Source organism: Flavobacterium cupreum (assembly GCF_003996965.1).
GTDB lineage: Bacteria > Bacteroidota > Bacteroidia > Flavobacteriales > Flavobacteriaceae > Flavobacterium > Flavobacterium cupreum.
In genome coordinates, this window is the sequence record NZ_QWDM01000015.1 from 57,672 (window position 1) to 115,342 (window position 57,671).

Consider the following 57,671-nt stretch of genomic DNA (forward strand, 5'->3'; position numbering starts at 1 on the left):
CATTCCTATTGGTAAACCCATGCCGAACGAGCGCGTGTATGTTACCGATAACTATGGCAGCCTGGTTCCTGCCGGAATTGTAGGCGAATTGTGTATCGCCGGAGACGGACTGGCTCAAAGATATATTGGGGATCAGTCGCTTACTTCCGAAAAATTTGATTCAGACTGGGTAACATGGGAAGACCGAGTATACAGAACCGGGGATATGGTAAAATGGCTGCCGGATGGTAACCTGGAATATCACGGGCGTAAAGACGACCAGTTAAAAATAAGAGGATATCGAATAGAACCTACAGAAATTGAGCAGTATTTAACCGCGCATCCAAAAATTGAAAATTCAATTATTGTAGTGCAGGAATTTGAAAATGAGAAAGTCTTAATCGCTTACTATCAGGCAAAAGCTAAAATAAATACAGCAGATTTACGAGGATATCTTGCAGCATACCTGCCGGACTATATGATTCCGTCTTTTTATATGCATATTGAAAACTTTCTGTTTACCAGTAATGGAAAAATAGATCGCAAGACGCTGCCGGCATATGAAATCAGCCCGGAAAAAGGAATCATTCCCCCTTCAAATGATGTTGAAGAAAAACTTATAGCCATATATTCAGAGGTTCTTAAAGTCGACAGCAGCATTATTGGTGTTAACAGCAACTTCTTTGATCTGGGAGGACATTCCCTGACAATGATGTTTTTAAATAATAAAATCGAGAAGGTTTTTAAAGTGAAAATTCCTTTAAAGGAAATGATGCGATATGCCACAATATCTGATTTAAGCCAGCTTATGTCAAGGTCTCTTGCCACAGAAAACGGCGATATACAGCCTGCGGAAAAGAGAGCGTATTATCCGTTGTCTTCCTCTCAGAAAAGAATGTATTTCCTGCATGAGTATAACAAAGATTCTTTGGCCTATAACCTTCCTGCTGTTATAACTTTAAACGGAGCGCTGGACAAAGAAAAACTTCAGCTGGCGTATCAAAAATTGATTAAGCGTCATAACAATCTTCGAACTTCATTTGAATTTGCAGAAGGAAACCCTGTACAGCGAATTTTACCTGATGTTGATTTTTCAATAGCAGATCTAGCCAAAGAAGAGGATGTAAATAAAACCATTAAAAACTTTATAAGACCCTTTGATTTACATCAGGCTCCACTGGTACGTGTTGGAATTATATCTGCATCAGCTGACGAACATATAATGATAATAGATACCCATCATATTATTTCCGATGAAGTTACCAATGGTTTGCTGTTAAGAGATTTAACAGCGCTGTACAAAGGAGAAACGCTTTCAGATCTTGCGGTACAATATCAGGATTACGTAATGTGGCGTCTGGAAGAGAAGCAGCAAAAAGAAATTTTAAAACAAAAAGAGTACTGGCTGGGCAAGTTTTCCGATGAGGTTCCTGCACTTCAGCTGCCTTATGATCATGCCAGAACAAAAGAGCAAAGTGAGTTCGGCGATAAGTACGCTATCAATTTAACTACAAATCAAATTGACCAGTTAAAGAAAATGGCCCGTGCGGAAGGAGTAACGATGTACAGTCTTATTTTGGCAATGTATAATGTATTACTCAGTAAATTATCAAACCAGTACGACATCGTGGTAGGAACACCGGTGGCGGGACGAAGCCATGCAGATCTTGAAAAAATTGCAGGTGTTTTTATTAATACGCTAGCCATTAGAAACCAGCTTGACGGAGAACAGGATTTTACTTCTTTTTTACATCAGGTACAGGAAGGCGCTACATTGGCATTCGAAAATCAGTTGTATCCTTACGATGAATTGATAGATTCCCTCGATCTGGAAAGAAATGGAAACAGAAGCCCATTATTCGACGTGTTTTTAAACTATGAATTTGAAAGTGAAAAGTTAGATTTAAAGGATTCGGATCTTAAAATCAGCAATATCGATATTCCCTATCCAATTGCTAAGTTCGACCTGCATTTATCAGTATTGGAAACAGAAGAAAATCTGGAGCTGAGCCTGGCGTACAGCAAAGATTTATTTGAAGTAAAAAGTGCGGAATCTTTCTCGTTTTATTTCATACGAATTGTAAATGCAGTATTAAACAACAGAAACGAACTGCTTAAAAACATTGCTGTTTTATCTGAGGAAGAACAAAATCAGGTGCTGGTTGAATTTAATGATACGGCAAAAGAGTACAATACAGAAAAAACAGTTCTGGATTTGTTTGCAGAACAGGTGACTTTACATCCGGATAACAAGGCCCTTCTATTTGAAGAGGAGAGTGTTACCTATAAAGAATTAGACGTAAATGCTACCAATTGGGCACTGTATTTAATAGAGGCAGGCATTAAACCCGGAGATGTAGTGGCGCTTAGAATGACGAGATCAATAGAAATGATAACAGCAATTCTTGCCATTATAAAATCAGGTGCTGCCTACCTGATAATCGATGCTAATTTACCGGATTCGCGTGCAGCGCATATGATGGAAGAAACTGCTTCCTTATACATAATCACCAATACAGAAGAACGAACTGAAGGGCTGGAATCATATTTCTGGATACCTGTAGCGCAATTGGCGAAAAATACAACAGCAAATGAAACAACTAAATTACCGGAAATAAATTCTGATAGCCTTGCGTATATCCTTTATACATCAGGTTCTACAGGTAAACCTAAAGGCTGTATGATTTCACACGCAAATCTTTTCAATTACATCTTTTGGAGTAACAGTTTTTATTTTAACAATAGTGAAGAAGGCAATTGGGGAATAATGAGTTCTATGTCATTTGATTTATCGGTAACGGCAATTTTTACCAGTTTAACCAGAGGGAAAAAACTCTTTATCGGAAATGAGAAAGAAAGCCTTGATAAGCTGCTGCAGGAGAGTTTTAACAATCCGAAAATAGATACATTAAAACTGACACCAACCCATATTACGCTTTTAAAGGATTTAGACATTCAAAGTACAAATGTCAGCACCATTATTTGTGGCGGGGAGCAATTAAAGAAAAGTCACATACAGATTCTAAAAGATTTAAATCAAAACATGAGGATTTATAACGAGTATGGCCCAACCGAAACTACAGTAGGCTGTTCCTCGATTGAAGTCTCAATAAATGATACGCCTATAACGGTAGGTTGCCCGGCAGCAAACACAAAAATGTACATTTTGGATACGCATCTGAAAGTAGTGCCAGTCGGGGTAACAGGCGAATTGTACATAGGCGGTGCAGGGGTATCCCGAGGTTACATCAACAATCCGGTATTAACAGCAGAGCGATTTGTACCAATCGAAGGTGCAACCTGTTATAAGACCGGAGATTTAGCCCGATGGGATTCAGACGGAAGAATTGAGTACCTGGGAAGAATAGATGATCAGATAAAAATCAGGGGCTACAGAATAGAACCCGGAGAAATAGAACTGGTTTTAGAAAGCCTTCCGTTACTGGAACAAGCTTTTGTAACCGTTAAGGGCGCAGATGAAAACAAGCAATTGTATGCTTATCTGAAAGGAATTAAGGAAATACCAACAGCAGAATTAAAAGAGATTCTTGCAGATGTCCTTCCGAACTATATGATTCCTTCCCATTTTATCTGGCTGGACGCGTTCCCTTACACGACCAATGGAAAAATCGACCAAAAGGCACTATTTGCTAATGAGACACAAATAACAGTCTCCTACGTAGCGCCATCAAATTATATTGAAGAAAAATTAGTCACTATATGGTCCGAAATTCTTGACCTGGAAAGAGATGAGATTAGCGTAGAATCTAATTTTATAAACCTGGGCGGGCATTCTCTAAACGTGATTCAAATGGCCAATACGATCAACAAAGAATTTGGAGTCCAGATCAAACTGGATGACATTTTTAACGGAAAAACGATTCGTCAGCTGTCAGAATCAATAGAAATGAAAACCTGGCTGGAAACAGAAAATGACCAAAAGAGTACTCGCAAAGAAATTGTATTGTAGAACCGAAAGACAAAAAAACCATGGAAGAATTATTTTTAAAATTAAAGAATCTGGATGTTCATTTAAGTGTTGAGGATGGTAACCTAAAATTGAGTGTACCCGATGACTTCGAAGAAAATGACTTAATAGACGAGATCAGGAAAAATAAAAATGAGTTAATCGACTACATTCATGAGAGTAGAAAAAAGAATGTAAATTCTTTAGAAATTCCAAAGACCAAAAGCACCGTTGCTACAAAACTAACACCGCCTCAGGCGCGCTTATATGTGCTTCAGGGGCTGGCAGAAGATTCTAATGTGTACAACATTCCTTTTGCATCTGAGTTGATCGGGGCCGTAGATGTCTTACAATTACAAAAGGCTTTTATGGAGCTGCTTCAAAGACATGAAAGTTTACGAACTTCTTTCGTACTGGACCATAATTATGAGCCTGTACAGAAAGTACTGGAAAAATTTGAATTCGAACTTACTCATATTAAAGCCGATGAACAAGGTTTAAAAGAAATTGTTGCTGATTTCTCATACGCTTTCAATCTTGCGAAAGCGCCATTGGTACGAGCTAAGCTGGTAGAAGTGGAAGCAAATAGATTTATTCTGTTAATGGATGTACATCATATTATTTTTGACGGAATTTCAATGCAGGTATTTTTGAGGGATCTGGTTTCGCTCTACAGCAAACAGGAATTGCCGGAACTTACTTTGCAATACAAGGATTATGCAGACTGGTACTTTAGCGATGACTACCAAAAGAATCTTTCTTCTCAAAAAGCATTTTGGCTAGATGAGTTAAATGGATTTAAAAACACAGCGATCCTTCCTGCCGATTTTAAAAAATCAAATAAAATTTCATTTGAAGGAGCCTACGCCAATTTTTCCATTACAGGAAAACGAAGAAATGCGCTGGACGAAATTGCCAGAAAATCTGAATCTTCCCTGTTTAGTGTACTTACGTCCTTGTATAGTATTTTGCAGGCCAAACTAACCGGTGTCGATGATTTGGCAATTGGTACGCCTGTAGCCGGAAGACGTCACTGGAGTTTAGACAATATGATCGGTATGTTTGTCAATACACTGGCCATACGAATCAACTTAAAAAATGAAACAAGCTTTACGGATTATTTAAAAGAAGTGAGTTCAAAAGTGGTGAATTGTTTTGATAATCAGGAATATCCATTCGAAACATTACTGGATGATCTGGGTTCAAGACAAAGTAATGAGATGAATCCATTATTTAATACACTTATTACATTAGATAATTTTGAGCAGACCGAAGTGGTAATAAATGGGCTGGAGATAAAGCCTTTTGAGATCAATAAATCGACCTCGAAGTTTGATTTGATTATGCATTTTAGCGAAAAAGAAAAAGAGCTAGCCTGCACATTTGAATACAGCACCCAATTATTTAAGAAAGAAACCGTTGAGAGATTCTTTGATTATTTTATAAATATATTAGATCAGGTAATTGAAAATGAGTCGATTATTATTGATAAAATAACGCTTCTTGATCAGGAGAGCAGCAAAGAATTATTACAGCTCAATGATTACACAAATGTAGCCTTTCCGGAAGCCCTTAATTTAATAGAGGCATTTGAAAATCAGGTTGCTAAAAGCCAGGATGCTGTCGCTTTGGTTTTTGGAGAAGACACCCTGTCTTATAAGGAAGTAAATGAAAAAGCCAATAAAGTCGCCAGGTTGTTAAGATCCAAAGGATTAGAACGCGAGGCAGTGGTGGGAATATTAATGGAGAAAAGTTTTGACGTTATTATCGGAATGCTTGGTATCCTTAAAGCAGGCGGGGCTTATGTTCCAATCGATGTAAACTATCCGCAAAACCGCATTGATTACATTGTAGAAAACAGCGGACTTAAAATGGTGCTTACGATTCCGGAATTTGAAAACGTTATAAGCCAGAAAGAAGTAGCCATTATATTTAGCGCTGAGGCAGATACAATTGAGGATACCTCAAACCTGGATATCGTTAATGCCCCTAATGATATGTGTTATATCATATATACTTCAGGGACAACCGGAGCTCCGAAAGGCGTAATGGTAGAACATAGAAATGTCGTGCGACTTCTTTTTAATGAAGAATTCCAATTTGATTTTAGTGATAAAGATGTCTGGACCATGTTCCACAGCCATTGTTTCGACTTTAGCGTTTGGGAAATGTACGGACCCCTGCTTTACGGCGGTACTTTGATTATAATTTCCAATGAAGAAGCAAGAGATCCTTCCAGATTTGTGAAAATACTGGAAGATCATAAAGTCACGGTTTTAAATCAGACCCCAACGTCATTTTATAATTTAATTAGAGAAAGCATTGAAAAAAATGTAAACCTCCATGATTTGCGCTATGTGATTTTTGGCGGTGAGGCACTAATGCCATCCAAATTAAATCACTGGAGAGATTTATATCCAAATACAAAACTGATCAATATGTATGGCATTACGGAAGTAACCGTGCATATGACCTATAAAGAAATAGGGGAAGCCGAAATACAGCGCAGCATCAGTAATATCGGGAAAGCGTTGCCTACAGGATCTGTTTATTTATTAGACAACAATATGAAGCCGGTACCCGTTGGAGTGATTGGAGAAATATATGTTGGAGGAGAAGGTGTAGCCCGTGGTTATATGAATAATAAAGAATTGACAGATTCCAGGTTTATAGCCAATCCTTTTAAAGAGGGTGATCGTTTATACAAATCCGGTGATTTGGCGGTACTATTGGCGAATGGAGACTTAGAATATAAGAGACGTTCCGACAACCAAATACAACTGAAAGGATTTAGAATTGAGTTAAAAGAAATCGAACATCATTTATACCAGCACGAACTTATCGAGAATGCCGTTGTAATTATGAGAGTGTCAAAAAAGGAAGAGCCTTATTTATGTGCCTATTACATTGCTGAAGAAGAACTGGATATCAATAACCTGAGATCTTATTTAGAAGAACTGCTGCCACATTATATGATTCCGTCCTTCTATGTTAAGATTGATGAGATGCCATTTACCTCCAACAATAAAATAGATACCGCCAGATTGCCGGAACCGAAAATTGGATTTGTGGGTAATTATATCGCACCTGTAAGCGAGGAAGAAAAAATCATGTGCGAGATTTGGGCGAAATACATGGAGATAGAACAGGTCGGAATAATGGATAATTTCTTTAGTCTGGGCGGAGATTCATTGAGAGCGATAGCCTTAATAGCTACGATAAACGAAAAACTGTCCGCTTCCTTAATGATTGCAGACCTCTATTCTTTCCCAACCATCAAAGAACTTGTCGTAGCCTTAAAGTCAAACAAAGGGGAAGAACATATGTTCCTGAAGAAAGAGGCCGAAAAAGAACTTCAGCTTTTTCAGGCAACGTACAGAGAACAAAATGAATTTTTAGATAACTATGAAGAGGTATATCCTATGAATGGTATCGAGAAAGGAATGGTGTACTATTCATTATTGGGAAACACAGACAGTATTCATAATATTTTATATCATGAACAAAATATGTATGATGTGCCATTTGACAATTTTGATTTTGAGATTTTCAAATTCACCCTGCACATGATGATTAAAAAGCACAGTGAACTAAGAAAAATATACGATTTAAAAAACCTGGCGCATATCATATTAAAAGAAATTGAACCTGATGTTCATTTTATCGATATATGCCATTTAAACAAAGAAGAGCAGGATAAATTTATAGAAGATAAGTTAGAAGAAGAAAAACTAAGAACAACAGAATTATCACTTTCCCTAATCTGGAGAATGCATATTATAAAAGTGCGTGAAGGTTTTCAGTACCTGCTGTTTGATTTCAACCACTCCTTATTTGACGGATGGAGTTTAGCTTCGTTTTTAACAGAACTAAATAATACAGCCATAGCCCTTAAAAAGGATATAAGTTATCTTCCAAGACAAATTAACGGTAGTTATAAGGACCAGATACTGGGTGAACTGGCAGCGATTAAAAGCGAATCCAGCAAAAATTACTGGCAAAAAGAATTGTCGGGTTACAATCGTTTTGAATTATTCCCAACCGGTAAACCGCATATATTTATTACGGATGACCATGATTTCGGAAGAGAATACAGAAAAAAACTGGAAGCAGCCGCGAGTAAATTCAATACAAGCTTTAAACATTTATGCTTTTCTGCCATTATCTATTCTTTAAGAAAACTAAATTTTGAGAATGATATAACGATGGGAGTTGTGACTAATATCAGACCCTTAATTCCGGATGGGGAATATCTTTTGGGCTGCTTTTTAAATACAGTTCCTTTCAGAGTTCAGATACCTGAAGATTTAACATGGGGAGAATATGTGAATCATATCGAACAAAAATTCACGGAATTAAAATACCATGAGCGCGTACCTTTCTATAAAATACTGGAATTTATTGATGAGAAAACCTTTAATGCAAACCCAATTTTTGACGTTAAGATAAACTATATAGATTTTAGGGTATATAATGAGTTCCAGGGATATGACGAGAATTATTTCGGGCCATCAAATGCACGTACCAGTTATCTAAATGAAAATACGCTGCTTAATCTACATATTATTGCCAACAGTGACGATTTTATTTTCCGTATCGTGTATTCTGCATCGTATCTGGAAGCAGAGCAGTCTGCTAAGTTGGCTTCTTATTTTAAAAGCACGCTGGACCAGATATTAAGTGATGCAGACCAGAAACAGGCAGATACTTCTGTTCTGAGTGAAGAAGAATACAACTTAGTCACCAAAGAGTTTAATAATACAGAATGTTTCTTTACACAGGAAGAAACCATTTTAGAGCTGTTTAAGGAACAAGTAAAACAGGTACCTGAAAATGTGGCTGTTGTTTTTGAAGGTGAATCTCTTTCTTACAGTGAGCTGGATAGCCTTTCCAATCAGTTAGCTCATAAACTGATTCAGATTGGTGTCACATCTGAAACTCTCGTTCCGATTTGTTTAGATCGTTCTTTTGAAATGATCATTGGAATTTTAGCCGTTCTAAAAGCAGGAGGAGCGTATGTGCCAATAGATCCGACCTATCCGCAAAACAGAATCGACTATATTTTAGAAGATATCCGGTCCCCATTCCTATTAACGGAATCCAAATATGAAAACAGCTTCGGGATACCAAAACTGATCTTAGACGATCCGTCGATCTATGAAAAGCAATCCACATCGGCACCGGCTGTAGCAATTAGCCAAAACGCGCTGGCATATGTTATTTACACCTCCGGAACCACCGGAAAACCTAAAGGTGTTATGAATACGCATGAAGGTATTTATAATAGACTGTCCTGGATGCGTGATCATTATGAGGTAACATCAAAAGACACTATTTTACAGAAAACAAATTTCAGTTTTGATGTATCGGTATGGGAATTAATACTTCCGTTAGTAACCGGGGCAAAATTGGTGTTTGCAAAACCGGAGGGGCATAAAGAGCCAAATTATCTGGAAGAAATATTAGAGAGAGAAAATATTACACTAGTCCATTTTGTACCTTCTATGTTAGCGGCATTTCTTATGAATCTGAATAAGTTTAAAGGAGGTCAGCTGAAGCATGTAATTTGTAGTGGGGAAGAACTGAAGTCAGCTACTTTAAAAGAGTTTCAGCAAAAACTTCCGGGAATCAGTATTCATAATTTATACGGACCAACCGAGGCTGCTATTGACGTTACCGCAATAGAGGTTACAAACCTGAATGAAAGCAGGGTTTCAATAGGTAGTCCTATCGCAAATACGCAAATCTATATTGTAGACAGTGAATGCCGTATTCAGTCAGTTGGAATGAAAGGAGAATTGTTGATTGGAGGGGTTCAGGTAGCAAAAGGGTATCTTAACAAACCGGAGTTAACAGCTCAGAAATTTATAGAAAATCCGTTTGATAAAGAAGACAAATATAAACTGTACAAGACAGGAGATATGGCGAGATGGCTTCCGGATGGTACTATTGAGTATCTGGGAAGAATTGACGGCCAGATCAAACTGAGAGGAAACCGAATAGAATTAGGAGAGATCGAAAGTAATTTAACAGATTACCCGGGCATACTTTCTGTTGCAGTTGATTATCGAAAATACAACAATGATTATTGTATCGTCGCCTATTATGTTTCCGAAAATGACGAAACACTGGAACTGGAAGAAATAAGAAGCTATCTGACCAAAAGTTTACCGGTGTACATGATTCCGTCTTATTTTGTTAAACTTAACGCAATGCCGGTGACTTCCAACGGAAAACTGGATCGTTCTGCATTGCCGGATCCGGAGATAATACAATCAGAAACACATGTAAAACCATCTAATCCGACCGAAGAAAAGTTAGTAGAGATATGGTCTGAAATTTTGAGTATTGAAAAAGAAAAAATAAGTGTCAATACTAACTTTTTTGATATCGGCGGGCATTCTTTAAAAGTAATTACGCTGGTAAATGCAATTTTTAAAGTTTTTGCAGTGGATATAGCTTTAAGCCAGATTTTTGAAAAACAAACGGTTAAAAGTATCGCAGATTATATCATTACAGTGAAACAGATGGAATCGGACTCAGAGAATAATCAACAAAAAATCAAATTATTAATATGAGGATAGATGAATACATATCTCATTTAAGAGGTGAAAATATTATCATTACTGTAAAAGAAAATAAAATTGCAGTAGAGGATCCGGATAATATTTTAACGTCTCAGATAATTGATGAGCTTACTGTCAGAAGATCAGAAATTATAGATTTTTTCTGCGCCGTAAAAAGTAAAAAAGAATCTTTTGTACCGATTTCCAAAGCTCCTTTAAGCCGCTATTATCCCTTGTCCTCTGCCCAGCAGCGCATGTATTTTTTGTACGAATTTGATAAAGCAGGAACAACCTATAATATGCCAATGTTTCTAAAGGTAGAAGGTGATTTTGATTTTTCGCAGCTGGAAAGAACATTTAGGAAGTTAGTAGGCCATCATGAAAGTTTACGCACCCTGTTTGAATTGCAGGAAGGAAATCCTGTGCAGCGATTAGCAGATGAAGTTATATTTCCAATTGAATACAGTACGGATGAAGCATATAAAATTAATGATTTTGTACGTCCGTTTGATCTTTCAAAAGAGCTGCCGTTACGGGTAATAGTAATAAAACAAGCAGAACAGTCCTTTATTTTAGGAATCGATCTGCATCATATTGTCAGCGATGGACGATCGACGGAAATTTTGATACATGATTTCTGGTCCTTGTATCAGGGAGAGGATTTACAACCTGTAACGGTTCAGTACAAAGATTATGCATTTTGGCAGCAGAACGAGGCACATCAGGCATTACTCGCAGGTCACAGGTCGTACTGGACAGCACTTTTTTCAGAAGGTTTCTCCGCTCTGGAAATGCCAACAGATTATTCCAGGTCGTTAGAACAAAGTGATCAGGGAGATACGTATTCGGTTTGTTTTAATAAATCCCAGAGTGATAAGTTACGTGCTTTTGTCAGTAAAGAAGGAGTAACGATGTATACGTTCTTTTTGGCTCTTTACAATATTCTGCTGAGCAGGTTAGCCAACCAGGACGACATAATCATTGGAACTTCCGCTCTTGGTCGTCATCACTCCGATCTGGAAGGAATAGTCGGGATGTTTGTAAACACACTGGCATTGAGAAATCACGTAGATTCTGATATGAATTTCAAAGATTTCTTATCCACTGTTCAGGAATCTGTTATGGCTGCTTTTGATCACCAGGCATACCAGTATGAAGAATTGGTAGAAACATTAGGGATATCCCGTACGGCAGGACGTAATCCGTTGTTTGATGTTTTCTTTTCGTATCAACAGGAACAGGAACGAGTAAAACTTAGTAATTCTGAAATTAAAATTGAGCATTATAATGCATCTCCCAAAATTACGGCCAAATTTGACCTGAATCTGGTAGTGTTTGATTCACAGGAAATAAACCTGTCTTTTACCTATCGCACAGATCTGTTTAAAAAATCAAGCATTTCCCGCTTTTCAGAATACATGGTTCGCATAGTGGAAGCCGTTCTCGAAGATCCCAAACAATTAATACGCGATATTGAAATATTGTCCGAAAAGGAAAAATCACAGTTGCTGACAGACTTTAATAACACAGCTGTAGACTATGATTTTGACCAGACGGTGCTGGATATGTTTGTCGCCCAGTCGGTTAAAACCCCAAATGCAGAAGCAGTTGTTTTTGGAGCAGAACAGCTTACCTATAAGGAGCTCGATCAGCGTTCAGATCTTTGGGCATCCCATCTTGTGAAATTAGGAGTAGTTTCGGGTTCGATAGTAGGTTTACTGTTATCGAGATCAATTGAAATGATTGTAGCGATTCTGGCAGTAATGAAAACCGGAGCAGCATATTTGCCTATAGATCCCGAGCAGCCGTTGTCCCGCACACTGCATATGTTGAGCGAAAGTGAAAGTAACATCGTTATTGGGAATTTAGAAAGTATTCCGGAAGAATTGAAACAATCGTACACCTATGCAGAAACAGACGTACTGGATAAAGTTACGGGAATAGAAAAGTTCAGTAAGACCGGATTTCCATCTTCTGACGACTTAGCGTATATTATTTATACCTCAGGATCAACCGGAAAACCGAAAGGAGTACTGACGCAGCATGAAAATGTATCCAATTTTATTCAGCACGAACGTGATTTTTTAAATATAGATGCAACAGACAGCATATTACAATTCTCACCATATTATTTTGATGCTTCCGTTAAACAAATCTGGCTGGCACTGACTACCGGGGCAAAACTTGTTTTGGTAGACAAAAGCACCTTAAGCAATGAAAAACGCTTTATAAACTATCTTGAAAAAAACAAGGTTACCATGCTGAATGCAACACCTTCTTTTTTAAATGGTTTAGAAATTCCGAAGTTGCCCAATCTGAAACGTATCGTGGCTTCCGGTGAAGAATGCAAGATGAACTTAGCCGGGAGATATTGCAAAGAATACGATTTTTATAATGAATATGGTCCAACAGAAACTACGGTAATTGCGGTTTCGTGCAAAATAACCCCCGAAATGACAGGCAGGAAAAACGTCCCTGTCGGAAAGCCAATTGCAAATGCAAAAGCCTTTATTTTAGACAACAACCTAAATGTAGTTCCAATAGGATTTACAGGTTCTCTTTATTTGGGTGGCAAAGGATTGTCGAAAGGATATCTAAAACGTCCTGAATTGACTGAAAGTCAATTTATAAATAATCCATTTGGTGAAGGTAAGTTATATAATACGGGAGATTTGGCAAAATGGCTTCCTGACGGTACTATAGAATTTTTAGGAAGAGCAGACGACCAGATAAAACTAAATGGCGTAAGGATACAGCTAGGGGAAATTGAAAGTCAGTTAAATACTTTTATAGGTATCAAAGATGCCGTTGTTAGTCTTCGCGAAATACAAAACAATAAATTTCTGGTGGCCTATTATGTAGCAGAAGACATTATATCCGCTGCTGAATTAAGAAGTTACTTAATAGACCTGCTGCCATTCAGCATGATACCAGGCTATTATCTGCAGCTGGATCAGTTGCCGCTAAGTCCGACAGGTAAACTGGATCGCAGGTTGTTACCCGACCCGCAAAAGAAAGAGCGAATCTACAACCCTCCATCAAACGACATAGAAAAACAATTGGTAGTAATCTGTTCAGAGCTATTAAATATAGAAATCGAAAAAATTAATGTCGATGATGGGTTTTTCGAATTGGGTGGTAATTCTTTAAAAGCAATTTCACTGGTCAATACGATTTATAAAACACTTTCTGTGAAAATTACCCTCAAAGAAATTTTTATAAAACAAACCATAAGAGAAATCGCGGATTACATCATTACCGTTAATCAGATCAAAAATATAGAGGCAGATATTAAAGGAGAAGTAAAACTTATATTATGACAACAGACGAATACATTACTTATTTAAGAAGCATAAATATTATCGTTACTTCACAAGAAGATAAAATTACAATTGAAGATCCGAACGATGTTTTAACTTCTGAAATAGTTGAAGAGTTAAAAACCAGAAAAACAGATATATTAGATTTTTTCAATTTAATAAAAAGTAAAAAAGAGCTTTTTATTGGAATTCCTAAAGCTTCTGTAAGTGTCTATTATCCGTTATCTTCTGCACAAAAACGCATGTATTTTTTATATGAGTTTGACAAACAGAGTACAGCTTATAATATGCCCGTTTTTTTCAGGATCGGCAGGCCGTTGGATGTTAGCCGCTTAGAGCTTGCGTTTACCCAGCTGGTTTCACGCCATCAAAGCCTTCGTACCGTATTCGAAATAGTAGACGGTCTTCCCGTACAGCGAATACTGGACGACACTGCCTTTAAAATGGGACATTACAGTGGGAACACCACTGATATGAATACGTATATCAGTACGTTTGTCCGTCCCTTTAATCTCGCTTCGGAGTTTCCTATCCGAATATCCCTAATGGATGTTAAAGGAGAAGATTACCTTTTAATGTTCGACATGCACCATATTATCAATGACGGGGTTTCACAAGAAATCCTCATGCGTGAATTCTGGTTGTTGTACAAAGGGCGAAAACTGGAGGATTTACGCATTCAATACACCGATTATGCCGCATGGCAGCAAAGTGATGCGCACCAGTCTTTGGTAGCAACCCATAAATCATACTGGCTTGAACTTTTCGCTAAAGAGATTACTGCTTTGGATTTGCCATTGGATTATTTCCGTCCTCTTTACAAAGGCGGTCAGGGCGATAGCCAATTTTTAAATCTGGACAAGCAAAAAAGTAAGAAGTTGCGTTCCCTCGCCAGTTCCAATGGTGTAACGGTGTATACTTTGTTTTTAGCGGTGTACAATGTACTGCTTAGCAAACTGTGCAATCAGGACGACATCATAGTGGGCACGCCTACTGCAGGCCGTCACCATGCCGATCTGGAAGCTATTGTGGGCATGTTTGTCAATACGCTTGCCCTTCGCAATTGCGTAAACCCGGGAATGACATTCAAAGATTTCCTGGCCACGGTACACGAATCAACCTTGTCAGCTTTTGACCATCAGCTGTACCAGTATGAAGAGTTGGTAGACGCGTTGGATCTTCCGCGCGATGCAAGCCGTAATTCTTTATTTGATGTTTTCTTTTCGTATCAGAACCAGGTGGATGATTCCGCTTTTAAAGATCCGGAACTCAAGATAAATCTCCATGACGTCTCCTATAATATTGCCAAATTTGACCTTAGTCTTACGGTACTGGATGCTGAAGAAATCAGTCTGGCGTTCACCTATCGTACCGATCTCTTTACAGCTTCGAGTGCAGCGCGCTTTAGTGCTTATCTTGCCCGTATCATCGATGCGATACTGGAAGATGAGGTACAACTGATTGCGGATATGACGATTTTGTCCGAAGAGGAGAAATCCGAATTACTGGTTGATTTTAATGATACTTTCGCAGATTATGACCTGCAGCAGACCGTTCTGGATATGTTCAGGACACAATCAGCCAAAACACCCGATGCAGCTGCAATTGTGTTTGGGGAAGAGGTTTTAAGTTATAATGATTTGGAGCAGCGCTCGGATCTTTGGGCGTCGCATCTTATTGATTATGGTGTGGCTGCGGGTTCTATAGTAGGCCTGATTATGACGCGTTCGAGTGAAATGATTACCGCTATTTTATCCGTTATGAAATCCGGGGCAGCCTATGTGCCTATCAATCCGAATCAACCGGCATCGCGTACTGCCCATATGCTTGAAGAATGCGGCTGTGCGTTTGTGATCACGAATTTAGAACAGCAAAACCCGGCACTGGAAGGGTATACTTGCTTATCAGCAGAGATGCTGGATAAAAAAGACAGTCCGGAAAGAAATATACTTCCACGAGTAACTTCAGATAGTCTGGCGTATGTGATTTATACTTCCGGTTCAACCGGAAATCCAAAAGGGGTTATGGTACATCATGAATCGGTGACCAACCTGATTCACTACGAACGCGAATTTTTAGGGATAGAAGCCAGTGACAGGATTCTGCAGTTTTCGCCGTATTATTTTGACCCTTCCGTAGAACAGATCTGGCTATCCCTGACAACAGGAGCTACTTTGGTTCTTATTGAAGAAGAAAGACTTTTAGACAGCACTAGCTTTAATGCCTATTTAATAGACAAGGGAGTAACACATCTTCATAGTACACCATCTTTCCTGGAAAGAGTTGATTTTGAAGGAGTATCAGCGCTTCGTCGTGTCATATCCGGTGGGGAAGTTTGTAAATTTTTATTAGCTGAGAACATTTCAAAGAAATATGCGTTCTATAACAAATATGGCCCAACAGAAACTACTGTAACTTTTACAATTCATAAGATGGTAAAAGGAGATAATTTAGAAAATAAAGTTCCTATTGGCCGTCCTGTAGCCAATACACAGGCTTATATTCTGGACGCACAACTGAACCTGCTGCCAGTAGGCGTAAAAGGGGAGTTGTACATCGGCGGAAAAGGGTTGTCCAAAGGATACCTGAACCGTCCGGATCTGACACAGGAGCGTTTTATAGCAAACCCTTTTGGACCGGGTCTCTTGTATAAAACAGGAGATTTGGCAAAATGGCTTCCTGACGGCACCATTGATTATCTGGGCCGTAATGACAATCAGATAAAACTGCGTGGGTATCGCATCGAATTGGGAGAAATTGAATCCCAATTAGAAAATATAGAATCAGTAAACCAGGCTTTAGTACTTGCCCATGGTTCTGACGACAACAAACAGCTGATAGCTTATTTATGCGGCAGCGAGGAAGTGGAAAGCAGCCAGATAAGATTATTATTATCGGCTAAGCTTCCCGACTACATGATTCCTGCGAGTTATATATGGCTGGAGCGTTTTCCGGTTACCGCCAATGGAAAAGTAGATAAGAGAATGCTTCCGAATCCTGATTTTACAAAAGGCGAAGTATATGTAGCGGCCCAAAACCAGGAACAGGAAAAACTGGTAGAAATCTGGTCTGAAGTACTTGGGATTGAAGCCAGTAAAATCAGTATTCATTCCGATTTTTTCAATTTGGGAGGCCATTCCCTAAAAGCGATTACTTTGGTCAATAAGATCAGCAAATTATTCTCGGTTAATCTTTCCTTACGTGATTTATTCGTACACCGTACCATTTCTGAACTGTCAGGACATATTACGGGGATCGATAAAATTAATTTTGTATCGATTTCAAGAGCAGCAGAACAGGAGTATTACCCATTATCGTCTGCACAAAAACGCATGTACTTTTTATATGAGTTCGACAAAGAAAGCACGGCTTACAACATGCCAGGTTTTTTCAGGATCGGCAGGCCATTGGATGTTAGCCGCTTAGAGCTTGCGTTTACCCAGTTGGTTTCGCGCCATCAAAGCCTTCGTACGGTTTTCGAAATCGTAGACGGTATTCCCGTACAGCGAATACTCGATGACACTGCCTTTAAAATGGGGCATTACAGCGGAAGTGTTTCCGATATGAATACGTATATCAGTACGTTTATCCGTCCGTTTGATCTCGGTTCGGAGTTTCCTATCCGCATATCGCTGATGGAAGTGACAGATGAAGATTACCTTTTGATGTTCGACATGCACCACATCATCAATGACGGGGTTTCGCATGAGATTTTAATGCGCGAATTCTGGTTGTTGTACAAAGGGGAAGAACTGGAGGATTTACGCATCCAATACACCGATTACGCCGTATGGCAGCAGAGTGATGCGCACCAGTCCCTGGTAGCAACCCATAAATCGTACTGGCTTGATTTATATGCCAGCGAGATTACCGCTTTGGATTTGCCATTGGATTATTCCCGGCCTCTTTACAAAGGCGGTCAGGGCAATAGCCACTCTTTACAGCTTGACAGCCAGCAGAGCGCTAAGTTACGATCCCTGGCCAGTTCCAGTGGTGTAACGGTTTATACTTTGCTATTGGCGGTGTACAATATACTTCTTAGCAAACTGTGCAACCAGGACGACATCATTGTTGGTACCCCTACGGCAGGCCGTCACCACGCAGACCTGGAAGGTATCGTGGGAATGTTTGTCAACACGCTTGCCCTTCGCAATCATGTAGACCCGGCAATGGTATTCAAAGAGTTCCTGGCCACGGTACACGAATCAACCTTGTCAGCTTTTGACCATCAGCTGTACCAGTATGAAGAGTTGGTGGATGCGTTATATTTATCACGCGATTCGAGCCGTAATTCCTTATTTGATGTTTTCTTTTCGTATCAGAACCAGGTGGATGACTCCGCTTTTAATGATCCGAATCTGAAGATAAATCTACATGATGTATCGTATAATATAGCCAAATTTGACCTTAGTCTTGACGTACTGGATGCGGAAGAAATCAGTCTGGCGTTTACCTATCGTACCGATCTTTTTACAGCTTCAAGTGCAGCGCGTTTTAGCGGTTACCTTGGCCGTATCATCGATGCGATACTGGAAGATGAAATACAATTGATTGGGGATATGACGATTTTATCCGAAGAGGAGAAATCCAAATTGCTGGTTGATTTTAATGATACTTTTGCGGATTACGACCTGCAGCAGACCGTTCTGGATCTGTTCAGGGCCCAGTCTGCCAAAACACCCGATGCAGCTGCCATTGTGTTTGGGGAAGAAGTTTTAAGTTATAGTGACCTGGAGCTGCGCTCGGATTTTTGGGCAATTCATCTTGTTTTTTCGGGTGTGGTTTCGGGCTCTATAATAGGTTTGGTGATGACGCGTTCGAGTGAAATGATTACGGCTATTCTGGCGGTTATGAAATGTGGGGCAGCCTATGTGCCCATCAATCCGAACCAGCCGGCATCGCGCACCCATCATATGCTTGAAGAGTGCGGCTGTGCATTTGTGATCACGAATTTAGACCAGCAAAGCCTGGCACTGGAAGGGTATACCTGTTTATCGGCAGAAATGCTCGATACCCAACAAAGCGCGGAAATTATAAAAGAGACAATACTTCCAGACGTAACGCCGGACAGCCTTGCGTATGTGATTTATACTTCCGGTTCTACCGGAAATCCAAAAGGGGTTATGGTACATCATGAATCGGTGACCAACCTGATCAATCACGAACGCGAATTTTTAGGCATCGAAGCCAGTGACAGGATCCTGCAGTTTTCGCCGTATTATTTCGATGTTTCCGTAGAACAGATCTGGTTGTCCCTGACTACAGGTGCTGGTTTGGTCCTGATTGATTCGGAGGTATTGACAGACCAGGAACTCTTTGTTGACTATTTAGCGTCCCATTCGGTTACAATGTTAAATGTCACTCCGTCATTTTTGGAGAGCCTGACACTCCCTTCTTTGCCAAGTCTGAAAAGAATCGTGGTATCGGGAGAAGAATGCAAACCGGGACTGGCTCGCAGGTATAACAGAGAATATGATTTTTACAATGAATACGGACCAACGGAAACGACAGTAATTTCGATTTCACAAAAGCTAACCCCGGAAACACTAAAAGGAGATAAAGTTTCTATTGGACGCCCTGTCGCCAATACACAAGTCTACATTCTGGACGCGCAACTGAACCTGCTGCCAGTAGGCGTAAAAGGGGAGTTGTACATCGGCGGAAAAGGGTTGTCCAAAGGATACCTGAACCGTCCGGATCTGACACAGGAGCGTTTTATAGCAAACCCTTTTGGATCAGGACTTTTGTATAAAACAGGAGATTTGGCAAAATGGTTTCCAGACGGCACCATTGATTATCTGGGCCGTAATGACAATCAGATAAAACTGCGTGGGTATCGCATCGAATTGGGAGAAATTGAATCCCAGTTAGAAAATATCGAGTCAGTAAACCAGGCTTTAGTGTTGGCACACGGTTCTGATGACAACAAACAGCTGATAGCCTATTTATGCGGCAGCGAGGAACTTGAAAGCAGCCAGATAAGATTATTATTATCGGCTAAGCTTCCGGATTACATGATTCCTGCGGGTTATATATGGCTGGAGAATTTTCCGGTTACCGCCAATGGAAAAGTCGATAAGCGAATGCTTCCGAATCCTGATTTTACAAAAGGCGAAGTATATGTAGCGGCCCAAAACCAGGAACAGGAAAAACTGGTAGAAATCTGGTCTGAAGTCCTTGGCATTGAAGCCAGTAAAATCAGTATCCATTCCGATTTTTTCAATTTGGGAGGCCATTCCCTAAAAGCGATTACTTTGGTCAATAAGATCAGCAAATTATTCTCGGTTAATCTTTCCTTACGTGATTTATTCGTACACCGTACCATTTCTGAACTGTCAGGACATATTACGGGTATTGATAAAATTAATTTTGTATCGATTTCAAGAGCAGCAGAGCAGGAGTATTATCCATTGTCGTCTGCACAAAAACGCATGTACTTTTTATATGAGTTCGACAAAGAAAGCACGGCTTACAACATGCCCGGTTTTTTCAGGATCGGCAGGCCATTGGATGTTAGCCGCTTAGAGCTTGCTTTTACCCAGTTGGTTTCGCGCCATCAAAGTCTTCGTACGGTATTTGAAATCGTAGACGGTGTTCCCGTACAGCGAATACTCGATGACACTGCCTTTAAAATGGGACATTACACCGGGACTATTGCCGATATGAATACCTATATCAGTACGTTTATCCGTCCGTTTGATCTCGGTTCGGAGTTTCCTATCCGCATATCGCTGATGGAAGTGACAGGTGAGGATTACCTTTTGATGTTCGACATGCACCACATCATCAATGACGGGGTTTCGCATGAGATTTTAATGCGTGAATTCTGGTTGTTGTACAAAGGGGAAGAACTGGATGATTTACGAATCCAATACACGGATTACGCCGTATGGCAGCAGAGTGATGCGCACCAGTCCCTGGTAGCAACCCATAAATCGTACTGGCTTGATTTATATGCCAGCGAGATTACCGCTTTGGATTTGCCACTGGATTATTCCCGGCCTCTTTACAAAGGCGGTCAGGGCAATAGCCACTCTTTACAGCTTGACAGCCAGCAGAGCGCTAAGTTACGATCCCTGGCCAGTTCCAGTGGTGTAACGGTTTATACTTTGCTATTGGCGGTTTACAATATACTGCTTAGCAAACTGTGCAACCAGAACGACATCATAGTAGGGACACCAACGGCAGGCCGTCACCACGCAGACCTGGAAGGTATCGTGGGAATGTTTGTCAACACGCTTGCCCTTCGCAATCATGTAGATCCGGGAATGGTATTCAAAGAGTTCCTGGCCACGGTACACGAATCTACCTTGTCAGCTTTTGACCATCAGCTGTACCAGTATGAAGAGCTGGTGGATGCTTTGGAGCTTCCGCGTGATACGAGCCGTAATTCATTATTTGACGTTTCTTTTACATACCAGAAGCAGGTGGATGACTCCGCTTTTAACGATCCGGATCTTAAGATCAGTTTCCACGAGGTATCGTATAATATTGCCAAATTTGATCTTAGCCTTGCCGTACTGGATGCGGAAGAAATCAGTCTGGCGTTTACCTATCGTACCGATCTTTTTACAGCTTCAAGTGCAGCGCGTTTTAGCGGTTACCTTGGCCGTATCATCGATGTGATACTGGAAGATGAAATACAATTAATTGGGGATATGACGATTTTGTCCGAAGCGGAAAAATCAGAATTGCTGGTTGATTTTAATGATACTTTTGCGGATTACGACCTGCAGCAGACCGTTTTGGATCTGTTCAGGGCCCAGTCTGCCAAAACACCCGATGCAGCTGCCATTGTGTTTGGGGAAGAGGTTTTAAGTTATAGTGACCTGGAGCTGCGCTCGGATTTTTGGGCAATTCATCTTGTTTTTTCGGGTGTGGTTTCGGGCTCTATAATAGGTTTGGTGATGACGCGTTCTAGTGAAATGATTACGGCTATTTTGGCGGTTATGAAATGTGGGGCAGCCTATGTGCCCATTAATCCGAACCAGCCGGCATCGCGCACCCATCATATGCTTGAAGAGTGCGGCTGTGAATTTGTGATCACGAATTTAGACCAGGAAAGCCTGACACTGGAAGGGTATACCTGTTTATCGGCAGAAATGCTCGATACCCAACAAAGCGCGGAAATTATAAAAGAGACAATACTTCCAGACGTAACGCCGGATAGCCTTGCCTATGTGATTTATACTTCCGGTTCTACCGGAAATCCAAAAGGGGTTATGCTACATCATGAATCGGTGACCAACCTGATCAATCACGAACGCGAATTTTTAGGCATCGAAGCCAGTGACAGGATCCTGCAGTTTTCGCCGTATTATTTTGATGTTTCCGTAGAACAGATCTGGTTGTCCCTTACTACAGGTGCTGGTTTGGTCCTGATTGATTCGGAGGTATTGACAGACCAGGAGCTTTTTGTTGACTATTTAGCGTCCCATTCGGTTACAATGCTGAATGTCACTCCGTCATTTTTGGAGAGCCTGACGCTCCCTTCTTTGCCAAGTCTGAAAAGAATCGTGGTATCGGGAGAAGAATGCAAACCGGGACTGGCTCGCAGGTATAACAGAGAATATGATTTTTTCAATGAATACGGACCAACGGAAACGACAGTAATTTCGATTTCACAAAAGCTAACCCCGGAAACACTAAAAGGAGATAAAGTTTCTATTGGACGCCCTGTCGCCAATACACAAGTCTACATTCTGGACGCGCAACTGAACCTGCTGCCAGTAGGCGTAAAAGGGGAGTTGTACATCGGCGGAAAAGGGTTGTCCAAAGGGTACATGAACCGTTCGGATCTGACACAGGAACGTTTTATACCGAACCCTTTTGGATCAGGACTTTTGTATAAAACAGGAGATTTGGCAAAATGGTTTTCCGATGGAACTATTGATTATTTAGGAAGGTCAGACGGTCAGATAAAGCTCAACGGTGTCAGGATAGAGTTAGGCGAAATAGAAAGCCATTTGAAAACTTTTGAAGGAATCAAAGATGCTGCTGTAAATCTTTCTGAAATTGAAGGCCATAAAATTTTAGCAGCGTATTATGTAGCTGAAGAGAAAATACATAAAGCCGAACTAAAAGACCATTTGATAGAACGTTTACCCTTTAGCATGATACCGGTTCACTACCTGCAGCTGGATAAATTACCACTAAGTCCGACAGGAAAGTTAGATCGCAGATTACTACCGGATATCGAAAAGAAAGAGCGGGTCTATGTGGGGCCGTCAAACGAAATAGAAAAACAATTGGTATTGATCTGGTCAGAGCTTTTACAGATAGAAACGGAAAGGATTAATATTGATGATGGATTTTTTGAATTAGGCGGGAATTCCTTAAAAGCAATTGCACTGATGAATAGTATTTCTAAAATACTATCGGTAAAAATAACCCTAAAGGAAATTTTTGTAAAACAGACCATCAGGGAAATTGCGGATTATATCATAACCATTAAACAAATAACGGATACAATAGCTGAAAATAAAGAAGAAATAAAACTTATACTATGACAACAGACGAATACATTACTCATTTAAGAAGAAAAGGCATCATGGTGTCTGTTCAGGAAGATAAAGTAGAGATTAAAGCTCCGGATGGAGCGTTAACATCTGATATTATAGAAGATCTTAAATCTAAAAAAAGAGATATTCTTGATTTTTTTAATTCGATAATTCAGGAAAAGGAATTTGAATTGATTAAGCCGGCTCCCATACAGCCTCATTATCCGTTATCACGCGGGCAAATCCGTCTTTGGATTCTGAATGAACTAGGCGAAACCCAGGGATTGTATAATTCACCCTTAATTTTTCCTATCGGGGACCTGGATACAGCCATAATTGAAGACACGCTGCATGAATTGATATCACGACATGAAATTCTTAGGACAGTTATTAAAATTGTAGAGGGTCAGCCGAGACAGTTTGTTAAGGAGATAGAAGATTTCAGGTTAGACATTGATCATCTGGAGGCTTTTTCACCATCGGAGTACAGAACAATAATCGAGGAAGAGCTTTTTTATCCTTTTGACCTGACGCAGTCTGCCATTAAAGCATCTTTACTTAAAGATCACGAAGGTAAAGTGGCACTTGTGCTTGTTTTTCATCATATTATAATTGATGCCTGGTCATTAAATGTACTTAGTGATGAATTTACTCAGATTTACAAGTCAAAACTTACGGGAATTCCTTCCCAAATGCCGAAATTAACAATTCAGTATAAAGATTATGCTGTATGGCAAAATACCTTACATGAAACAGGAAATTTTGACAATTCCAGAAAATACTGGATTAATAAGTTTTCGGATAAAATAGCCAGATTAAAATTACCCATAGATTTATCAGCTGAGGAAACTGAAACTTACGAAGGAACCAATGCGAATTTTGAATTTTCAAATAAAATTTCAAATCAGCTGCTGGAATTTGCAAAACAAAACAATGTTTCCCTGTATATGATTCTTATCGGGGCCCTGAAATCTCTGCTGCACAGATATACAGGTGAGGAAGACATAATCATTGGGTCAGTGGTAAGCGGCAGGGACCATGCCAGTTTAAAAGAGCAGGTTGGCTTTTATGTAAATACAATTGCGCTCAGAACCAATATTAAAGGGTCGAATTCTTTTAAACAAATTCTTGAAGAGGTAAAAACAACGACATTAGATGCTTTTGAACATCAGTCGTATCCGTTTGATTTATTAGTAAATGAAATAGAAAGCGAAACCAATGCAGAAAAGAATCCGATATTTGATGTGCTGATATCCTATCATGATTCTGATGAAAGCGTAGACCCATCCATTAAAATAGCGGATACCGTTTCTTTGGGAGAAGACATTGAATTTCGTAATACAATTGCCAGTAAATTTGATTTATCGTATACTTTTCAAAGAAAACCAGATGGGAAAATAACAGGAACTTTAGGGTTTAATGCCAATCTTTTCGGCAAAAAGAAAGTTACAAGAATGATTCATCATTTTAAAAATTTGCTGGAAGAGGTTATAAATGAACCAAATGAACCTATTGCCGATATTTTTTATCTGGAGCAACAGGAAGTGGAAACTTTAAAGGAATTTAATAATACCAGTAAAGCAACTGGACTGACTAAAGGTATAAAACACAGTATTGAAGCAAGAGCTGAAATAGCACCGCAATCCGTAGCCATTATTACAGAAAAAAGCGAAGTGACTTTTGAAGAACTGAATACAAAAGCGAACCGTTTATCGCACTACCTGAAAGATACTTTTAATATTTCCAAAGGAGATTGTGTAGGAGTTATGATGGACAATACGGTAGACAGGATTGTGACGCTCTTAAGTATTATAAAACTTGGAGCCGCCTATGTGCCTGTAGATAAGGAAAATCCTTTTGAAAGAACATCTTTTATCCTGAATGATACCAATGCAAGGCTTTTAATGACCGAAAGCTTTAGCAAGATAGTTAAGGAAGAAGCTGCGTACAGTATTAGTATTTTAAAAGCAGATGATATTATCCATAATATAAGTGAATTTTCATCTGAAAATCCTGATGTGAATGTTGGCCCTGAAGATATATTTTCAATATTATACACTTCCGGATCAACCGGAAATCCAAAAGGAGTTTTAATTAAAAATGAAGGACTTTTAAACAGAATAAACTGGTTCTGGAACCATTACGAATTTACGGAAAAGGATATTATATTCCAAAAAACACCTTTTGTATTTGATGTTTCAATTGGAGAAATATTCATGCCTTTATGTTTTGGGGCAAAACTGGTGCTGGCCACCGGAGAAGAAAATTCACTTCAGATAACCGAGAGTATTATTAAATACAATTTAACGTACACCCATTTTTCTCCCACTCAGTTAAACAATTATTTAGATGCTCCGAATAATGATTTTGCCAAAATAACATCTTTACGAAGAATTGTCTGCAGTGGAGAAGAGCTGACCAAGACCATATTAAGCAAGTATTATAAAAATCTTCAGATCCCGTTATCCAACCTTTACGGACCTACAGAAGCTTCTATTGAAGTAACTTACTTTGATTCATTTCCCGACGACGGCGAAAAGAAAAGATCCAGAATTCCTATTGGCAAACCAATCGATAACGTACAGATTTATGTACTAGATCCGAAGCACAAAATAGTTCCTGTGGGTTTTGTTGGAGAAATTGCAATAGGAGGAATTTGCCTGGCGGAAGGTTATTTGAATTCACCGGAGAAAACTAAAATTCAGTTTATAGAATGCAATTTAAGCCCGGGCGAAACCACCAGGGTTTACAAAACCGGAGATTTAGGAATGTGGTTAGAAGATGGTACCGTGCAGTTTTTAGGGAGAAAAGACAATCAAATATCAATAAACGGATCCAGAATTGAACCGGGCGAAATAGAGAGTGTTATTTCTAAACACCCCAAAGTTCATAACGTAGCGGTAGTGCCTAAAAAAGATGAGTTTAATAACTGGCACTTAATGGCGTATTACACGCTTAAAAGCGAAGAATCTATTGAGGTCGAAAAGAAAAGTTCCGTAGTAAAGGATTCCCGCATCAGTAAAAGACAGGATTTCAATTATAAGGATATAGCGTCTGATAAAAATAATGTTTATCAATTATTCCAGGAATCATTTACGAAAAATGCTGATAATACGGCAATTGTCTTTAATGACAAGAGTTTTTCATACAGAGAATTACGCGTAGCGGTTGACAAGCTTGCTGCGGTATTAAAAACAGATTATAATGCAGGTGTTGGAAGCAAAATCGTTTTGATTGCAGGAAGATCTGAAAAAACGATTGTTTCTATTCTGGCGATCATGAAAGTTCGTGCTGTGTATATTCCGATAGACAGCGAATATCCGGAAGCAAGAATAAATTACATTCTACAGGATAGCGCTGCAGACTTAATTATAACCGATCAGGATGATTTGCAAATAGAGAATGACCATATCCCGGTGTTATTTTATGATACTTTAAATGACAGTTCAAAAGAGTATTCCTGGTCTGAAGGGGAAGCAGCTGCAAACCTAACCGACCTGTGCTACATCTGTTACACTTCCGGTTCGACCGGAAAACCAAAAGGTGTAATGATCGAACAACGATCTGTTATTGATTATGTAGAGACATTTTCTAACTATTTTGAATTGTCCGAAAAAGACACTGTTATACAGCAATCTTCCATATCGTTTGACACTTCTATCGAGGAAATTTTCCCGGTATTAGCGTTAGGAGGTAAGTTGATTGTCCTTTCTGAAGGAGGAAGGGATATCGAAGGGATAATAAAGGCCATAAACAACCATAAAGTTACGGTTCTTACCACAACACCTTTGGTGATAAACGAACTGAATCTGACTCCCGAAAGATTAGCCCACATGCCGAGGGTAATTATCAGTGGAGGGGATGAATTGCGAAAATCCTATATTGATAAATTAATAGATAAAACAGCAGTATTCAATACCTACGGGCCAACAGAATTTACGGTATGTTCTACTTTTGCCCAAATTGATTCTATTGAAAAGTGCAATGTAATCGGAAAACCGATAAACAACCATAAAATATACCTGTTTGATGATGATTTAAAAGAAATTCAAACAGGAGAAATTGGCGAAATGTTTATTGGCGGATCCGGTATGGCAAGAGGATATCTCAATAATATGGAGGAAACCAAAAGGCATTTTATATCGCATCCTGCTGTGGAAGGATTGATTTATAAAACAGGTGACCTTGCAAAATACAATGAAAACGGAGAACTGGAATTCTGTGGAAGAAAGGACAGTCAGGTAAAAATAAAAGGATATCGCGTTGAACCTATTGAAATAGATAATGTCCTTCAAAAATGTAGTGCTGTTAAAAATAGTGTTTCGGTTGCCAAAAAAGATTATAATAACGACAAACATCTGGTAACCTACTACAAAGGAGCTGATAATGTAAACGAAAAAGAAATCATTTCCTTTTTAAGAAACGAACTGCCACACTATATGGTACCCGATTATCTGGTAAGTGTAGCCGAATTCCCTTTAAATTCAAATGGTAAGATTGATGTAAAACTATTGCCTGTTCCGGATAGTTTACTGCATAACAAATTGTTTTATCTGGAGCTAAAAGATTTTATGAAAAAATTTCTTCCTGCCTACCTGATCCCTTCTCAATTTGTCTTAATGGATAAGCTGCCATTGACCGTGAGTGGAAAAATAGACAGAAAATTTCTGGAGAATAAAAAAATTGAAAAAAGGGAAGATAAAAAATACATAGCTCCTGAAAATGAAATAGAAGAAAAAATTCAGAAGGTATGGGAAGATAATTTGAAATTATCTAAAATAAGTGTTGACGTGAATTTTTTCGAAATAGGAGGAAATTCAATAAAAGCCACGCAAATAATGGCAATGATATCTAAAGAACTGGGGATCTATGTACCCTTAAAAGATATCTATAACAACCCTACCATTTTAGAACTGGCAAGAACTATTACTAACAATTTTACAAGTGAAAGTCTGCTGTTAAAACTGAATAAAGTGAAAGCTGATGCGCCAAATGTGTTCTTTATTCCGCCGGTTTTAGGATCTTCAACAATTTTCAAAAATTTAGCGACAGATTTAAATGAAGAAGCTAATGCATACGGGCTTCAGTACAGAGGTTTTGATAAAAATGAGCCATTCGATGAGAGTATAAAAGCTATGGCCAAATCATTTGTTCAGGAAATCAAAGCCACAAATGTATCGAATCAGCCTATTGTTCTGGTCGGATATTCAATGGGAGCGACGATCGGTTTTGAAGTGGCAAAAATTTTAGAAGAAGAAAATACAGCTGTCAAATTAATCCTGGTAGACAGAGGTGCGCATGAAAAGGAAGAAATTTTATTTGATCAGAAAAAATCAGATGAAATAATAGATAATGAATTAGCACACTGGGGCAAAGAAATAAGAAAAGAAGACTTTGACAGAATTAAACAGCTGGTTTTTCATAACATAAAAATACTGACATCCCATCAGCTTGAAGGAAGCATAAACAGCAAAATTATTGCGGTAGAGGCGAATAAAAATTCCGGTAAAGTTAAAATGGCAGATTGGCAACTGTATACCAAAGGTGATTTCGAACATCATTTTATGAATACTACCCACTATGAAATAATTAACGAACAACAGGATGAGCTGGTAGCCCTTATTAAGAAAGCGTTAGCGTAACTATTTCAAATCATATCGTTGCGAATGACGTTCTAAATTAGCATGATAAAGTGTAAGAACAGAAGAATTTAGGTAAGAAATTAGATTATAATCGTATAAAAAAGTATACAATGACAGAAAAAATAAAACTCTTTTGCTTGCCATATGCCGGGGGAGCATCAAGCATGTATCGAAGTTGGGGATCCGGATTAGCCAATAATATCGAATTATGTCCGATTGAACTTGCCGGAAGAGGAGTTCGTATAGCCGAAGATTGTTATGCGAATTTAGATGAGGCCGTAAATGACATTTTCAATCAGATATCCGGAGATATTTCTGAATGCGATTATGCTATTTTCGGACATAGCATGGGGGCTTCCCTCGGCTATGAGGTGCTTCAGAAAATTAAATCCCTTGGCATGAGGCCACCTGTACACGCATTTTTTTCGGGAAGGTATCCTCCCGATGTGCAAAGGGTCAGGGAATTGTGGTCACTAATGGGACCGGCAGAATTTCAGGAAAAAGTATTAGCTTTGGGAGTAACGCCCCCTGAAATTTTTCAGCACCCTGAACTAAGTAAAATATTTATTCCCTTGCTGCGAAGTGATTTTGCTATAGCCGAAACAATGGTGATCAGACCGGAAATCATTCCCTTAAAAACAAATATTTCAGTTTTAATAGGGGAAACTGAAGGGATTTCAAGGGAAACAGCCGTGAAATGGAAAGCACATACCACAAAAAAATGTTCGATATATTATATTGAAGGCGGACATTTTTTCCTGCTGAATCAAAAAGAAGCCGTTCTTAAAATTATCAACGCCAGTTTAGTACAGCAGAATCTCGAATTTTTAATCTAATAGCAACTATCATATTACTAAAAAAAAACAGCATAAAATGAGTTATATCACAACAACAGAAGAAAGAAAACACGTCATCTCTCTCGTAGATTTGTCAGAACACGAAACACTTGAAATAATCAATAGAGGTGTCGAATATGCCAACGGTACAGTTGAACTTGGTCATCAGTTAAAAGGAAAGATAGTAGGAATATACTTTACAAAGACGTCTACCAGAACGAGAACCTCTTTTTCTACAGCCGCACTTAGGCTTGGTGCACAGATTATTTCTTACGGTCCAAATGATTTACAGATCAATACCGGTGAAAACATGAGTGACACTTTGCAGGTACTTTCCCAGATGCTGGATGGTTTAGTGGTCAGAACCGGAGGATCCCCGGATTTACTGAGAACTTTTGCCAATCAGAAAAGAATGTCTATTGTAAATGCCATGACTGAGGACGAACATCCTACCCAGGCTCTGGCTGATTTAACAACACTGAAACGTTATTTCGGAGAAATCTCCGGCCTTGAGATTATTTACCTGGGCGAAGGAAACAATACAGCTGTGGCTTTAGCTTTGGCACTTGCTAAATTTTCAAATGTAAAAATTAGTTTTTTTACACCGCCAAATTATCAGATTGACCCTCAAATTTTGCAGTATGCAAAACAGCAGGGAGCAGCAAAAAACACCGTTATCAATGAATATCATGACCTCAAATTCCTTCCGGGAAATGCAGATGTTATTTATACAACACGCTGGCAAACCACCGGAACAGTGAAATTAGATGTCAACTGGAGAGAAGTATTCGAACCTTTTGCTATTACACAGGAACTGATGTCAAAATATCCAAACGCAATCTTCATGCATGACCTTCCTGCCCATAGAGGAGAAGAAGTGGAAGCCGAAGTAATTGACGGAGAAAGAAGCATCGTTTTCGAGCAGGCAGAAAACAAAGCACATAGCGCAAAAGCGGTGCTTGAATGGTGCATGCAATAAAAAAAGAATCATTTTAATTTTGTAAAAATGATTTATCTCTAAAGGTATTGCGTTAAAAAAATAAAGTACTTTAGAGGAATGGTAAGACTTCCGTTAAAAAAGTAAGAGGCAGGGCATTTATTTTCAATAAAGATTCTGCCTCTATACATTAACTATAAGTTTAATAATTTACTTCGCTTTTATGACAATAGTTTATTATACTTTTTGCAGGCAATTAACTCCCGATAAATATAGAAAAGCAGTTTCATCACTTCCCGATGAGATGCAGGAAAAAATCGAAAAATTCAGGCGCTGGCAGGATGCACATTCCTTCCTGTATGGGAAATTATTGCTAAAGGAAGGCATGCTTAAATTAGGATACCAGGATTCTTTGGCATTCATGAAGAAAAACGAATATGGGAAACCTTATTTCTCTTATGACTCCTTCAGCTTTAATATATCTCATTCTGAAGACTATGTAGTATGTGTGATAAGTACTGATGAAAAAGAGAAAATTGGAATCGATATTGAAAAAATAAAAACGATTAATAGGGAAGATTACAGTTCTGTTTTTACACCACTGGAGAAAAATGATATTACCAGTGATCAGCATTTTTATAAATACTGGACCCGTAAAGAAGCAGTAATCAAAGCCGATGGAAGAGGATTGCAAATTCCCTTACATACTATTGATGCAACAAAAACAACAGTAGAAGTAGAAAATGAATTTTATTTTCTGCTTAAGATTGACATCGATAAGGAGTATGAAATGCACCTTGCCTCTTCAAAAAAAATCGAAGACTATACACTTCAATATAATTCTTTAGATAACCTCTAGCCGTAATAGCAATAGCATTCTTCGCTATGAAATCAGTTATTTAAAAAATTCAGAATAAAACTTGTTTCTGTATTCGGAATAGAATGTACTTTAATGGTGCCCTCGTGTAAACGCATAATTTGTTTGGAAAGACTTAAGCCAATACCGGTTCCTGTATTTTTTGTAGTAAAGAAAGGAACAAAAACTTCTTCCAGGATCTCCGGAGTTATTCCAGGACCATTATCAGCAACAATAATGAATTTTTTATCGGAGCTGTCTATACCCGCAGAAATTTTTATAATACCGTTTTCCTGATTGTTCAGGGACTGGAGCGCATTTTTACCCAGATTTATCAATACCTGGGTGATTTGCTTTTTGTCAATAAAGAATGCTAAGTTTTCAGGAAATATTTCAATATCTATTTTAATATCAGGGCTGTTTGGATTTATCAGTAGAAATAAATTATCAAGAAGCGTTTTAGCATGAACGATTTCTTTCTCGGGCGCAGGAACACTTAACAGAGTCCGGTAAGATCTCACAAAACTCATCAGATTATCACCTTGTTCGCCGATAATTTCTAGTCCTTTAGCTGTATTTATGATATGTATTTCTTCTATTTCGCCAATGGAGATTAATTTATTCTGGATTTTATAATACTTTAAAATAGATTCTGAAATTGAGGTTATAGGTGCGATTGAATTCATGATTTCATGTGTTAAAACCTTGATAAGTTTTATCCATGAATCCGCTTCTTTCTCATCCAGTTCCTTGTTGATATCCTGAATAGTAACCAAAAAAAGATTTTCTTTATTGATACTAATTGTACTGGACTTTATTGAAAGTTGTTTCTTCTCCCTCTCGTTTGTTAATTGAAAAAGTTTCTGTTCGAAAGGTTTTAAGTTATCAAAAAGTGAATATAATTTTTCATCAATCTGTCTCAGTTGCTTAATGTGATTTAAAGGTCTGTAATTAAGCAAAGTTTCTACGGTAGGATTCGAATAAATGATGTGGCCACTTTCATTATACGCAAAAATTCCAATATTGGCCTGTTTCAGAATCTCATGATAAAATTGCTCCTGAGCCTGTTTTTTCAAATGCAGTTCATGAATCAGGCCATTTACTTTATTAAGACTTTGGTTGAGGCTTTTAAATGGTTTTATAAGATCTTCTTCGGGAAAGTGCAGGGTAAAATCTTCATTTTCTATCCCGTTTAAAAAATTAGAGAGTTTCCGGTTCGTATAATTAATATATCGGATAAATAATAAGACCTGAACCACTAAAAGAAGAAGAAACAGACAAGAAAATAAATAAAATTCCCTGTCAAAACAGAATGCAAAACCAAGAGAGGACAGGGTAATAAGAACAACCCGTAATACGATATACAGATAAAATCTTATGCTAACCATTACTCTTTCCCTTCTTTATCTTATTGTACAGGGTTTGCCTCGAAACACCGAGTTGGCTGGCGGCTGCACTATAATTACTATTGTTTTCATGTAAGACCCTGTTGATCATCATCAGTTCCATTTCGTCCAGCGTATTGGGCTCAGTAACATCGGTAGCCGTGGTAGATTTGCTTACTAATAAAAAATCGTCTGGTTTTAAAACATTACTTTCAGATAAAATTATAGCCCTTTCAATAGTATGCTGCAATTCCCTGACATTGCCTGGCCAGGAGTACGCCATTAATTTTTCCTGGGCAGCAGTATTAATTTTCATATCCTCTTTCCCATATTTAGAGGACATTTTATTTAAATAAAAATCAGCCAGAAGCAAAATGTCTTTTTCACGATCCCGCAGTGAAGGAACTTCAAGATGAATAGTATTGATTCTGTAAAGTAAATCCTCCCGAAAAACGCCATCAGCTACCATCTGGTGCAGGCTGCAATTAGTCGCACAAACCAAGCGAATGTCAACCGGTATCGGGGTATTGGCACCCACCCTGACAATAACCCTGTTTTGTATAACAGAAAGTAACTTTGCCTGTAATTGCAGGGATAAATTTCCGATTTCATCCAGAAACAAAGTACCTCCGTTTGCGGCTTCAAATTTACCGATCCTGTCTTGCTTCGCATCTGTAAAAGACCCTTTGGTGTGGCCAAAAAGCTCACTTTCAAAAAGAGATTCAGAAATGGAGCCCATATCTACCGAAATAAATACTTCATTTTTCCTGCTGGATAGCTTATGCAGTTCACGGGCAATTACCTCTTTTCCGGTCCCGTTTTCGCCTGTTATTAAAACACTAACATCCGTCTTTGCTACTTTTTGGGTAAGGCTAAGAAGAGCGAGTAATGCTTTAGAATTGCCCACAATAAAGTTTTCATCGGGATTACTGATTTCCTTTAGTGCAGCTTCATTTCCCTTTGACTTATTTGGGCCTTTTAAGGATTTTTTCAGTACATAAGCCGATTTTAGGGTCGCTAAAAGTTTATCATTATTCCAGGGTTTCAGTATAAAATCAGAAGCGCCGGCTTTTAAAGCATCTACGGCCAGATCAATCGCCCCATAAGAGGTAATCATGATAACAGAAATGTCAGGTGCCTTCTTTTTGATCTCTTTTAACCAATACAGCCCTTCATTACCTGTATTAACCCCGGCTAAAAAGTTCATGTCCAGCAAAACAATATCAAAATGATCTAAATTTTTAAAAGATGGTATTTGATTGGGGTTAGAAAGTGTTTCAATGTGTTTATACTCAAATTGCAAAAGAATTTCCAATGCACTTAAGACACTCTTATTATCATCAATTATCAAAATCTTTCCATCAATCATAAAAGGTCTGTTTGAGAGTTTTTTAGTATAAAATCAGAACTAAAAGTGTTTTGTTCCTCATAACAAATATAAAAATAATAAGCGAATTCTGATTTACTTGTTAAGTTATTCGACAGTGTCTGTCTAAAAATTTGACACTTGAAAAAAGTATTCTTTGACGGGTAGTTGTATGTTGCTGATTATGAGGTATATAAATTTCCGGCACAGCCTTTGGATTAACGGGAACAGTAGAAAAGAATAGTTTAGATTCTTATTATAAATAACTAATATATGAAAATTAATATTAAAGCTGCAATTATATTCTTCCTGATTTCAAAATCAGCATTTGCTCAGCAATCCTGGTCTTTGAATGAATGTATAGATTATGCAATTGAGCACAACCTCAGACTAAATGATTATGAGTACACATTACAGGCAAACAAGGAAACCTACGCCCAGTCCATTAGAAGTTTATTGCCGGGAGTTGAAGGAGTTTTGGGCTATACAACGCTCTATGGACGTTCTATCGATCCGATCAATAATAATATTACAACAACGAGCTTTTTTACCAATGAATACAGAATACAATCTTCAGTGGAACTCTTTAAAGGCTTTCAGAAAATAAATACAATTCGATTGTCAAAATTAATGCAAAAATCGGCTGAACAGGATGTATTACAACAAAAATATCTTTTAGCCTTCAGGGTGATGGCAGCTTTTTATGATATTTATTTTTATCAGGGATTAGTAGTGATAACGAAAGAGCAACTGGAAATTTCACAAACCAATTATGATCTTGTAAAACGAAAAATAGAATTGGGCGTAAAAGCAGATTCTGATTTATACGTAGCAGAATCTACCCTGATCTCTGATAAATTATTGCTTACCCAGCATGAGAACAGCTTAGGAATCGCGCAGTTGAAATTGATTCAGGAAATGAATCTCACGAATATAACTGAAATAGTATTGAAAGATCCATTAAATGAGCTGGACCAGATTGATGATGATTCCGCCATAAAAGACAATGAAACAATATTTAATACAGCAAAAGGTTTTCTTCCCCTGATAAAATCGGAAGAATTCAAAACCCAGGCAGCAACAAAAAATATAGCAATAGCCAGGGGGACTTTATATCCTACACTAAGCTTATTTGGAGCTTATGGCACGGGGTATTATGAAACATCTTTTGATGATAATGGAAAGACTATTCCATTTAAGACACAAATAAATAATAACGCAGCGCAGCAGGTAGGTTTTTCATTAAAAATTCCGGTGTTTAACGGTTGGTTAGCACGATCAACAATTAAGCAAAAAAAGATAGAATTTGAAAGAGCCAATAATAATCTGAACATTCAAAAACAGGAACTATACAGGCTGATTCAGGAATTAGTACAAAATCAGAAAGCTTTTGAAAAAGAATTTGAACAAAGTAATCAAAAGATCGCAACAAGGGAACTGGCATTTAAAACAGAGCAGAGAAAGTATGAGTTGGGATTGATAAATGAGATAGAATTATATCAGGCTAAAACGCTTTATGCTAACTCGATGAATGAAAATTTGCAAGTAAAGATTAAACTAAAAGTAAATAGAAAAACACTGGATTTTTATAAAGGACTACCAATTTTTAACATTATAAGAAATAATTAACATGGATATTCGAATTGAAAAGAAAAAAGGCTTGACATTAAAGCACATTGGTTACATAGTACTGGCTGTCGTATTGATTGGTGTAGTATTTAAGGTATTTTTGAGTGCCTCACTGGGTACGTATGACATCGATAAAAATAAAGTATCGATAGCTCAGGTAACGCAAGGAAAGTTTGATGATTATATTACCATTAACGGCAATATTGCCCCAATTTCAACCATCTATCTGGATGCATATGAAGGAGGAAGGGTAAAGGAAAAACTCATAGAAGAAGGTACTATGGTTAAAAAAGGTGATGTTATTTTAAGATTAGAAAACTTAGATCTATATGAGCAGATTCTGACAAGTGAAAGTAACCTGGCCTTAAAACAAAATGACCTGAGATCAACAAAACTGGCTTTTGATACAAGGCAGTTAAGCGACCAGAAGGATCTTGTTAACTCTCAGTATGATCTGCAAAAACTGAAAAGAAATTACGAACAGAGCGATGCTTTGTACAAAGAAAAGCTGATCTCTAAAGAGGAATATTTACTGTCAAAAGAAAAATATAATCTTACGAAAGAGCAATATGTCATTAATAAAACACAAGCAGATAGTGACAGCAGGTTAAGAAATACTTCTTTTAGAAGCCTGGATGCGGATCTGGTGCGCATGAAAAAAATATTAACCATGGTGTATCAGCGATTAGATCATTTGAACGTAAAAGCTATCGCAGACGGGCAGCTTGGTCTGCTGAATGCTGAAGTGGGGCAGAATATTAGCCCGGGTGACCGTATTGGACAAATAAATGTCCTGACGAACTATAAAATTGAAGCAACAATTGATGAACATTATATCGATCGTGTAAAAAATGATTTAGCAGCAAGCTTACAACGAAATAATACAGAGTATCCTTTAAGAATACAAAAAGTATATCCGGAAGTTCGTGATGGGAAATTTAAAGTTGACCTTGTTTTTGTAGGGGGAAAACCTGAAAATATAAGAACGGGACAGGGTTATAACATTAAATTACAATTAGGAGAATCCAAAAACGGGATTTTATTACCAAAAGGAAGTTTCTTTAACAGCACCGGAGGGCAATGGGTTTTTGTGGTGAATAGCAAGACAGCTGAGGCATCAAAGAGACCAGTTCGCATAGGAAGACAAAATTCAAAATACTATGAAATTTTAGGAGGTCTTAATGCTGGAGAAAATGTCATAATTTCTGGTTACGAGGGTTTTAAGGAAGTTGACAAAATAATATTAAATTAGTATTCAAAAAAACAATACATTTATTAACAGGATAAATTACATATAAATATTAAAAACATATAGAAATGATAAAAATTAAAAATTTAAAAAAGAGTTTTAGAACAGAAGATATTGAAACTTTAGCATTAAACGATATTAGCCTTAATGTGGCGCAGGGAGAGTTCATCGCTATCATGGGGCCATCAGGTTGCGGAAAATCAACATTGCTGAACATTGTAGGGATGCTGGACAATCCTACAAGTGGAAGCTATAAATTTAGTGATATTGAAGTTGGGCATTTTGAAGAAAGTGAACGTACGACTTTGAGAAAAGGAAACTTAGGATTTGTATTTCAAAGTTTTAATTTAATTGAGGAACTTACGGTTTTTGAAAATGTAGAATTGCCTTTGATTTATCTTAATATAAGTAAAAGTGAACGTAAAGAAAGAGTTAGGGAAGTGCTTAAAAGAATGAAAATTGCTCACAGGGAAAGCCATTTTCCAAAGCAATTGTCCGGAGGGCAGCAACAGCGTGTGGCTATTTCGAGAGCGGTCATTACAAAACCTAAACTAATTTTAGCCGATGAGCCGACAGGTAACCTGGATTCTAAAAATGGAATTGAAGTGATGAATTTACTAACGGAACTAAACCAGGAAGGAGCCACTATTGTAATGGTAACACACTCCGACAGGGATTCTCACTATGCACACAGAGTAATTAATTTATTTGATGGTCAGATAGTAAGTGAAGTAAAATCACCTCCCCTGGCAGCACAAAGTTATTAAGGAAACCTACTTTACAAACCAGTACGCACTGGATACCTGGGAACAATACAAAATTGGCAATAATATAAAAAAGAAAGCCTGCAGATTTGCAGGTTTTCTTTTTTGCCAAAATAAAAAAAGCCTTTAAACAGTGATGTTTAAAGGCTTTTGACTTTTAAAGTTTCTTTTGAAACTTCTACTGGCGGAGAAAGAGGGAAACTCTGTTATATCTTTTTCGCTTTTTAATTGACTGATTTCATTGACTTCACAAACAAATTAAAATTGATTAATATTCGTTTTTGTTCACTTTTTTGTTCACTGCAAAAAGTCTTCTATTTCAATACTTCCGGACATATTAAACACTTTTTTATCACGCCCGAAAAGCCAATTTGCATTGACGTTATATTTTATACATATTGTTTCTATGTGTGAAACTGTAAAGTGGTTAATGCCTTTTCTTATTTTGGAAACGGTTTGCGGCAGGATGCCGATATCCCTGCAAAAGTCTATCTCGCGATTGACTTTATTCTGTAAAATCAAAACTTCAATTAAACGCAGAATTCTTTGATCAGTACTTTGCATTTTTACTCAACGCCTAAATATTCATGAAATTTGTTTTGATCTCTTTTCAACAGAACAATGAATTGTGGGTTAAAAATTGTATCCTGATGATATTTTGTATTTTCTTTAATTATGTAATAAACATTATTTCTAATATTAGCTCCATATTTATTTTCTGAATCATAATACAATGATACGGACCATTTTTTTGAAATTGTATCTAAGATTTGTTTAGAACCATATGATTCATAAATCTCATTTAAAAGTTTGTTGTAATATTTGGTATTTTTAGGAATTATAGCAACATTTGTTAATGTTGAATCGTATTTTATAGTCGATGGAGTAATAGAATTTGTATGAATATCTGATTTACAAAATTCAAGTATCATATCCTCTTTTGTTCTTTTTGTTTTAATATTTTTTTCTTTATTACATGAGAATAAAAAAACAATTATTATGATGATAGTGCTTATTTTTTTCATATTATTCAATGCATTTTAAAAGTTCCTTGAACTTTTTATCACGTTTTTCACTTACATCATCATCTCTATAACCGTCAGTTGTGTAAATACGGAGTTTTGAAATTTTTTCGTTAAGTAATCGCTGATAAATTTCGTCTGAAATAGGAATTGCCGTAAAAGCTCCCCAATGTGTAGATTTTAAGGTTGTATTATAGGTCCCTGTTGCTATTTGTGTATCTATGAATTGCAAGTTAATTGTATTCTCAGAATCTGTTTTAAACATTATTTCATGTTCAGATCTTAATGTAAAAATGGAAGGAGACATAACATGTAGTTTTAAATATCGAACATCATTTATTTTGAGCAAGGCATAACCACAAGAAAAACCGAGACCCATTCCGGAAATTGTAAAAATATCTTCTTTAGTTTCAAGAATTTTGTTTTTTGTAAATTCATCAACTTCATTTCGTTTGTATTTACAGTTTTGAGCGCTTATATAATTTGCAGCTAAAAGAAGAATTAAAAAAGTAATTTTTTTCATGGTTTTATTGTTTTCGCCGAACTTAATCAATCCGGATTATTATTTATTATGGATTTCCGTATCTATCTTCTATTTAAAATGTTCTCTTAATTACATTAAATATTCTATAGATATCATTCATGTGAATTTCGAAGGGATCATCACTTTTATTTCTGGAATGTAAAGTAAGTAGGCCAGTTTCGTTATTACAATCTCCAATGTCTTTGTGATATATTGCATTTTTGGTCATTAATATAAATCCATATTTGTTTTTATGGAATCCGTTGCACCATAAGTGCCTGCCAATTTCACGTGCTAAAACTTCAGCTCCACTTGGAGTATCATCTATTCCTCCACCATTCATACTATTGTTTTTTATATTAAATGCAAGATAGTTTCCCTTAGCAACTTTATCCACAGTAAAAGTTGCGGTACTAAATTCAGAATGTAATTTTTCATCATCGTTATATGCTTCTAAATAAGAGGCATATGCATCAAAAGGTACTTTAATCACTTCAATTTTTGTTGATCCATCTGGATATTCGTAAAATTTAATACCGTTTTTATTCGTGAAAATCTCAATTTCATCATCGGTGTTTGATAATTCAACATCACTTTTAAACTTTTGTGATTTACTATCTGTTTTAATATTGTGATTTATAAGTGAATCTTTGGCCCATTTTGTCAATATTGTGATTTTTGATGCTGGTATTTTGCTTCCGTTCTCCCAGTTATAGATTGTATTTTTACTTACACCTAATATTCCCGCTAACTCATCTTGCGTTAACCCTTGTTTTTTACGGGTTTTAACTATGTCTTGTGCATTCATTTCCAATATTGTTATTTAAAATCGATATAAATAATCGCAATATTGTGATTATTTATTGTTTTTTATTTGTAAATCACAATATTGTGATTATATTTGCTCTGTACAAATGACGAATGCAAATGTACTAAAAAAGTTCTTTGAAATACTGAATACGAAAAAATGTAAGAATAAAGCTGATGGGTTTACGAAAACCTCTATGTAAAAAGCTGAAATAGAAAAATCGAATAAAAAAAATAGCCGTTGCGATTAAGTCGTAGCATCGAAGCACCAACGGCGCGAATTTCAAAAGACAAAAACATGAAAAAATCAATATTTATTAAAGCTTGGGGTTTATTTAGAAAATTCCAAATGACATTTTCACAAGCTCTTATTGAAGCATGGAAAATGGCCAAAAGAGAAATTTTAATAAAAGCTTACAATAAAATTCCTTCAACAAAAAGCTTACAGAAGAAAAAACTGGAAGCTAAAAAGCTTTGGCAAGGGATTGAAACGATTACATATCCATGGAGAAATCAATTCGTTACAAATAACAGTGGAGCAGCTGGATATTATGGAATTGGTAAATACAACGGAGATTAATAACTGCAAACTAAAAATTATATGGCCACAACAGTAACCAAAAGAAAAAAGCTTAAAGATGAAGTTTACGATATCATCAGAAATGATATTCCTTTAAGACACAAAATCAGCAAGCAGTTACAGATTGAAGTACAATCTGTTTATCAATCTGCTGCCAGAAAATCTACAAAATTCAGTTTGCCGGTCATTTTGGAAGTGATCGCAAAGCACACTGGTTTACCAAAAGAAGAGTTGACCAATGTCTAAGATTTTATCTATAGAAGATATGATTTTCTTTTTCATACTTCTACTTATTGCACTTGGAATTATTAACGTAATAAACTGGATTTATAAAAAGATAAACAGATGGCATTAGAAACAATCACAATTCCGCTGGAAACTTACAAATGTCTGCGGGGGCATTTAGAAAAGGCTAATGAAATATTCAATAGTCTGGGAATGGCTGAGGGGTTAGCAAGTGAGAGCAAGCCTCTTAAGCCAGAACCGAAACAAACAAGATCACAGAAAATTGAAAAATACAAAAATTTAATTGGAAGTGGTCAACGGGTAAAAAAGCCTGAATATCTTAAAAAATAAAAGCCACTTGACAGAGTGGCTTTTTATAATAATTCAATCACGGACCTCGAAATCCTTAATCTATTTATTATGAATGCAAATTTAATACAAAGATTCTGCAATACAACATTGTCGAATGATAAAACTAAACACCTTTTAGGTAAATGCTTGCGAAAAGCATTTGATGAATCTATTTCAGATGCTTTGGAATCTGAAAATATCCTAGGGTTAGCTTGGAAGTTCCAGGTACCACAATTTGATGAGATGTTTGAAGATCATCAAAATCACGATTATCCACCTTTTGAATGTTAGTTATGGAAATTAAGAAAAACCAAATTTTTAAAACTCCAGTAGGATTGATTTTAAAAGTAAAAACAGTTCGTGAATCAGGTTTACATACTCTGGAACTGATTGATGAAAAAGGAAATATTATTCCAGAGAGAAGAAATCATCGAGGTCATGTAATTGAGAGATCAGTTCGCATATGTTCTGAAGAGACAATTCGAACCTTTAAAAAATTAGCTATTGGAATGTTACTTCTGTTTTGTTCGATGGCATACTCTCAAAAAAAGAAATTTGTTATGGCTGCCGATTCAAAACATAAGGTCTTAATGATTGGCCAGATGCAGGCACTTTCTTTTGATGATAGAATCTATTCCATTGACAAAAAAAGGGGCTGGTACGTGGACCGGAATGATACAGTCATCTGGGTATACGGGCACAATCCTTTGGATTTTAAAGATGTGGTTAAGGTTGGCTTTTACAAAGACTTTCAAAACTACGTTGTAAGTCTCAAAACTGAAAAACTAAAAAACTTCAACGATGTCACTCGTTAAATTCGATCGCGAACAGAGGCTTTATAATTTTTATAAAAAGTTTCTTGACAATCCACATCTAATTGATAAGGTTGTGATAGAATCTTTTAAAGAAGATCTGGAGCTACTTAATAATTACAAAAAACATAAAAAAATAATTTAATTATAAATAAAATGAAATCAATTGAAATCAAAGGTTTGATCCTTACCAACTTTAAAGGAATCGTTAAATTAAAAGTGAACTTTCAGCATAATACAGATGTTTTTGGTGCGAATGGTACCGGAAAATCTACAATTTACGATGCCTTTTTATGGCTACTTTTTGGAAAAAATGCAGAGGAAAAAAAAGAGTTTAGCATCAAAAATACAGTTGATACGTCGCTTAACCGCCAAGACCATGAAGTTGAAGGAATGTTGCAAGTGGATGGTGATTCAGTTACTTTAAAAAAGATTTACAAAGAGAAGTGGACAAAGAAAAGAGGTGAGGAGATTGCAGAATATACCGGAAATGAAACGATTTATTACTGGAATGATGTTCCGATGCAGCAAAAAGAGTTTCAGCAAAAAGTTTACGGTATTCTTGATGAAACAGTTTTCAAACTGATAACAAATCCTTATGCTCTTAATTCTTTAAAGTGGCAAGATCGCCGCGGGATCCTTACGCAGATGTCCGGGGAATTATCCAATGAAGAAATTGCTTCCGGTAATCCGGAATATGAAGCATTGGTTGCGAACCTTACCCAGGGTAAAACAATGGAAGATTATTTGAAACAAATAAAAGCCAGTGTTAAAAAATCAAAAGATGATCTTAAACAAATTCCAACGCGAATTGATGAGGTATCAAAAACAAAACCGGAAGCTTACGATTTCACAGCCCTTAAAAATGTGCTTGCAGCAAAAGAGACTCAATTATCTGCTATTGATGTGAGCATCCAAGATAAATCTAAAGGATTACAATCAGTTCTTGAAGCTAACGAAACGGCCCAAAGATCAGCTTCAAACTTAAGATCTGAAATCTCAAATATTGAAATTGAGACAATGACAAAAGCCAGTAATTCAACCAAAAAAGATACTTCGGTTCTGGATGGTTTGAATGCAGTTTTAAAAACAAAACAAGCTGATTTATTGACGGCTAATAATAGTCTGGTTAGGATAAAAGGTTTGGTTATAGCAAAAGAATCTGATTTATCTACGCTGGATATCACAATTCAAAATAAACGCGAAGAATGGACCACTGAAAATGCTAAGGAGCTTTCTTTCGATGACAATTCATTTTGTTGCCCAACTTGTAAACGAAATTTTGAAGAATCAGATATTGAAACGAAAAAGACTGAAATGTCTAATAATTTTAAAACTGAAAAAAGTAACAAGCTTACCGAAATTAACCGTCAAGGGGGATTGTTAAAAACTCAAAAAGAGAATTTAGAAGCAGAATTATCGGCATTAAAAATACGAGTTACAAACGGTGAAACGGTTATTTCCAATTTAGAATCTGAAATATTAACAATCGAATCCAGCATTAAAACCGAAAGCGCTAAGTCCGTTAATTATGAGCCGGCTGATGCAACAGCAATCTACAACGAATTATTAGATGCTAATGAAGTTTATAAGGCTAATAAATTGGAACTTGAAACAGTTTCAAAAACAATTCAGGAAGTTCCTAAAGTTGATGATGAACAGCTAAAATCAGACAGAAACAATCTTGTTTTAGAAATGGACGATATCAAAACTAAGTTGCGTAACGAGTCTCAGATTAAATTGGTTAACGATAGAATTACCGCATTAAAAGAGGAGGAAACCAAACTGGCTCAGGAGATTGCCGGTGTTGAAAAAACACAATTCTTGATCGAGCGATTCGAAAAAGATAAAATGACCGCCATTGAGGACAATGTTAATTCAAAATTCAAAATTGTCAAATTCAAAATGTTTGAAGATCAAGTTAACGGTGGTGAGAATCCTGCTTGCGAAATCTATGTAAACGGAGTTCCATTCTCAGATGCTAATACAGCATCAAAAATCAATGCTGGAATTGACATCATTTCCACCCTTTCAAAATTCTACCAAGTATCAGCCCCAATTTTTATTGATGGTGCTGAATCTATCCATGACATTATGCAGACTGATAGCCAAATGATCAGATTGGTAGTTTTAGAGGATTTATCTTTTTCTGAAGACAAAATAGAAAGAGATACTTATTATAAATTCATTGATAAAGTTAAAAATAATGGAGGTCTAATATTAGACGAAACATTAAAATCAGCATAATGACTGACCATATAGTCAAAAGAAACTCCGACGGGATCCTTACTGAAAATTGTAAAGAGAATGTCGGAGTTAAAATTGGAAGTTTTGACTGTACGGCCAATTGTCCGCATAATCAAAATACTAAAAAAGAAATTCAAGAACAGGCTTTCGATTTAAAAATCGTGAGGTGTCCAAAACTTCAAAGCAATCAATTAACAATAGAAATGTAATGAATGAATATATACAAATTTCAAAAAATTTCATAAAGGGTGATGTTATAACCTCATGTGATGAATTGATAGAATTAGCGCGATTAAAGAAATCGGTTTATCACTATGGGATGAAGATTAAACCAGCATCTGTCATTATAAACATGTCTTATACTGTTGTTTATTCAATGGTATCAAGGGGATCACTACACAAAATAATAAAATTCAAACCTCTTAAAATAAAATAAAAATGAGTACGCCAAACACACAAGTAGCAGATGTAAAAAAAGATATTTCAGTTCAAGTATTAAGTAAGATTGAATCTTTTCAAGCATCAGGAGAACTTACCTTGCCAAAAGGTTACAACGCTGAAAATGCATTAAAATCTGCTTACATTATTCTTTCCGATCCCAAAAATAACATTTTGGAAAAATGCAACAAAACATCCATTGCGGAGGCTCTTCTTAAAATGGTTGTTTACGGAGTATCACCGATTAAAAAACAATGTTATTTTATTCCGTACGGGGAAAAATTAGAATGTAGTATCTCATACGCTGGGAACATCGCAATTGCTAAGAGATACGGAAATCTTAAATGGATCAAAGGAAATGCGATTTTCGAAGGTGATACTTTTGAATTCGAAGTTGATCAAACAACTGGCCGAAGAAAAGTAATTAAGCACATACAAACGCTTGATAGTGTTGGTTCAAACAAAATAAAAGGAGCATACGCTGTATTTGAATTGAATGATGGATCAGTTGACGTTGAAGTAATGAGTATCACCCAGATTCAAGCATCTTGGGCACAAGGAGGATCAAAAGGAAATTCACCTGCTCATAAGAACTTTGCTGACCAGATGGCGGTTAAAACGGTTTTAAATAGAGCTTGCAAGTTATTGATTAGCAGTTCTGATGATTCAGTTCTATATGATCCGTTGGATGATGTAACTTCAATAGACGTTACATCCGAAAACGTACAACACGAAGTTAGACAAAAGGCAAACAAACAAAATCTTGATTTTTCAGATGTTGATGATGCTGAAGTGTTAGATATCCCCGCCGAAGAACCTCCAATTACTGAAGTCTCTGATGCTTCAAATAAAGTACAAAGTAATACTCTCGATTTCTAATGAAATTAAAGGTCATTTCAACCGGTAGTATTGGCAACGCTTACATTCTTGAAACAGAGAATGAAGCGTTGCTTATTGAGTGTGGTGTAAATATTTTGGATATTAAAAAGGCTCTCGATTTTAATTATCATAAGGTTGTTGGTTGTATTGTCACTCACGAGCATCAGGATCATTGCAAATCAATAAATGAGGTAATGGAATTAGGTATTAATACTTATTCCGGTGCTAAAACTTTTGAATCCATTAATCTAAAAAGCATTCATCGAGCCAGAATCATTGCATCTAAACAATCTGTAAAAATTGGAAATTTTAATGTAATGGCATTTGACGTTCATCATGATGCCGCTGAACCTTTAGGATATCTAATCGAACATCCGGAATGTGGTAAAGTTCTATTCTTAACCGATACAAATTATTGTAAATACACTTTTCCAGAATTAAATAATATCATCATTGAATCAAATTTCTCCAAAGAAATTATTGATAGAAAGTTCGGCGCCGGTAGCAGCAAAGAGTTTTTGAGAGATAGAATTTTACGATCTCACTTTTCACTCGAAAACTGCAAAGACATGTTGGCCGCTAATGATCTGTCAAAAGTAAATAACATTGTTCTAATTCATTTGTCAGATAGCAATTCAAACGAAAAACAATTTGTAAAAGAAGTAACTGAACTAACTGGAAAGAATGTAACAGCTGCAGTCAAAGGATTGCAAATCGATTTTAATAAAACACCATTTTAATTATAAAAACGAAATTATGAATACAGAAAATTTGAATGAAAAAACCAATAGCGAACTGAGCTATATCCTTGAATATTGTCCGGATTCCGAGATCAAAACCTCAGCAGGGAAAGCATTGGCCGAGAAGAACCCGACCAATAGCGAACTGAGCTATATCCTACGTTGGTGTCCGGATTCCGAGATCAAAACCTCAGCATGGAAAGCATTGGCCGAGAAGAACCCGACCAATAGCGAACTGAGCTATATCCTTGAATATTGTCCGGATTCCGAGATCAAAACCTCAGCATGGAAAGCATTGGCCGAGAATGTAGGGATCATTAATCCAGTAGATGAAAAAGCATTAATTAAAAAAATTGCAATTGCTGTAGTATCAAGACCAGGGAGTTTAAAAATGGATAGTTGGCATTGTGGAACTTCTCATTGTTTAGCTGGTCATGCTTGTGTCGAAAATGAAGAAGCTATGAGAATTGAAAAAGAACATTCAACTGAAATTGCTGGTGCTGCCGTTATTCCAAGCTATGCTCATCTTTTTTATAGCGATGATGATACTGTTTTAGCAATATTAAAAGAAATAGCAAATCAAGACTAAAACTTAATAATTATGCTTTACAATCCAGAAAAACCAATCGATGTCCAGAGAGCTGTTGAAAAGTTCAAATATTTTGTAAAGCATAATAAAGTATTTGAACTATCAGCCAAAAAAGTATCGAAGACTTATCCACAACTTAAATATGCACACCTCATCATGTCATGGTTTGCTATAGAATACGGTGAGCAGTTGGAATATATAAAATTTGAGTATTTCAAAAAACTTGTAAATTCCTCGATTTTCGAATATGAATTTATTAATCGTAAAACAGGAGAAGTAAGAATTGAATATAAAAGTTTGGCTGACCTTACTAAAGATGAATTGTCATTAGCAATTGATCGATTTAGAGATTATGCGAGCAAAGAAGCCGGAATCTATCTTCCAGAACCTTCAGATTTAGCTTTAATGAGAGAAGTAGAAATTCAAGTTAAAAACAATCTACAATATTTATGAATCAGCAAGAAATCAATTTCGATGATCTTTTTCATATTGAAAATAAGATCAGTAACCAAGAACATTTCGAACGAAATAAAGAGATATTTTCCAACCAGTGCAGAATCGTATATGAGGCTCTTTTAAGAGGCGAAAGATTGACGACTACAAAAGCATTGATTGATTACAAAATTGGCGATTTACGCAGAAGGATTAAGGATTTGAAGGATATCTGGAATGTTCCAATTAGATGGGAATATAAGAAAGGGAAATACAAAGAATTTTATTTAATAATTAATACAGATAAATCATGAACATTAATATCAAGCAGGCCAACATTAAGAACAGTTTATTCTTAGCATATAAATATGACCAGTACGTCAAAAATGCTAAGAAGTCCGCATCAGAATCTTCGGATGCACCAATTCATGATGATTTAAGAAATGCCTTTTCGGCCCTCATTCCTCACTTTGCTTTTATATGTGAAGAAATTAAAGAATCTGATTGTCAGGACAGATTAAACAATCCGGATGACGAACTACCTGAAGAACATATTTTATTGAAATACAAAACTCATGGTTTCACTATAAGTGGTCAGGGTGATTCCGAAGGAGTTACGATTTCCGGAACCAAACGTTTAGAATCAGGAAAAGTATTGAGTTTAAATACTCCGTTTTTAAAGTTCGAGGACTACAATGATTATTATTTTATGGCCGAATTAAGAGAAGCTATCGACAATCTTAAATCAGAAGTATACGAATACCTCGAAGGAAAACAAGCCCCACCAAAACAGCAAGCAATGGAACTTGAAGAAGAAGAAGTTGCAATGTAAAATTTTAATCTAATAATCTACGAGTAATGCAAATAGTTGAATTTTTAAATGAGTTTCATATTTCAATTGATTTTGGAAGATGGAAGGACCGAAATACACAAATGGTTAAAGGAATTTGTATTATTTCAGAGTGGAGTACTAATATTTTAACTGGTCAATACATTGACAATCCTACCGATGTTTCAATGGTAATTAATGTTAAGCCGGATCAAATCAATATTCCGTTTGAACATTTAAAGAATAATCAAAGAATAATTTGGAGAAAATTCAAGTCAGTTGCAAAATGGAATCATTCGAAGAAGGTTTGGGTTGTTCCCATTCTTTTTAAAGAACTGGTTTATAAAGTTGGTGAAAAATGCAAAGCTTCTACAATTCAGATTAAAGATAATTTACCTGAAAGAGTTGATGTAATACCAGAACTACCAAAATTGCAATTAAAGTTGGGAATTGTTAATTCAATTACCGGACATATTCCAAGACCATATCAAGAAGATGGTATTGCTCGTGGATTAGAATTAAAAAGATTTATAAATGGCGATCAGCCGGGACTTGGAAAAACACTTCAAAGTATTGGTACTGTTTACGCAGCAGAAATGCAAGGAGAATTTACTTTTCCTTGCATTGTTATTTGTCCATCAGCTTTAAAAATAAACTGGAAACGTGAATTTGAAATGTGGACCGATAAAAAAGCAATGATTCTTGATGACAAAAACAAAGATACTTGGCACCGCTTTTATGAAATGGGCATGGCAGATGTATTCATTGTAAACTATGAATCATTAAAGAAATTTTTTGTTCTATCAATGCCAGGAAAAAAGGATTTAAAGCACTCCAGTCAAATATTAATGGATGAAAGGATAAAGATATTCAAATCTGCAATTGTAGATGAAAGCCATCGTCTAAAAGATCCTAATTCAATACAGGCAAAAATTTGTATCCAAATTACAAAGGCAAAAAAATACATCATTCTTCTGACAGGAACACCGGTAGTTAATAAACCGATTGATTTATTCAGTCAATTAGCAGTTATGTTCAAACTTGGGCACTTTGGCGGAGAAAATGGATTTAAAGCAAGGTATTGTGAAGGTGGAAAAGGTTCTGCAAATTTGAAAGAGTTGAATTATTTAATGAACATGTCTTGTTATTTCATGAGAAAGAAAGAAGACGTTTTAAAGGATCTTCCGCCATTATCACGTCAGACAATTTTATGTTCGCTGACAAACAAAAAAGAGTTTGACATTGTTCGTGATGATTTTGCCAATTTCCTTAAAAATTCTGACTTAACTGATTCAGAAATTAAGAAGAAAGTAAGCTCGGAAACTATTGTAAAAATTACAATGTTACTTCAAATTTCTGCAAAAGGAAAAATTGAAGCAGCTCAGGAATACATCGATGAAATAGTTGATTCTGGTCAAAAGATAGTAGTTTTTTGTAAGCATAAAATAATAGTTGATCTACTCAAACAATTGTATCCAAAAGCTGTTACGGTTACCGGAAATGATGATTCTATTCAAAAACAGAATTCTGTCGATAGCTTCCAGAATAAACCAGATACCAAAATAATCATTTGTAATCATAAGGCGGCCGGTGTTGGTCTAACTCTAACAGCCAGTAGTGAAGTACTATTTGTAGAGCTTCCATGGACACAAGCCGATTGTGAGCAGGCTGAAGCAAGATGCCACCGTATGGGCCAGCCAAGTAATGTTAGGGCAACTTATTTGCTAGGAGAAGATACTTTGGACCAATGGTTATATGATATCATTCAAGAAAAGAAAGCTATTGCAAATGCTATTACCGGGACTGAAGATATAGTTCCAACAAGTATTTTAAGTAGTGTATTTGATTTGTTTAAAAAGTAAAACATGAGATATGGCAAGACCTGAAAGAAATAGTGTAGACTACTTTCCTTTTCTATGTGAGGAGGGAAATAAGATGTTCTACCTTGAAGAGACTTATGGAAATGATGGGTTTGCAACCTTTGTGAAGTTACTTAGAGAATTAGCAAAAACCGAATATCATTTCTTAAATCTATCCAAACCAAGTACAATGATGTACTTATCTGCAAAATGCAAAGTTCAAAAAGTTGTGCTAGAAGCAATCATAAATGACCTTGTTGATTTAGGAAAATTTGACGCTGGTTTATGGAAAGAAAATAACATCATTTGGTGTCAGGATTTTATCGACAGTGTACAAGATGCTTATAAAAAGAGAAATAATAACTGTATCACTTTTGATGGTTTACTTATCCTTTTAGACAGTTTAGGTATCCGTAAACTAAATAAAGAACCAACTAAAGAACCCGTAAACACACAAAGAAAAGAAAAGGATATAAAAGAAAAGGATATAAAAGAAAAGTATGATGCCAGAAAATTAAAATTTTCTTCCACTCTCCAGCCTTATTTAGAAGTTTATGGAAAGGATTTTTTAAATGATTTTTATTCATACTGGACTGAACCAAATAAATCCAAAACAAAATTTAAACAAGAAATGGAAAAGACTTGGGATTTAGAGCGTAGACTTTCTACTTGGGCAAAAAATGATAAAAATTTCAAATCACCTCAAAATGGAAAAACAGATAATAATTCAGGATCAAGTACAAATTCGGGGTATAAGCCTGCCACAGTCGATAGAGAAAAGCTTATTCAAGAGCTTACCGATGATGTTGCAAATGGAAATATCCCAGGTGTCTATTGATCAACTTCCGGCCGAAAAAAAAATGGATTTAGCCGATGATGTGATGAGGTTGCTGCAAGTCAGAGAAAAAAATAAAGAAATGACTAAAGATTGGTTGATTTTTATATCAACGTCAAATTTTAAAATAACGGCCGGTGAAATTTATTTAGCTTTTAAAATGGCTTTAAGTCGTCAGATTTTAGATTCTAATGGAAAAGAAATTGATTTGTATCCTGAATTAAGCAACAATGCAACCGGTAAAGTTATTTCCGCTTATCTGAATTTTAAAAGTGATAGCGAAGTTTACCAAAAGGCAAAAGGTAAATTGAAAGCTCTAAAATTACCTACGAATGAAATTTCAGAAAATGAAAAACTAAAATTAAAAGAAGATTTTTTAAAAATGGTTTTTGAAGAAATTACAGTTAATGGGTATTGTCAAGATGCTCATCATTTGTTTTTGGAGTTGGAGAATTCCGGAAAGTTTAATATCAGTCCCGAAGAAAAAAAGAAACTTTATCAAGAACAATTGAAAATACATATTCCATTGGAAAAAGAAGAGATAAAGCTAAAAGGATCTTATTCAGCGAAACATCTTCTTAAAAACTTCCAAGAGCGTTTAGATTCGGGTAAACCATTAACTGCAGTTGTGAACAAATGTAGAAGTATAACGGTCTCTAACTATCTAAAAGATTTTGTGTCCGATTTTGAAACCTTTAAAAAATCACTTTAAATGAAAAACCAGATCATAGTCAATAAGCTAATTGATATTAAAAAGCAAATTTCGGAATTAGGCATTGAGTATTTAGAAACACAAATGCCGGTAGCTTTGAGCGATATTGGAAAAACACTTAAGCCATTTGTAGAAATAGGATCCTCAATTGATCAATCAATAAAAAAATTAAGTTCAGATGCTGCTCCGGGATCTATTCCAAAATCAAATTGTTTGCAATCATGATTGAGCCAAAAGAAAAGGCTTGCTTGGGAACCGGAATTGCAAAGGGATTTGGTTGCGGACATAAAACAAAGCATAGGGTTTACGGACTCGGCAAAATGTGCGGTTGTTATTCGGATTGGTTATTGAACAGCGATCAGGGAAAGATTAAACTTGAAAAGTCAATGATTTCTGCAAAATCTAAAGTTCAAAATGAAAATAAACAAAAAGCAGTTAAAGAAAAATCAATTCAAAAATTTGCTATACTTTCTCCGGATAAATACCGCGCAAAATATTTGCAGCCAATTCTAAATGAAATTTCGAGACTTATCGATTTTGGCCAGTCTTGTATTGCAACCGGAAATTTTGGAAAGATGAATGGGGGGCATTACATTTCTGTTGGCGCTAATCGAACTACGGCTTTAAATCTTCACAACATTCATATTCAATCTTTCGAAAGTAATCATCATAGAAGTGGTGATCAGATAAAATACCGAATGGGTTTGATAGAAAGATATGGAAATGATTATTTTGACTACATTGAAACTCTACAAAGGCATAGGCCTCTGCATCTATCCACTTCAGATATGATAGAAATTGCATCAAAAGCATCAAAAATACGATTAGAACTAAAACGTAATACAGAACAAAAAACTCCACACGAACGAATAAAACTCCGAAATAAAATAAATCTGGAACTCGGAATTTATGATTCGAACTTCTGCGAATACAAGTTCTAAAGGCTCTCGATATCGAGGGCTTTTTTATTACAAAATATTAATCCTTAAAATAATACCATGGATTTAGAAAACTTAAATTTTGACAAAATAGAAACAATCAAAATTGTCAATAGTGTCTGGGTAGCGCAAACGACAATCTTTATTCCGAACAAAACGAAAATCGAAATTAAAGGTAACAGTGAAATAAGTGCTTATGAAAATATGCTGAAGTTTTTCTCTTATACTCAGAAACCAAAACAGATAAAAGCTTTACCAAACGGAAACAAAATCTATCACTTTAAAAACAATATATTATGAAATCATCAAATGCATTTAAAGACACAATCAAGAATTATCTTGATACAAGAGCTTCAGAAGACGAATTGTTTGCTGTAACATATAAGAAGGAAAACAAGAACCTGGATGAATGTTGCAACTATGTTATAGAATGTGCGAAGAAAGGAGGCTGTACTGGATATTCAGATGAAGAAGTGTTTGGTTGGGCCGTTCATTACTACGATGAAGACGATATTAAAAATGTCAAACCGATTAAATCAAGAGTAATTGTCAATCATGCTATAGAGTTAACGCCGGACGATGTAGCAGCGGCAAAGCAAAAAGCTTTGGAAGAAGTCATTCAACAGGAAAAAGATAGGCTAAAGAAAAAGCCTTCATCTAAGAAAACCGTGGTTACTGAAACTGTTCAATCTGAATTATTTTGACATGAAACCAAAAACAAAATTACAGCAGGAGGTTTGGAATATTCATAATAAGCTTTCCAAACCTTTAGAACATAGACCTTTTGTTATTTCAAAGCATGATTTTTACTACACCACTCACTATAAAAATCTTATTTGCTTGGAATGTAATCACAGCTGGAAACCGGAAGTTAATTCTAAAAAGAGCGTTTCAAATGTGATTTGTCCTTCGTGCAAAAGGAAGGTAAAACAGCTTACAATTTATAACGGTCAGTTTATTAGAATACTAACTTACTCCGTAATTCAGCTTGTGGATAGATTTCAGGTCATGAGATATTTTTCATGCTGGAAAATAATGCATAAAAATAAAAAACCAGTATATAAATTCCGAGATCTATTTGAAGAATGGACGGAATACGATAAAAATAAGAGTGTAGTAATTGGTTTAAATACCAGCTGGTCCGGTGACGGATTTAGTTTGTCGGATTACGAAGTACGGTACAATAACCCAAAGTATGGTCCAAGTGAATATGATCGCTTTATATCTGATCTTAATTGTCCTGGAGCAGAGTTTCATCCAAGGTTTAAAAAATACGGTCTAGGTGTAGATTTTCATAATTGTGATTATCGCTTATTACTTAGCAAGCTTGAACGAAGCTCACAAATTGAAACGCTACTAAAAGCGAAACAAAAAGAACTTTTGTTTTATGCAGTACATAAAGATGAACGCTACTATTCGTATTGGTCGCAGATAAAAATATTGCTACGACATAAGTACAAAATTAAGGATGCCGGTATTTGGTACGACTACTTAGATTTGTTGAAATACTTCAATAAGGATATTCGTAATCCTAAAATCATCTTGCCAAAAAATCTCAAGAAGGCACATAATGAATATGTCGTAAAAAAGCAAAAGCGCATCGATCAACAAAATGCCGAACGCGAAGTTAAAAGGCAAGAAAATGAACGGTTACGAGCCGAGGCAGAGACTGCATTAAGAAACATTAAGGCTGAAGTATTTAAGAACTTTTCATTAAAAAATGATAGATTAATTATTGTACCGTTGATTGATGATGATGATGTTAAGGAAGAAGGCAGAATTTTAAAGCATTGCGTTCACACAAATAACTATCATAAAAAATCGGGAATATTGTTAATGTCAGCTCGAATCGACGGAAGCCCCCTTGAGACAATTGAGATCTCACTAGCTTCTTATTCAATTATTCAATGTCGTGGTTTAGATAATAAACCAACGGAATATCACGATCAGATAATTGATCTAGTAAGAAGGAACATGGGTAAGCTCTCTCGATTAGTGGAAAAGCACAAAGACTTAAAAGAAAAAGACTCAATATTAAAAAATCTGCAACATAGTGCAGCATAAACTTAAAAATTAATTTATATGAACATAATCCTAAACAGTAAAAATTTACTCGAAAAATTATTGATTTTAAACGGCGTTATTAATTCGTCAAACACGCTGCCAATATTGGACTGCTTTTTATTCGAAATTGACGAAAATAAATTGAAAATAACGGCTTCTGATCTGGAAACTACCATATCATCTATACTTGAAATTACCTCACCAGACAAAGGATCAATTGCGGTACCTTCAAGAATGCTGATTGATATGCTAAAAACATTTCCAGAGCAGCCGCTTCACTTTTCTGTATTGGAAAATAGCACAATGGATATTATTTCATCATCGGGAATTTATTCTATCGCATATTCTCCAGCAAAAGAATACCCTACTGCAGTATTAGTTGAAGATGCTCAAACAGCCAAAATAAATTCAAAAGTATTGGGAAAAGCAATTAGCAAAACAGTCTTTGTAGCTGGAATAGATGATTTAAGGCCCTCAATGACCGGTGTTTTATTTCAGTTTTCGCCTGCCGGATTAAATTTCGTTGCAACGGATGCTCACAAATTGGTGAGGTACCAGCGAACAGATATAACCTCATCAGAAGAAATTGATTTTATTGTTCCTAAAAAGCCTTTGAATGTTTTGAAGGGAATCCTTTCTACATTGGATATCGAAGTTGTTCTTTCATTCAACCAAACCAATGCGATTTTTACTTTTGGAGATTTTGTTTTGATATGTCGTTTAATTGACGCTCAATACCCTAAGTACGAAAATGTAATACCAAAAGATAATCCGAACAAAGCTTTAGTTGATAGGGACTCTTTTTTAAGTTCAGTTAAATGTGTTTCTATTTTTTCTAACAAAACCACTCGCCAAGTAGTTTTAAATTTCATCGGTAACGAAATACAACTTTCAGCCGAAGACGTTGACTACTCAAACAAAGCAAATGAGCGACTTAATTGTAGTTTCCAAGGAGAAGACACTAAAATCGGATTCAATGCAAAATACCTTGCTGAATTAGTGAGCAATTTAAGTTGTGATAATATAAATTTTGAATTCTCTCTGCCGCAAAGAGCAGCGCTTTTAATTCCGGCTGACGGTGAATCAGAACATGAAAATCTTCTCATGTTGATTATGCCAACCCTTATTTCTTAAACTATTCAATCGGGATCTTAAAAGTCCCGGTTTTTAATTCGATATCATGGCAAAATTTAGAAGAACACCGGAAGGATTAACAACGTTGACTCCTGAACAAGATATTTATATTAATGAAAATTACCTCATCGTTCCAATAAAGACAATCGCTCGAAATATTGGAAAAACCAGCGATCTGGCAGTTAGAACTAGAATGACCCAGTTGGGCTTGATTGTTCCTCCAGAACTTTCAGCAGCAAGAAAAAAGGAAGGAATGTTTCGTAAAGGTTCTGTTCCTGTTAATAAGGGTAAAAAGCAATTTGAATATATGTCTCCTGAACAAATTGAAAGAACTAAAGCAACCCGATTTAAAAAAGGAAGTTCGCCTCATAATACGTGTGAAAAAGATGGCGTAATACGTATTAGGACCGATCATAAGGACAGGAACGGCCGACAGTATAAATGGATCCGAATTTCCCTGGGAAAATGGAAACAATTGCATGTTTATAATTGGGAATTAAAAAACGGAAATGTTCCTGAAGGCTCACTGGTAACTTTCAAGGATGGCGATTCATTAAATACAGAAATAGAAAATTTAGAATTGATTACAATGGAGCAAAATATGCTTCGAAATTCAATACAAAATTATCCGGAAGATATGAAAGAAATCATGTTGCTTAAAGGTCAGATAAAACGCCAGATTAATAAACATAAAAAAGATTCCAAATGAAAGATAAAATTAACATCGAACTTAATAAAATCATCGGAAAGTCATTTAATTATAATGGAGAGGACCTTTATTTTGAAAGATTCAAGGAAATATCGACTGGTAAAATTTGTGTTTTTACACATAAGAGTACGCTTCATTTTTATGAATCTGAGATAGAAGGTTTCTTGAAAAATCTTACAGATTGCAAAGTTGAAAACTTTAGGGAAAAGGCTTTGGTTTCACAAAACACAAAGGCTCTTTCCGGATATACACCTTCTGCCGAGAATGTTGAAATGAAAGCAACACTAATGGAAATGCTCGCTAAAGTCAAATCAAATCCCAATGCTATTCCTCAAGCAAAAGCAACTTGCGATATAGTCAACACTATGATCAATATACAAAAAACAGAGCTTGACATGATTAAGATGGTTTCTGATAAAAATAAGTAAAACGAGATTTAATCTTTAATTAAAATTTTAAACCGCCCGTAATTGGGCGGTTTTTTATTAACCCAAAAAACCAAGATCATGTATACAGCATTAGCAGTTATCGGAATATCGTTCATTATTGTCACGCTATACATTTTATGCGATACAATAACAGAAGCTTTGAGTGAAGGAAAGCCCTTTGCCAACAATGAATTAAAAGGATTTAGATAATGGACTATTTAAAAGAAGAATTTGAAGGAATGGAAATGCCGACATGCTGCCAGAAATGTGAAGAATGGTTTGATCTGCATACCGGTGTTCCCTCAAAAAAATGGTTTCCAAAAAGTACAATTTGTGAAAATTGCGGTGAGTTGGAAGATGATGAGATTGATCTGGATGAAGAAATTGCAGATTTAAAAGAGACAATTTCCGAGGCCGAAGATTCTATTTCAACAGCAAAGGCAAGATTGAAAGAACTTAAAGCTGAGGGTCATGTCTAATATAAATAAGCCAATATGCACGAAGGTTAGTTACGGTTCTAAA

Annotated in this window: 42 protein-coding genes (2 of these 42 cut by a window edge); 37 read left to right on the forward strand and 5 right to left on the reverse strand. The window is 36.4% G+C overall.

Annotated features, from left to right (window positions below; translation table 11 throughout):
• The 8 genes from D0817_RS19650 to D0817_RS19685 form a co-directional block, all read left to right on the forward strand.
• Window positions 1-3,949: the 3' portion of a non-ribosomal peptide synthetase gene (locus D0817_RS19650; protein ID WP_127340067.1), read on the forward strand. The gene continues 2,603 nt to the left of window position 1, outside the view; only the last 3,949 of its 6,552 coding nucleotides appear in the window; its start codon lies off the left edge, out of view; the stop codon is at window positions 3,947-3,949.
• A 20-nt stretch (window positions 3,950-3,969) separates the two neighbouring features.
• Entirely contained in the window at window positions 3,970-10,524 is a 6,555-nt protein-coding gene (locus tag D0817_RS19655) for a non-ribosomal peptide synthetase (RefSeq protein ID WP_127340068.1), read from the forward strand.
• Window positions 10,521-13,832, forward strand: coding sequence for a non-ribosomal peptide synthetase (locus tag D0817_RS19660; protein ID WP_127340069.1), 3,312 nt, complete (start codon window positions 10,521-10,523; stop codon window positions 13,830-13,832). Before D0817_RS19655 ends, D0817_RS19660 begins: the two co-directional genes overlap by 4 nt.
• Window positions 13,829-23,341, forward strand: a complete 9,513-nt coding sequence (locus D0817_RS19665) for a non-ribosomal peptide synthetase (RefSeq protein WP_127340070.1) — start codon at window positions 13,829-13,831, stop codon at window positions 23,339-23,341. The genes D0817_RS19660 and D0817_RS19665 overlap by 4 nt, the downstream gene beginning before the upstream one ends.
• Complete coding sequence (locus D0817_RS19670; protein ID WP_127340071.1) at window positions 23,338-28,974, forward strand: non-ribosomal peptide synthetase; 5,637 nt, start codon at window positions 23,338-23,340, stop codon at window positions 28,972-28,974. The genes D0817_RS19665 and D0817_RS19670 overlap by 4 nt, the downstream gene beginning before the upstream one ends.
• Before the next feature lie 110 nt (window positions 28,975-29,084).
• Entirely contained in the window at window positions 29,085-29,810 is a 726-nt protein-coding gene (locus tag D0817_RS19675; protein WP_127340072.1) for a thioesterase II family protein, read from the forward strand.
• 37 nt (window positions 29,811-29,847) lie between these two features.
• A complete protein-coding gene (locus D0817_RS19680; protein WP_127340073.1) occupies window positions 29,848-30,789 on the forward strand; it encodes an ornithine carbamoyltransferase in 942 nt (313 codons plus the stop codon).
• Between the two features lie 181 nt (window positions 30,790-30,970).
• Window positions 30,971-31,606 (forward strand): 4'-phosphopantetheinyl transferase family protein, encoded by a 636-nt coding sequence (locus D0817_RS19685; protein ID WP_127340074.1) that lies wholly within the window; start codon window positions 30,971-30,973, stop codon window positions 31,604-31,606.
• Window positions 31,607-31,638: 32 nt separating this feature from the next.
• On the opposite strand, the gene D0817_RS19690 is transcribed toward D0817_RS19685, so the two are convergent.
• Entirely contained in the window at window positions 31,639-32,991 is a 1,353-nt protein-coding gene (locus D0817_RS19690) for a sensor histidine kinase (RefSeq protein WP_127340075.1), read from the reverse strand.
• A complete protein-coding gene (locus D0817_RS19695; RefSeq protein ID WP_127340076.1) occupies window positions 32,984-34,357 on the reverse strand; it encodes a sigma-54-dependent transcriptional regulator in 1,374 nt (457 codons plus the stop codon). Before D0817_RS19695 ends, D0817_RS19690 begins: the two co-directional genes overlap by 8 nt.
• Window positions 34,358-34,627: 270 nt before the next feature.
• Here D0817_RS19695 and D0817_RS19700 point away from each other — a divergent pair, with 270 nt between their 5' ends.
• The 3 genes from D0817_RS19700 (at window position 34,628) to D0817_RS19710 (ending at window position 37,999) form a co-directional block, all read left to right on the forward strand.
• The gene (locus D0817_RS19700) at window positions 34,628-35,983 is read left to right on the forward strand and encodes a TolC family protein (RefSeq protein WP_127340077.1); all 1,356 of its coding nucleotides are present in this window, start codon (window positions 34,628-34,630) and stop codon (window positions 35,981-35,983) included.
• 1 nt (window position 35,984) lies between these two features.
• Entirely contained in the window at window positions 35,985-37,235 is a 1,251-nt protein-coding gene (locus D0817_RS19705) for an efflux RND transporter periplasmic adaptor subunit (protein ID WP_127340078.1), read from the forward strand.
• A 65-nt stretch (window positions 37,236-37,300) separates the two neighbouring features.
• Entirely contained in the window at window positions 37,301-37,999 is a 699-nt protein-coding gene (locus tag D0817_RS19710; RefSeq protein WP_127340079.1) for an ABC transporter ATP-binding protein, read from the forward strand.
• 563 nt (window positions 38,000-38,562) lie between these two features.
• Here the strand turns inward: D0817_RS19710 and D0817_RS19715 are convergent.
• From D0817_RS19715 to D0817_RS19725, 3 genes are all read right to left on the reverse strand, one after another.
• A complete protein-coding gene (locus tag D0817_RS19715; RefSeq protein WP_127340080.1) occupies window positions 38,563-39,021 on the reverse strand; it encodes a hypothetical protein in 459 nt (152 codons plus the stop codon).
• Between the two features lies 1 nt (window position 39,022).
• Window positions 39,023-39,541, reverse strand: a complete 519-nt coding sequence (locus D0817_RS19720; RefSeq protein ID WP_127340081.1) for a hypothetical protein — start codon at window positions 39,539-39,541, stop codon at window positions 39,023-39,025.
• Between the two features lie 73 nt (window positions 39,542-39,614).
• Window positions 39,615-40,349, reverse strand: a complete 735-nt coding sequence (locus D0817_RS19725) for a helix-turn-helix domain-containing protein (RefSeq protein ID WP_127340082.1) — start codon at window positions 40,347-40,349, stop codon at window positions 39,615-39,617.
• A 297-nt stretch (window positions 40,350-40,646) separates the two neighbouring features.
• Here D0817_RS19725 and D0817_RS19730 point away from each other — a divergent pair, with 297 nt between their 5' ends.
• The 26 genes from D0817_RS19730 to D0817_RS19850 form a co-directional block, all read left to right on the forward strand.
• A complete protein-coding gene (locus D0817_RS19730) occupies window positions 40,647-40,928 on the forward strand; it encodes a hypothetical protein (protein WP_127340083.1) in 282 nt (93 codons plus the stop codon).
• Between the two features lie 21 nt (window positions 40,929-40,949).
• Complete coding sequence (locus D0817_RS19735) at window positions 40,950-41,174, forward strand: hypothetical protein (RefSeq protein WP_127340084.1); 225 nt, start codon at window positions 40,950-40,952, stop codon at window positions 41,172-41,174.
• 99 nt (window positions 41,175-41,273) lie between these two features.
• Window positions 41,274-41,504 carry a hypothetical protein gene (locus D0817_RS19740; RefSeq protein WP_127340085.1) on the forward strand — a complete coding sequence of 77 codons (231 nt, stop codon included), beginning with the start codon at window positions 41,274-41,276 and terminating at the stop codon, window positions 41,502-41,504.
• 69 nt (window positions 41,505-41,573) lie between these two features.
• Complete coding sequence (locus D0817_RS19745) at window positions 41,574-41,795, forward strand: hypothetical protein (RefSeq protein WP_127340086.1); 222 nt, start codon at window positions 41,574-41,576, stop codon at window positions 41,793-41,795.
• Window positions 41,796-41,797: 2 nt separating this feature from the next.
• Window positions 41,798-42,319 (forward strand): hypothetical protein, encoded by a 522-nt coding sequence (locus tag D0817_RS19750; protein WP_127340087.1) that lies wholly within the window; start codon window positions 41,798-41,800, stop codon window positions 42,317-42,319.
• A gap of 153 nt (window positions 42,320-42,472) precedes the next feature.
• Window positions 42,473-44,563 (forward strand): AAA family ATPase, encoded by a 2,091-nt coding sequence (locus tag D0817_RS19755; protein ID WP_127340088.1) that lies wholly within the window; start codon window positions 42,473-42,475, stop codon window positions 44,561-44,563.
• The gene (locus tag D0817_RS19760) at window positions 44,563-44,772 is read left to right on the forward strand and encodes a hypothetical protein (RefSeq protein ID WP_127340089.1); all 210 of its coding nucleotides are present in this window, start codon (window positions 44,563-44,565) and stop codon (window positions 44,770-44,772) included. The genes D0817_RS19755 and D0817_RS19760 overlap by 1 nt, the downstream gene beginning before the upstream one ends.
• 229 nt (window positions 44,773-45,001) lie before the next feature.
• A complete protein-coding gene (locus tag D0817_RS19765; protein WP_127340090.1) occupies window positions 45,002-45,880 on the forward strand; it encodes a recombinase RecT in 879 nt (292 codons plus the stop codon).
• Complete coding sequence (locus D0817_RS19770; RefSeq protein WP_127340091.1) at window positions 45,880-46,620, forward strand: MBL fold metallo-hydrolase; 741 nt, start codon at window positions 45,880-45,882, stop codon at window positions 46,618-46,620. The genes D0817_RS19765 and D0817_RS19770 overlap by 1 nt, the downstream gene beginning before the upstream one ends.
• A gap of 16 nt (window positions 46,621-46,636) precedes the next feature.
• Entirely contained in the window at window positions 46,637-47,209 is a 573-nt protein-coding gene (locus tag D0817_RS19775) for a hypothetical protein (RefSeq protein ID WP_127340092.1), read from the forward strand.
• A 12-nt stretch (window positions 47,210-47,221) separates the two neighbouring features.
• On the forward strand, window positions 47,222-47,662 hold the full coding sequence (locus tag D0817_RS19780) for a hypothetical protein (RefSeq protein WP_127340093.1): 441 nt from the start codon (window positions 47,222-47,224) through the stop codon (window positions 47,660-47,662).
• Window positions 47,659-47,955, forward strand: coding sequence for a helix-turn-helix domain-containing protein (locus D0817_RS19785; RefSeq protein WP_127340094.1), 297 nt, complete (start codon window positions 47,659-47,661; stop codon window positions 47,953-47,955). The genes D0817_RS19780 and D0817_RS19785 overlap by 4 nt, the downstream gene beginning before the upstream one ends.
• Window positions 47,952-48,473 (forward strand): hypothetical protein, encoded by a 522-nt coding sequence (locus tag D0817_RS19790; RefSeq protein ID WP_127340095.1) that lies wholly within the window; start codon window positions 47,952-47,954, stop codon window positions 48,471-48,473. Before D0817_RS19785 ends, D0817_RS19790 begins: the two co-directional genes overlap by 4 nt.
• A 26-nt stretch (window positions 48,474-48,499) precedes the next feature.
• Window positions 48,500-50,332 (forward strand): DEAD/DEAH box helicase, encoded by a 1,833-nt coding sequence (locus D0817_RS19795; protein ID WP_127340096.1) that lies wholly within the window; start codon window positions 48,500-48,502, stop codon window positions 50,330-50,332.
• A gap of 10 nt (window positions 50,333-50,342) precedes the next feature.
• Window positions 50,343-51,167, forward strand: coding sequence for a DUF4373 domain-containing protein (locus D0817_RS19800; RefSeq protein ID WP_127340097.1), 825 nt, complete (start codon window positions 50,343-50,345; stop codon window positions 51,165-51,167).
• Window positions 51,168-51,876: 709 nt separating this feature from the next.
• Window positions 51,877-52,101: a hypothetical protein gene (locus D0817_RS19805; protein WP_127340098.1), complete on the forward strand. Its 225-nt coding sequence runs from the start codon at window positions 51,877-51,879 to the stop codon at window positions 52,099-52,101.
• Complete coding sequence (locus D0817_RS19810; RefSeq protein ID WP_127340099.1) at window positions 52,098-52,817, forward strand: recombination protein NinG; 720 nt, start codon at window positions 52,098-52,100, stop codon at window positions 52,815-52,817. Before D0817_RS19805 ends, D0817_RS19810 begins: the two co-directional genes overlap by 4 nt.
• A 57-nt stretch (window positions 52,818-52,874) precedes the next feature.
• Window positions 52,875-53,114: a hypothetical protein gene (locus tag D0817_RS19815; RefSeq protein ID WP_127340100.1), complete on the forward strand. Its 240-nt coding sequence runs from the start codon at window positions 52,875-52,877 to the stop codon at window positions 53,112-53,114.
• A complete protein-coding gene (locus D0817_RS19820; RefSeq protein WP_127340101.1) occupies window positions 53,111-53,518 on the forward strand; it encodes a PcfK-like family protein in 408 nt (135 codons plus the stop codon). Before D0817_RS19815 ends, D0817_RS19820 begins: the two co-directional genes overlap by 4 nt.
• 1 nt (window position 53,519) lies before the next feature.
• Window positions 53,520-54,878 (forward strand): PcfJ domain-containing protein, encoded by a 1,359-nt coding sequence (locus D0817_RS19825; RefSeq protein WP_127340102.1) that lies wholly within the window; start codon window positions 53,520-53,522, stop codon window positions 54,876-54,878.
• An 18-nt stretch (window positions 54,879-54,896) separates the two neighbouring features.
• Entirely contained in the window at window positions 54,897-56,012 is a 1,116-nt protein-coding gene (gene dnaN / locus D0817_RS19830) for a DNA polymerase III subunit beta (RefSeq protein ID WP_127340103.1), read from the forward strand.
• A gap of 46 nt (window positions 56,013-56,058) precedes the next feature.
• Window positions 56,059-56,721, forward strand: coding sequence for an HNH endonuclease signature motif containing protein (locus tag D0817_RS19835; protein WP_127340104.1), 663 nt, complete (start codon window positions 56,059-56,061; stop codon window positions 56,719-56,721).
• Window positions 56,718-57,149, forward strand: a complete 432-nt coding sequence (locus D0817_RS19840) for a hypothetical protein (protein ID WP_127340105.1) — start codon at window positions 56,718-56,720, stop codon at window positions 57,147-57,149. The genes D0817_RS19835 and D0817_RS19840 overlap by 4 nt, the downstream gene beginning before the upstream one ends.
• A 78-nt stretch (window positions 57,150-57,227) precedes the next feature.
• A complete protein-coding gene (locus tag D0817_RS26440; protein WP_262708233.1) occupies window positions 57,228-57,359 on the forward strand; it encodes a hypothetical protein in 132 nt (43 codons plus the stop codon).
• Window positions 57,359-57,628 carry a hypothetical protein gene (locus D0817_RS19845; RefSeq protein WP_127340106.1) on the forward strand — a complete coding sequence of 90 codons (270 nt, stop codon included), beginning with the start codon at window positions 57,359-57,361 and terminating at the stop codon, window positions 57,626-57,628. The genes D0817_RS26440 and D0817_RS19845 overlap by 1 nt, the downstream gene beginning before the upstream one ends.
• Window positions 57,621-57,671 carry the 5' end (the start) of a hypothetical protein gene (locus D0817_RS19850; protein WP_127340107.1) on the forward strand. 498 nt of this gene lie beyond the right edge of the window, so only the first 51 of its 549 coding nucleotides appear in the window; it begins with the start codon at window positions 57,621-57,623; the stop codon falls past the right edge of the window. The genes D0817_RS19845 and D0817_RS19850 overlap by 8 nt, the downstream gene beginning before the upstream one ends.

Excerpts from the sequence above, each read along its gene's own strand:
- D0817_RS19655 (WP_127340068.1), top strand. The coding sequence starts at position 3,970 with ATGGAAGAATTATTTTTAAAATTAAAGAATCTGGATGTTCATTTAAGT.
- D0817_RS19660 (WP_127340069.1), top strand. The coding sequence starts at position 10,521 with ATGAGGATAGATGAATACATATCTCATTTAAGAGGTGAAAATATTATC.
- D0817_RS19665 (WP_127340070.1), top strand. The coding sequence starts at position 13,829 with ATGACAACAGACGAATACATTACTTATTTAAGAAGCATAAATATTATC.
- D0817_RS19670 (WP_127340071.1), top strand. The coding sequence starts at position 23,338 with ATGACAACAGACGAATACATTACTCATTTAAGAAGAAAAGGCATCATG.
- D0817_RS19675 (WP_127340072.1), top strand. The coding sequence starts at position 29,085 with ATGACAGAAAAAATAAAACTCTTTTGCTTGCCATATGCCGGGGGAGCA.
- D0817_RS19680 (WP_127340073.1), top strand. The coding sequence starts at position 29,848 with ATGAGTTATATCACAACAACAGAAGAAAGAAAACACGTCATCTCTCTC.
- D0817_RS19685 (WP_127340074.1), top strand. The coding sequence starts at position 30,971 with ATGACAATAGTTTATTATACTTTTTGCAGGCAATTAACTCCCGATAAA.
- D0817_RS19690 (WP_127340075.1), bottom strand. The coding sequence starts at position 32,991 with ATGGTTAGCATAAGATTTTATCTGTATATCGTATTACGGGTTGTTCTT.
- D0817_RS19695 (WP_127340076.1), bottom strand. The coding sequence starts at position 34,357 with ATGATTGATGGAAAGATTTTGATAATTGATGATAATAAGAGTGTCTTA.
- D0817_RS19700 (WP_127340077.1), top strand. The coding sequence starts at position 34,628 with ATGAAAATTAATATTAAAGCTGCAATTATATTCTTCCTGATTTCAAAA.
- D0817_RS19705 (WP_127340078.1), top strand. The coding sequence starts at position 35,985 with ATGGATATTCGAATTGAAAAGAAAAAAGGCTTGACATTAAAGCACATT.
- D0817_RS19710 (WP_127340079.1), top strand. The coding sequence starts at position 37,301 with ATGATAAAAATTAAAAATTTAAAAAAGAGTTTTAGAACAGAAGATATT.
- D0817_RS19715 (WP_127340080.1), bottom strand. The coding sequence starts at position 39,021 with ATGAAAAAAATAAGCACTATCATCATAATAATTGTTTTTTTATTCTCA.
- D0817_RS19720 (WP_127340081.1), bottom strand. The coding sequence starts at position 39,541 with ATGAAAAAAATTACTTTTTTAATTCTTCTTTTAGCTGCAAATTATATA.
- D0817_RS19725 (WP_127340082.1), bottom strand. The coding sequence starts at position 40,349 with ATGAATGCACAAGACATAGTTAAAACCCGTAAAAAACAAGGGTTAACG.
- D0817_RS19730 (WP_127340083.1), top strand. The coding sequence starts at position 40,647 with ATGAAAAAATCAATATTTATTAAAGCTTGGGGTTTATTTAGAAAATTC.
- D0817_RS19735 (WP_127340084.1), top strand. The coding sequence starts at position 40,950 with ATGGCCACAACAGTAACCAAAAGAAAAAAGCTTAAAGATGAAGTTTAC.
- D0817_RS19740 (WP_127340085.1), top strand. The coding sequence starts at position 41,274 with ATGGCATTAGAAACAATCACAATTCCGCTGGAAACTTACAAATGTCTG.
- D0817_RS19745 (WP_127340086.1), top strand. The coding sequence starts at position 41,574 with ATGAATGCAAATTTAATACAAAGATTCTGCAATACAACATTGTCGAAT.
- D0817_RS19750 (WP_127340087.1), top strand. The coding sequence starts at position 41,798 with ATGGAAATTAAGAAAAACCAAATTTTTAAAACTCCAGTAGGATTGATT.
- D0817_RS19755 (WP_127340088.1), top strand. The coding sequence starts at position 42,473 with ATGAAATCAATTGAAATCAAAGGTTTGATCCTTACCAACTTTAAAGGA.
- D0817_RS19760 (WP_127340089.1), top strand. The coding sequence starts at position 44,563 with ATGACTGACCATATAGTCAAAAGAAACTCCGACGGGATCCTTACTGAA.
- D0817_RS19765 (WP_127340090.1), top strand. The coding sequence starts at position 45,002 with ATGAGTACGCCAAACACACAAGTAGCAGATGTAAAAAAAGATATTTCA.
- D0817_RS19770 (WP_127340091.1), top strand. The coding sequence starts at position 45,880 with ATGAAATTAAAGGTCATTTCAACCGGTAGTATTGGCAACGCTTACATT.
- D0817_RS19775 (WP_127340092.1), top strand. The coding sequence starts at position 46,637 with ATGAATACAGAAAATTTGAATGAAAAAACCAATAGCGAACTGAGCTAT.
- D0817_RS19780 (WP_127340093.1), top strand. The coding sequence starts at position 47,222 with ATGCTTTACAATCCAGAAAAACCAATCGATGTCCAGAGAGCTGTTGAA.
- D0817_RS19785 (WP_127340094.1), top strand. The coding sequence starts at position 47,659 with ATGAATCAGCAAGAAATCAATTTCGATGATCTTTTTCATATTGAAAAT.
- D0817_RS19790 (WP_127340095.1), top strand. The coding sequence starts at position 47,952 with ATGAACATTAATATCAAGCAGGCCAACATTAAGAACAGTTTATTCTTA.
- D0817_RS19795 (WP_127340096.1), top strand. The coding sequence starts at position 48,500 with ATGCAAATAGTTGAATTTTTAAATGAGTTTCATATTTCAATTGATTTT.
- D0817_RS19800 (WP_127340097.1), top strand. The coding sequence starts at position 50,343 with ATGGCAAGACCTGAAAGAAATAGTGTAGACTACTTTCCTTTTCTATGT.
- D0817_RS19805 (WP_127340098.1), top strand. The coding sequence starts at position 51,877 with ATGAAAAACCAGATCATAGTCAATAAGCTAATTGATATTAAAAAGCAA.
- D0817_RS19810 (WP_127340099.1), top strand. The coding sequence starts at position 52,098 with ATGATTGAGCCAAAAGAAAAGGCTTGCTTGGGAACCGGAATTGCAAAG.
- D0817_RS19815 (WP_127340100.1), top strand. The coding sequence starts at position 52,875 with ATGGATTTAGAAAACTTAAATTTTGACAAAATAGAAACAATCAAAATT.
- D0817_RS19820 (WP_127340101.1), top strand. The coding sequence starts at position 53,111 with ATGAAATCATCAAATGCATTTAAAGACACAATCAAGAATTATCTTGAT.
- D0817_RS19825 (WP_127340102.1), top strand. The coding sequence starts at position 53,520 with ATGAAACCAAAAACAAAATTACAGCAGGAGGTTTGGAATATTCATAAT.
- dnaN (WP_127340103.1), top strand. The coding sequence starts at position 54,897 with ATGAACATAATCCTAAACAGTAAAAATTTACTCGAAAAATTATTGATT.
- D0817_RS19835 (WP_127340104.1), top strand. The coding sequence starts at position 56,059 with ATGGCAAAATTTAGAAGAACACCGGAAGGATTAACAACGTTGACTCCT.
- D0817_RS19840 (WP_127340105.1), top strand. The coding sequence starts at position 56,718 with ATGAAAGATAAAATTAACATCGAACTTAATAAAATCATCGGAAAGTCA.
- D0817_RS26440 (WP_262708233.1), top strand. The coding sequence starts at position 57,228 with ATGTATACAGCATTAGCAGTTATCGGAATATCGTTCATTATTGTCACG.
- D0817_RS19845 (WP_127340106.1), top strand. The coding sequence starts at position 57,359 with ATGGACTATTTAAAAGAAGAATTTGAAGGAATGGAAATGCCGACATGC.